This is a genomic window from Paenibacillus sp. EC2-1, from assembly GCF_049311625.1.
Taxonomy (GTDB): Bacteria; Bacillota; Bacilli; order Paenibacillales; family Paenibacillaceae; genus Paenibacillus_AQ.
The window spans coordinates 4,097,918-4,155,588 of the sequence record NZ_CP186006.1; the positions used below are offsets into that span (position 1 = coordinate 4,097,918).

Sequence of the window (57,671 nt, forward strand, 5' to 3'; positions counted from 1 at the left end):
CGTTCGAGAAAAAGATTATAAGGTCACAATCAGAACGATGCTCGTCATGGAAGGGGTACTTCAGATTTGGGTGGATATCCATAGCTAAGGTGCACACTGGAATAGATTTCATGTTACAATACGGATAAAATGCTGAACCATGTCCACGCTAAAGGAGTGCCATTATTCCATGCTTGGTATTATTAATTACGCTCTATATGCAGTATTTGTCATTTCCTGCGTTGCAGCTGCTTTATACAGCATCAATGCGCGCCGAAAGCCTGATCCGCTTGACCGAGGAATCTTTCTTGCGTCTATGAATATCAGTATGGGTGTAATGCTTGTAACCCTATCATTCATTGCCATGTTGCTGTTCAGCGGTTCCACACCTGCCGTCATTGTGGAAGCGATCTTCATGGTGATGGGGGCATTTAATATTTTTGCTGGCCTTAGAAGCAGAAGCTTCTATAGTCGACAAAAGTCGGCTCGTTCGTAAATTTGCGATGTAAAAGAGGGCTATTATCCGGTGAGAAGCAGCGGATAATAGCCCTCTTTGTTATACCCAAGAAACCTTGATCATCCTTGATCGATTGCATGAAGTGTCATGACAGATTTCGCGATCAAGTTAGAATGATGATTAATTTCAATCTCCATTTTGCACGTTCTTCGACTCATTTCGAGCAGTCGTGGTGTTATCGTAATTGGATCCTCAATCTGTACTGGACGAATGAAATAAGTAGATAGGTTATCTAGTACATGATCCCCTCCACAGATGTCCTTAGCCGCTTTGAAGGCTGCCTGACTCATAACAGTCGTTAGTACTCCTTGTGAGATCGTTCCAAGTTCTGTTGCCATCTGCGGAGTTATGAACCCGTGGAAAAACAACTTTCCATCCTCATCCCGGTCTTCAGCCATTCCGTTCCAGATTAACTGATCGAATGTTTCTCCAAGTTGTGGCTGATTGCGTGCATTCCGTAGCGCCTCCAGCACCTCTTTACGCGTAACAGTCGCTACTAGCTTTCGATTACGATCTACAATAGGAAGGAAATCAATTCCCTCCCACATCATGATCTGAGCCGCTGAAGCGAGTGATGTTTTCAGATTTGCAGTAACTGGATTACGAGTAATTGCCCGCTCAATAGCCTGATGATCTGCCAGATCACCAACGTCTCTGACACCTACGATCCCGATAACACGATTCCATTCATCCGTAACGGGAAACCGTTGATCCCCCGTTTTATTCGCTATCTCTTTCAGCTCCAAAGCGGTCACAGAGTTCTTCAGCGCGTGGATCCTAGGCTTCTCACCAGCAATATCTTCTACAAGCATAATCTTCTTCTTAATCAGCCGGTCAAAAATGGCTCGATTTATCAGCGAGGCAACAGTAAAGGTATCGTGGCGTGATGAGAAGATCGGAAGCCCTAGTCGATCGGCCTGCTGCTTCACTTCACGGCTAGTCCCGAACCCCCCTGTGATGAGCACACCTGCGCCTTGCTCTAGAGCAAGTGAGTGTGCATCCTCTCGGTTACCAACAATCATTAAGCTTCCCGCATCGATATAACGAACCATAGCCTCTACCTTCATCGCTCCAATTACATATTTATGCAGGCTTTTGTTAAGACCTTCCGCTCCCCCCAGCACATGACCTTCAACGATCTCCACCACATCAGCAAAGGTCAGCTGCTCGGATATATTCCGCGGCTTTCTCTCAATTCGGACGGTTCCAATCCGTTCCTTGGTTACAACAATCCCTAGTCCTTCTGCTTCTTTCACAGCTCGGTAAGCCGTACCTTCGCTGACTGCAAGTTCCTTCGCAAGCCTGCGAACCGATATTTTCGTTCCGACTTTTAAGCCTTCAATATGTTGTACCAGTTGTTCGTGCTTCGTTATTGTCTCATCTCGAACATCCAACTGTTACACCTCCTCACTCCATCTGTACCATACTGTATCTATTATACCAGACAAGCGCTACAAAAATAACATGCCGAAACAGCAAAAAAACCGTTCGTTAACGAACGGTCTACAATACAAAAGTTTACGAAGCGAGGGTTTGAGGATAGACGATCCTTTGTGAATCAGTTTCCATCTCATTTTATTCAGTCAGGAAACTGACGAGCAACAGAGCGAATAGCCGCAAACCCGAGCGGTTTATACGCCGCCTTGGCTCTTCTGCTCCTCTGGCCATTTCAATTGCCATTGATTCATCTTTTCCTTCCTAATTTCATCAAGGGCCTTTTGTTTAGCTTCATCCACACCTATTAAGATATGTAGATGTGATCCGATGACCAATAAGGCAAAACCAGCCCATACCGCTCCAAATAATGATGCCCATGAAAAACCTCCAGCGAACGAAATGCTAGGTAGCGCATATACTAGCATCCCTAATGCAACCAAGAGATAAGCAAAATGTTTGAATTTACTTTTCTTTTTCTTCATTCGTTATGCAGCTCCTCTACTTCTCAAGTGAACTCTATATATCTACTCTATGAAGAGCTGGTCCATTTTATGAAAGAAGAATTAAAATAGAGAAGACAAAAAAAGCCGAGGTTTTCACCCCGGCTTGTTCACTATTATGATTGAGCTGACCCATACAGATGCTGAAGACTGTCTGAAATAATCTTGTTCACATCTTCGATAATGATACTTAAGCGACGCTCAGCATCAAACAAACGGCGAATATTCAAGTTAAGACTTAAAACTTCAAACAGCTTTTCCATCTTCTCCATCTCTTCCTGTGAAGGCATGTCGCCAGACATCATGCGTTGCTGAACTTCCATTTGGCGCTCACGGAAATTATCGAGCATTTGCTTACTTTCCGGATCTGCTTCAATCAGCTTAATTGCAGATGTAATTTCCTGAACTTCTTGGCTTTCTCTCATTGCTTTTGCTAGATCATTCGCTTTGTCATAAATATTCATCGTTGTGTCCTCCTCGTTGCGGATGAGCCCGCACTTTTATTATTGTTCACTTATCTCCACAGCAGTGTAATCATCGACTGGAACAAACCGATAAATCCGCCCAAAAGCACACCAAGCCAGGTAATTGCTCTAAACTCCCTACCAGATACACTTAAAATAACTTCTTCAAGCCGCTCCACTGGAAATTTCTCTACTTGTTCTTGTACGAGACCCGGGAGATTCACGGCCTTCATGGCTGAAGGAACAGCATCTTCGAGAATTCGGAGACCTTTATCAACCCACTTTGGCAGAGCGGCTTCTAGTGTAGAAAGTCTTGGCTTAACTAAGTCTGAAAGACGGATGCTTTCCAGTTGTTCAATCCAAGTCGTCCAAGGAATAGACTCCTCTATCTTACGAGTAATGAATGCCTGACCTGTTTCGCCTACAGTAGCCTGCACCAGCTTACCCAAAGGCATTTCTCCATACTGTTCTAACTTACCAGAGACAACGGAAACGATCGTTTGACGGATCTTTTCCCCTTCCAGTTGGCTAATTAACATGGGTGTCAGCTTCTGCACGAGCTTGTCTTCGTCCACAAAAATAGCGGCCATCGTGCCGAGAAAACCTCCTGCTTTATCCATCATGGCAGAAGCCATCTCTTTAAGCAAACGCTGGCCATCAGAAGATAGAAGCGTATCACCAAGCTCTTTCAGAACCGCCTCAGCAGCTGTCTCACTCCAGCTCCGTCTTTTCTCCTCAGACCAGTCAGGAATCAGCTCCTTCAGAGGCTTCTCCTCCAGACCATAGGCTGACCATAAAGCTGCGGCTTTCGTCGTGGCTAAAGATTGAGCCTTCCCAATCAGTCGATTCTTTAACTGCTGCCATTCTTCCAAACTCCAAATTTTCAAAGCCAGATCGTTTAAGGTCAGTTCACTTTCGGCTAATGATCTCAGCTTTCGTGTGACCGTCTCTTCTGCTTTCGAACGGAATAATGGTTTACGGATCATCTCCTGTAGTCCTTCACTCGTCACCAAATAATCCGAGACCACTTTCCCGAGTGATTCAGCAATCTCCTCCTTACGCTTCGGAATTAATCCAGGTGTAAACGGTAATTTACGTCCACCTATTCGGATTTCCTCTCGCGGGTGAAAGAGCATCTTAATTGCAAAATGATTCGTAATGCCTCCGACAAAAGCAGCTACCGCTATATTAATCAAAATATACAGCCAATCCTGCATTTTTAAAGTCCTCCCTTTTTACAAATCCGTACAATCACCAAGGGATATATGTCCTCATATGATGAATTACATGCAATGTTCAGATGAAGTCCAATCTGTCCCCAGACATCAAGTAGTTGTCGGAAGGAGATCCAAGATGTCCAAATCCAAGATATCGGTTCAACTGATCCGCTCAGGCAATATGCCGGATAACGATATCAAGCTTGGCGAGAGGCTGATCAAACTGCTGCGAATCCCAACAGAGCAACCTATACAGCTTGCTTTCGGCTCCTTCAATCAGGAGGTACGCGTCATACCGGGGAAAAAATCGACTGTACTTCGCCTCAGTCCTTCCCTATCCAGTAGCTCTGGACTTCTTCCTAGATCGGTTCTGCATATCAAATACAGCGCCGCTGAAAGAACTCTGCGTCTAGGTCCTGTAATCGGAGTTATGATAAGCCGTTATCATCCGGAAGATCAAAGCAAGCCCTTCGGATCGATCTCTTCATTTTGCATGGAGATGGTAAATGCCTGCCAAAAGTTAGGCGCCTATGTATACTTTTTTACACCTGAGATGATCGGATCAAACCTCTCAACACTGGAAGCAGTATTGTATGACCACGGATGGAAAAAAATCCAGGTCCCCGCACCAGATGTCGTAAACAATCGGCTTCCAACGCGAAAATTGGAGAATAGTCCTAGCGTACAGCATTTTATGAAAGAAGTAAAATCCAGATGGGGTACCCATATTTTCAACGAAAAATTTCTAGATAAGACCGAAGTATTCGACGCATTGGGTACAGATGAAAAGCTTAGGAAGTACCTGCCCGAATCCTATGCTATGAAAAGCTATAGCACACTCAAAAAAATGTGTACAGCATATCCGGTGGTGTTCCTTAAACCCGTTCGCGGCAGTTTAGGTAAAGGCATTATCCGAATTTCCCGTCAGGAGGATGGGAGCTTTCATACCTTCACGACCTCACTTGAGGGAGTTAAAAAAAGCAGTTACTCATCACTCACAAAACTATATAGCAGCCTATCCAGCAAATTGAATAAAAATCGCTATCAAATTCAGCAAGGCTTGGACTTGGTTCGAATTCAAAAACGCAATGTAGATTTTCGCGCACTTGTACACAAAAACAAAAAAGGAAAGTGGAGCGTAACGTCTGTTGTAGCCCGAATTGCAGGCGGGAATCATTACGTATCCAACCTTGCACGAGGAGGAACACTGGCCAAGGTTAAAGATGTGCTTGCCATGAGCAGTATCCCAACCTCAGCTAAGCAAACAGCTAGCGAACGAATGGAGCAAGCGGCACTCCACATCGCCAAAGGCCTTGAAGAGACCATCCCATCCCATTTTGGAGAGCTCGGAATCGATTTAGCCGTCGACACAACCGGGCGAATCTGGCTGCTTGAGGTAAACTCCAAACCTTCCAAAAGCGATGATGCTCCGCTCACTGCGTACAAGGTTCGACCTTCCGCTACCCGCCTAATCCAATATAGCCAATTCTTAACTGGCTTTTAGAAAAGGAGCTCTTATGTCTTCTAACTTCATTGGAACACTTGGCGTCATGGTATGTCGTAGAGCTGGGTCGCCTCCTTTTGCGGAGAAGGAGTTCCTCCGCGAGCTAAGTCTGGCCTCTTCCCGCCTTGGCATGACCGTATTTGTTTTTTTTCCAGAGGATAAACCTGAACCATCAAAGGGTAGTCAACAAATTCCAGGATATATCTACAAACAGAATCAATGGATACAAGGATTCTTCCCTATCCCCGACATTATTTATGATCGCTGTCTTTTTCTAAACGCTGAAGAAACATCTACCGCTGCTGCTTTCTTGAACCGTCTTCCTAAGAAAAGTTGGTCGTTCTGGTCAAGAGGATTGCCAGGTAAACGGAAGATTTATGATTTTCTTAAATGTGAACAGACTCTCTCTCCTTATCTCCCACATACGTTAACCTATGCCAGTAGTAGATCTCTTCATAAAGCATTACATCTGTTTGATGGTGAGTTCTTTATGAAGCCAAGCGGTGGGTCCCACGGAAGTCATACCTTATACGTAAGCTGTAAAGGAAATACAGCTATCTTACAAGGGAGGGACCGGGCGAACTCGATCTTCCGTAAGAGCATACCAGTCCGTGAATTATCTGCTTGGGTCAAACAGTTCACAGGACAGCGCCATTTCATTATTCAACCTTATCTCAAGCTAACCAGCCGTGATGGGAGACCTTTTGACACGAGAGTATTGGTTCAAAAGAATGCACACGGCCGCTGGACAATAACGGGAATGGCCATAAGACAGGGCCCAGCTGAAGGAATGACATCAAACCTTCATGGCGGGGGCACGGCAATATCCGTTACTCCCTTTCTGGAATCTGAATTCGGCGTTGCTATCGCTTCCGATATCATGACCTGCATCAATCGTCTGAGCGAACACATCCCCCCGATCCTTGAATCCGGATTCGGCCGTTTGGGCGAACTCGGCATAGACTTCGGCATAGACTGTTCCGGGAAGGTATGGCTGCTTGAGGTTAATTCAAAACCAGGGCGGCGCGCGTTCAGACAGATAGGGGACATTCCGGCATCACAGTTGTCCGTGGAGAATCCCCTCCGTTATGCACGTTATTTATTGCTTCGACAACTTAGGAGGGTAAATACATGAGTTTGACTATCAGTAATGTTCATTTCTCGAATCAGCCCGAAAAAGTGGTCTTTATGTCCGATTCCCTCATGAGAAGCCTGGGTATTACAAGCAAAAAACAAATCCAGCTCCGTGTAGGAAGAGATACCATATCGGCCTCTTTAAAATCAATAGAACGGACAGGAAAACATATCTACCTTAGCTCCGGGATTCGCAGCAGTGTTCCCGTTCCAAGGATCGGGCCTACTTTTGTCCACAGCCCTAAGGAAGGAGAGATTCAGATTGGACCTGTAGTCGGGATCTTATCCGATGGTCCTTCTAATCCTGCTAATCCGTTCGGATACCGCACAGCGTATATCAAGCAGCTCTTGCGGGAAGGTAACAAGAAAATGTATGTATATGCCTTTGCACCACGGGATATCAACTGGCAAAGAGGGACTGTGTATGCGTATCTGTTAGGTTCAAGGGGTGAGTTCATTCGTAAGACCGTTCCACTTCCAGATGTTGTATACAATCGATTACCTAGCAGACGTACAGACTTCTCTCCTTTTACAAATCAACTAAGAGACCGCTTTACGCGAAGAAACATTCCCTTCTTTAACTGGGCCTTCTTCAACAAATCCGATATTTACAATCAACTCGAGGACGATGTTCAAGCAGGACGCTTTGTTCCTGAAACCTACTCGAATCCAAGCCCTGAGCGCATAAAAGATATGATGGAACGTCACCGGTTCGTCTATTACAAGCCATCTGGTGGAAGCCTTGGTAACGGGATCTATCGACTTACTTATATCCCTAAAAAGGGTTATTTTGCCCGGTACCGTGCTTCTGGAGGAAATACACTGCTCAGATTCCCTACGTTCACGAACCTCATGCGTATGCTTCAATCAAGACACGGTTCTGGTCTGAAAAATTATGTTATTCAACAAGGCATCAAGTTAATCGAAATTGATGGATGTCCAATCGATTTCCGATTCCATATGCATAAGGATGGCAAAAACCGCTGGTCAACCGTCGGGATTGGAGCGAAGAAAGCCGGACGAGGAAGTGTGACGACTCATATCAAGAACGGAGGATCGCTCATGACTCCGGAGCAAGCTCTCGGGCGCGTATTCGGAAGCAAGTCTCGTGAAGTTCTCGAACGAGCAAAACAAACTGCCGTTATCCTATCTGAAGCGATTGAGAGCCACCATCCTCATGTTCTTGCAGAAATCGGATTTGATATCGGTATCGACGAGGATGAGCAGATTTGGATGTTTGAGGCCAATTCCAAGCCAGGCCGATCGATCTTCAGCCACCCTCCCCTACGCTCTGAAGGTAAGGCGTCGGTCGAACATATTTTTGAGCACTGCTTATATCTCGGCGGGTTCCACAGGGGGAATGACTCGTGAGCAACCGACTTGAGGAGGATTCCAAAGCTGTCATCGCCATTCTAACAACCCATGACTCCTCACGGATGTTTAGAGGAAACCGACAAAACTTTCAGGAAATCATCAAAGCAGGCAAAGATATGGGGTATCTCGTTTACGTGGTCACAGTTCGTGACCTAAAGCTCCATTCCCAAATGGTAAAAGGTTATACACCGAGCAGCGATCACCATTCTTGGGAGCAGAGGACGTTTCCTCTGCCCCAGGTCATCTATAACCGTATTCCAAATCGGGAAGATGAAATGAAGCCTCAAGTTCGCAAAAAAATAAAGGAATGCTTAAACCACCCTAATCTTGATCTTTATAACCCTTACTTTTTCAACAAAAGACAGCTATTTTCTTGGTTATCCAAGTCAAAGCTGACACGAAAATGGGCCCCGATCACGAAGAAACTTAAGGGGATGGCATCACTTTATGAAATGATCAAACGCTGCTCTTACCTATATCTAAAACCAGAGGATGGCAAAGCTGGGCAAGGAATCATGAGACTTCGGTATCAAAAAAACAAGCCACTTGCTTATCGACTTCAAATTCAGAACGATAAAAATAGCACGACCTATAAAGCCGCAACACTTGAGCGGTTATGGGATCGGATATCCAAAGAAACGAATGGCGACCCCTATATTATCCAGCAAGGTATTGAGCTTACTTCTGTTCACGGTCGTGCGTTTGATCTCCGTCTGCTCATCCAGAAGACGAATCACGGAGCATGGAGCGTAACAGGGATTGGCGCTCGGATGGCGGGTTCCCATAGTATCACAACGCACGTTCCTCGAGGCGGAACGATTGAGGACCCCGAAAAGCTTCTTCCCACCTTATTCGGCACAGAGCAAGCTGAGGCGATATTAAGTAAGGTGCGAAATGCAGCGGTTCTGATTGCCAAACAGATCGAACGTGGAGCAAAATATCCACTTGGCGAGATGTCCATGGATCTTGGTTTAGATACATCTGGAGAGCTATGGTTCTTTGAAGCAAATTCAAAGCCGATGAAGTTCGATGAGCCTGCAATCCGTAAACGCTCCCTTGAGCGAATTTTTCATTATTGTGAACATCTGATAGAGAATAAATAATGTCTATAAAGGAGGGGATCATGTGGAGATTTCAGCGATCTCACCTGTTAATGAATTAGAATGGCTGGACATCCGTGAACAATGTAATGACTTTATAAACCGCTTCGGCACTCGACGTCATACACAAGGTGAATTGGAACAGCTACAGAAAATGCCGTTTAACGAACTCCATCAACCGGGGACATCACTTATCGCCGCTACGGTGCGTGGAGAATATGGGAAAGCACCTGTTGGTGTATGTTTTGTCAGCGGATTCGGTCAGAAAAGTTTCTTAATTGCAATTCACCCTTTGTACCGCAACCGAAATCTTGGTCACTCCCTGATCCTCTCTCAAAAATCCACACTAGGATATTTGAACTGCAAAGTAGCTGTTGACAATTATTCCAGTCTTCACATCTGTTTTGATGCCGGCATGCATGCCATTGCTTTAGAGCGCAGTTCCACAGGTAAACCAACACTCATCATGAGCACATGTCCGATGGAATCTCCCGCTTCAAACTCTATGCAAGAAGGTGACTTACTGTGCCTCAACCAGTTTTAGGTATTCTAACTTTATATTTAAACAATCGCAAAAAGCTTGAAGAGGCTCCTGTGTATGAAAGGATGATTACGGAAGGTCATAACCTGGGCCTGGATGTATTTGTATTTACACCAGCGGATGTTAATGCATCTCAAGGGCTGATCCATGCATTGCATTTTAATCCCCAAACTAGAAAATGGAGCAGACGCTGGCGTCCTTTTCCCCACATGATCTATGATCGGTGCCGTATTCAAAAAAGCGAGCGTTTTGATCAGTTAATCCGTTTTCGCTCCAGATACAAACATCTGTTATTTCTCAATAGACCTCTTCGAAATAAATGGACCGTACATCAAACCTTATTCCGGGTTAAGCGATTTAGACCTCATCTACCGGAAACCACACTCATTTCAAGTATTGGAGATGTCACTCGAATGCTGGGCAGACATCACGCAGTCTATCTTAAGCCGATTAACGGGACTGGTGGTCGAGGCATTTTACGCATCTCCAAAGGCAGCCATTCACACGACACTTACGAAATTCGTGGACGGAACACACAGCGGAATATCATTACTCCAAAACGACTTTCTGTTGCAATGCTTGGACCATTCCTATCCAGTTGGGATATCAAGGGAAGATATCTCGTCCAAGAGGCCATCCCACTTGAACTGCCTAGTGGCAGAGTTCATGATTATCGAATGCTTGTACAGAAGAATGGACTCGGAGAATGGCAAGTAACCGGCTGTGTAGGCCGTGTAGGTGCCCTGAACAGCGTCACATCGAACCTGCATGGTGGTGGCAGTGCAATGGGAATGAATGAGCTTTTGGAAGAATGGATTTCCGATGCATCGAAACGTGAGAAGATTCGAGAGGATTCTGCGAAGCTGGGTGTGGATGTAGCGAGCTTTCTGGAAAATCAATACGGTGCGCTATGCGAACTTGCACTAGACCTTGCAATCGACAGATCCGGTCGCGTTCTGCTTCTTGAGGTTAATCCCAAACCAGCAAGAGAGGTATTCTCCCAAGTCGGGGATAAAGAAGCCTATCGCGTATCGCATATTAGACCTCTGGAGTACGCATTGTGGATCTATAATAACCGTAAAAATGCAAAAAATGCTTGATTAAAAGCAACTATCCTAGCTTGGATAGAAATCATAAGGCCGCTTATGAGAATTCTTCCTCAGAGCGGCCCTTTCATCGTATATTAGACGGATGCTTCGTATAAATCAATCAGCTCAGTGATAGATGAAATAATAACATCTGAGCCTTTTAGTTCCTGGTCATCACCAAAACCTGCATACTGACATCCGATAACAGTCTGTCCATTTTCCTTGCCTGCTTCTACATCCGATGAACGATCTCCAACCATCCAAGCGCGTTCAATCCCATGATTCTTAAGCAGAAGAGCTACAAGATCTACCTTGCTAGCCGTTCCATGCTGACCTGCACTATATAAGTCTTCAAAAAGTGGCATAATATTTCGAGCCTCTGCGATTCCCTTAACATAATGCTCAAGACCGTTACTTGCTACAAACAATCTGACACCGCGACGCTTCAATTCTTGCAGTGTCTCTTCTACTCCCGGATACAGCACTGCATCCTTGCCCTTTAATCCTTCAAGTTCGTATTGCAACAAGAGCTCGTCAGCACGTCGATGAGCTTCTGGGGAGCCATCAGGAAGCACCTTTTTCCAAATATCCTCAAGCAGCATTCCCAGGCAGCCCAGCATCAATTCTTCCTTCGGTGTTTCCCCCGTATGTAGGCCTTCTGCCCGCAACGTATCGAATAATTTATGATAGGCAGGCAGTAATAAGGTCTCCGTCTGAAATAGAGTACCATCCATATCAAAAATCATCGCTTCCGGTTTTGTCAGCCTCTCATTTCTCTCCATCTCTCTGTCATTCCCTTCATTCCTCAAGATGATTGTAATATCTTTCCTCATCATAAAGGAAGGTCTTCCCCTCTGCAAACCTCCACTTACAAAAGATATAAAATTAAACTCGGAATATTGAAAATAAATTCATAACTTTTCATGATTAGGATTGTTAATAGAGTATTAGGCAAGAAGAAAGGAAAGGAGCTTGATGAGTATGGAGCAAACCAAGCTTCCAATGAAACTTCATGAACTGCGCAGTGGTATCGATGCAGAACTTGAGCAATTAAGTGAGGACGAACAAGCGCTCATCCTCCAGCGGTTCTTGCAGCGTATACAGAAGTACAGAACAACGGGTAGTCATTTTGAGAATATAAGACAAGTATTTTCACCACCATACTTGTGGCTTCTTATTGGTGGCGGCATTGTCCTTCCGATCCTGCTGTACATCGTAATCATCTGGTCTTCATTGCAACTGGAAGGCTAGGGTCCGCTATGAATATTAGAGGGTATCCAATAATGGTCTTCTGACCTTAAGGATACCCTCATTTGCTATTCTATAACTCTGCGAGTAAGAATTAGAAAATCTTCTTCTTATCACGGTCTTCCTTAATAATTTCAACAGCTTCCCGGAAACGAATCGCATGAATAATTTCCCGCTCCCGCAGAAACTTCAGACTATCCTGAAGATCCACATCATCGGTCATATCGATCAGCCATTGATATGTAGCCCTTGCTTTCTCTTCAGCTGCAATGTCTTCATAAAGGTCCGCGATTGGATCACCCTTGGCTTGAATATAGGCAGCCGTAAACGGCACACCTCCTGCATTTTCATAATAAAGAGCTTTATCATGATTCGCGTAGTGAGCTCCGAGGCCAGCCGCCTTCAGCTGATCTACTGTAGCATCCTTAGTCAGCTTGTAAACCATCGTTGCGATCATTTCAAGATGGGCGAATTCCTCCGTTCCGATATCGTTCAATACACCAATGACTTTATCAGGAATCGTGTAGCGCTGATTCAAATAACGAAGTGCTGCTGCTAACTCTCCATCGGCTCCACCATATTGTTCAATTAGAAATTTCGCCATCATAGGATCACACTTGCTGACCCTAACAGGATACTGCAGCTTTTTCTCATACACCCACATAGGAAGAACCGCCTCCTCTTAAATATTACATGCAGCCGGGGCCTTTCACATGCAAGGCTACCCAGCCGCTAGACTTTTCTACACTTGCCAAGGCCATGGACTCTGGGACCATTCAAATGGATATCTTGAAAACGAATGTCCAAAGTTCTGCAAAGGACCGTATAACTCTTGAAAGTGTTTGGCCAGTATCATTCTCTCCTGTGCAAGCTTGTTGTATTGTTCAATACTCTTCAAATCATTTGGATGTGTATTGAGATACAAATTAAGCTCTACCAGTACAAAATCAATGGCTTGTAACTGTTCCAAAAGCTCATAATATCGCGGATCACCAACTTGCGGTCTTACTTCATCCATATTCTACTCACCCTTTCGATTTCTTGAGTTATACGGACTGTAGAGCGCAGGCCACAATGTACCATGCTTTAATGCATCTGCCGGACTAAACTGTGGCAGATCCGTTGGCTGAAACACAATATACTGGTTCACAGGGACAACATATGTTCTATACGGTAATGGGGGGCAAGGATCAAATGGACCGCGAAACGGGACGTATACACGTTCCTCCGGATTCAGTTTCAACATTTATTCCTCCTTCACTCTAGACTTCGACTCAGACACGAAATCTCGGCTCTTCGTAACTAACATATGTCTTTCGCCCAGAAAATGAACTTCATAAACACAAAAAAACCCTTTTCTCCGCAAAAAGCGAAAAAAAGGGTTCTGGAAATTCGGTTAGAACTTGATCTTAATTTGGAACAAGCCGGCCTTACGCATAGCGGAATATAAAATGATTACCATTGGTCCGATGAAAAAACCAATAACCCCAACCAATTTAAAACCGATATACATACTAATCAAAGCAGGAAGCGCCCCTATACCGACAGCATCTCCAATCACCTTTGGTTCAAGGACTCGCCTGATGACAGTGATCAGAATAAACATGATCATAAGTCCGATTCCAGTGAACAGATCTCCCACGATCAGGAGGTAAATCGCCCAAGGAATGAGCACTGAACCCACACCGAGTATTGGCAAAATATCGACAACCATCACAAGAAGTGCTATCGCTAGTGGGTAGTTAACACCCAGTATCAGAAGTCCTAGTAAGGTAATCACGTATGTGAACATACTTAGAATCAGCTGTGCCCTTAAAAACCCGAAGATTGAATTTTTAAGGCTGCCTAGCACTTCGTTAACTTGTGACTGTGAGGTCTCATCAAAGAAGGACAATACACTTGCCCGCATCGTATCCAAGCTGAGACTGAACAGAAATAGTGCAACACAGAATACGATGGCTGTAACGAATAGGTTCGGAAGTGTCTTCGCAAAAGATAGAAACGAGGAAGACAACGTATTAACAAAGGACTGAACATATGAAGTTATGTTGGACATAAAAGCAGTCAGACTATCTGCAAGACCTGGTTGAATGCCATTGAGCATCCCCTGTGCTTGTAAGATGGTGTTCTGTAGAAACTGGTTCGCACCTTCAAAGTATTCAGGAGCCTTGCTCCAGTACTCCACCAATTGAGCAAAAACCTGCATGCCCATTAAATAAGCAAGAAGCATCAACAGGAGCAAAAACAGTGTGCATGTAATCGTTGCTGCAGCCGCCCGGTTTAAACGAACTCTTTTGATTAACAGACGGGTAAACGGTTCAAGCGAAATAGCAAGGATTAACGCTAATAAGAAAGGTGCACCTACAGTGAACATTCCATAAATGAACAACAGGCCTAGACCGATAAATACCAACTGCTTCAGAGGCATAGTCCACTTCCTTCATATTCAATTCTTCCACAACCTACTTATTCAGAAATATCTTCACTTGAAGCCGGTTTTCTATGAATAATAACACGGGTGACACGTAAGCGAGTAGATTCTTCAACCTCAAAGATAACCCCGTCAAACACAATTTTTTTGCCTTTCAGAGGACTTCCTTCAAGCTCTTTGAATAACCAACCACCGATGGAGTCCACCTTCTGCTCCTCAATCATTACCCCGACCAGATCATTTACTTCCTCAATGAGCATCCTTCCGTCAACAGATATGATATCGTCAGTAATCTCGACTTCCGGACGATCATCCTCGAATTCATCATACAAATCACCGACAATTTCCTCGAGAATCTTCTCAGCAGTGAGTATGCCTGCCGTGCCCCCATACTCATCAACCACTAAAGCGAGCTGCTCATGTCTTGTCTGCATCAAACGAAGTACTTGACTGATCTCCATCGACTCCGGAACATCCATAATCGGTCTCACAAGAGACGCAAGGTCCTTCTGCTGCTCAGGCGTAGCCATTAGCAAGTCAGTAATGTGGATAAATCCAATAATCCGATCCTTATTCTCGTTAGCCACGGGGTAACGGGAATGCTTCGTTTCGTTCATAATTCGTAGATTCTCATCCAAAGATTGATTGGTGTACAGCACATCCATATCCGTACGTGGCAGCATAATCTCTCTTGCACGTAGATCGGAGAAATCGAACAGGTTGTCCATCAGTTTCATCTCATTCTCATCAATCACGCCACTTTTGGCGCTCTCACTCATGAGAATGCGTATTTCCTCCTCGGAGTGGGCTGCTTCTGATTCGCTAGCGGGTTCAATTCCAACCAACCGGAGAATCCCGTTCGCAGAAGCGTTGAGCACCCAGATCACTGGGAGGAAAATACGATAGAACCATAACAGCGGAGCAGATAAAAGAAGGGCTGTACCTTCTGTTCGCTGAATAGCTAATGACTTTGGTGCAAGCTCTCCTAATACAATATGCAGAAACGTGATGATACAGAATCCAATTGCTACCGAAATGGTTGTAATCAGCACTTCATCCGTCATTCCCAAATTGTGCATGAGTGGTTTCACTAACAATTCTGAAATAGCTGGTTCCCCAATCCAGCCGAGTCCGAGTGAAGTAAGGGTGATTCCAAGCTGAGTAGCGGATAAATAGGCATCCAGCTTGCGATTCACTTTAAGTGCGATCCCCGCCATGCGGTTCCCTTCACTAACCAGCTGGGTAAGCCGGGATTGCCTCATTTTGACCAGAGAAAATTCAGCTGCTACGAACACACCATTTAATAATACGAGCAGGAAAACCAAGAGCAGGTTTAAAATCAGTTGCCCGACCTCAAACTCCTCCATCGCAATACGCCTTCTTTCCAGATTCTAGTTTGTCATTGCTTTTCTAGTTTTAAAATCAATACCTTTGTAGTACATATCCGCAACCAATAAATTCGGGCCACAGCAACTTGCTGCATCACAGTGGCAATTCACGGTCTGGTTAAGCGGATGACCTGTTGACCATGCATCAAATACATCATCGAGTTTTTGATCCTTAATATTACCGAAAGGAGGAATATCAGCAAAATCCGTCACATAAACGTCACCCGAGAATAGATTAACATTTACTCGATTACGTCCATCGGGATCATTACGTACTGTAATATTCGGCTCCATACGAAGACGGTTGATCAGCTCTTGATCACTCTCATCATGGCTACATGCGAAGAAAGGAAGTGTACCGAACAGCATCCACATCTCAGGATCACGAACATCTAGAAGACGATGAATTGCTTTTTTCATATCAGCAAGGGAAAGAACGGGTAAAGAAGCTGCAAAGTTTGAAGCGTACATTGGATGCACCTCATGACGCTTACAGCCCATTTGACCAATTAATTTATGGATTCCATCCAGCTTTTCGTGCGTACGGTAGTTAATCATAGATTCTGCTGAGATAAACATTCCTGCCTTGCTCAGTTTCTCCGAATTCAGCATCATTGTATCATAGAGCCGATAAGCTGCTTCTTTCGATACCGGGTGTCCACTGTTAGCAAATCCAACTTCATGAAAATCGTCACCATTTAAATAATTGAATGAGATATGCATGACATCCAGATAAGGAAGCATTTTCTCATATCTACCAAGCTCAAGCGTCAAGTTAGAGTTGATCTGGGTGCGAATGCCTCGTTCCTTCGCATACTTCAATAATGGAACAATTACATTATCTACTGTTTTACCCAAAAAAGCCGGTTCTCCACCTGTTAAGCTAATTGTCTGAAGATGCTCGACCTCATCCAGACGTCTAAGCATCATATCAAGTGGAATCATCGGTGCCTCTTTCATAACTAGCATATCGCCAACTGCACAATGCTCACAGCGCATGTTACATAAATGGGTTACCGTCATTTCAACGCTAGTCAGCACATGCCGTCCATGATCACGTAAAGAAGTGATGGGATCCCAAGGATCATAATTAGGTGACATTGGCTTATAGACTTGTTGATAAGTTCTAGCAGTATTACTCATTGTTTTCCACCTTTATTTCATTTATTAACCGAAGGCAACAGATGCAATCGGTTATTTCTAAGCATCTTAGAAAATAATCCATTCCACTATTATAACATATCTATATAAGGAACCTCTCACTAGCACACGCTCATATGCCTTGGTATGGGCTCAGTGAAACATTCTTTAGTTCATTCAACATGTTGTTCTACTTTCTAGACTTACGAAACATCCACTTAGGACTCCACCAATTCGCGTTGCCTAGTAATTTCATAAATGCCGGAACAAGTAAAATCCGAATGATTGTCGCATCGAGAAGAACCGCAGCAGTTAGGCCAAGACCTATCGCTTTCATGACCTCATTATCTGTGAATATAAATGCTCCAACCACAACGGCCAGAATTAGCGCAGCACTCGTAATCAATCCCCCTGTGTTCTCAAGTCCTTCTGCCGTACTTCGCTCATTATCACCAGTAGATTCATAACTTTCCATAATTCGTGACAGAAGAATAACTTCGTAGTCCATTGAGATTCCAAAGACGACGCAAAAGATTAATATTGGCAGAAGTGCGAATACAGAACCGGTATTTGTCACTCCGAGCCAATTAGCGCCCACACCTTCTTGAAACACCCATACGACAATTCCAAGTCCTCCCCCAAGACTAAACACATTCATAATTCCCGCTTTCAGAGGTAAGACAACGGAACGGAAGGCAAATAAAAGTACAACATAGGTCGTAATAAACACAAACAAAAGCACATAAGGAATAGCCCCTTGGATCTCTTGTATGATATCCATCTTATACGCTGGAGTACCTGTTATGTATGTTTTAATCCCCTCTGTATCCATGCTTCGAAGGTAATTAATCAGTTCTTCAGTCAGCTTATGGGAATCCCCGTATTTTGGAACGATTGCAATAACAGCCATGTTATCCCTTACTACATGATATTTCTCCAGCTGCTCACGGATCTCCGTTTTCGATAAGTAATCTGCAACCTCACCGACCGAACCACGGGATACACTTGTATAACTCTCGACTCGTTGCACTCCTGGTAGCAACCTTACCTGGTCCATGTAGTTCTTTATCGCTCCGATGCTTTGAACAGATTCGTAAGAGGCTGGAAGATCGACAGCAACTAAAATGGCATTTAACTCTCGTAAATCATAGGCTTGTTTTAACAAATCATATCCTTGACGGGATTCATACGAGGGTGGTAGCACCTCCGCTGCCGGAATCTCAACTTTCATCGTTCTGACTGGAGACATAGCAATTAGCAGCAGAATAATAACGGAGATGGATATTATAATGGGCCTTGCCATAACAAAAGAAGAGATTTTGCGCCACATTCTAGGAGAGTGCTGGTGTAGAGCTTGTCGAATACGACTGCCGAAGATAGGTAGCGAATTAATTCTTGGACCTAGCATAGCCAACAACGCAGGCAACAGTGTATTTGCAGCAAGTACCGAGATGAATACGACCGTAATTCCACCAATGCTGAACGAGCGAAATATAGGTAAATCAATAAACGCCATCGCCAGAAACCCAATCCACACCGCTGCACCAGAGAAAACAACTGCTTTTCCAGCCGAAGCACAAGAAACAGCTACTGCCTGTTCTATATTTCCTTTCGCCATTTCCTCGCGAAAACGGCTGACGACAAATAAGGCATAATCAATTCCAACAGCTAGACCTAACATGGTTACGACATTCGGAAGAAAGTTACTAATTGAACCGTCAAGAACTGCTACGAAATATAGAACTCCCATGGTCACTATAACACTGACCAGCCCGCCAATCAGGGGCAGGAGAGCCGCTGTAAATGTACCAAATACAAATAACAAGATAATTAGGGCAAGTGGTAGGCCAATAATCTCTGCTTGAAAAATATCATTTTTCACAGCAACATTCATATCTGCAAATACGGCCGTATTCCCTGTCACGTATGTGTCTGCACCACGAATCGGCGGGATATCATTTCGTATCACCTTATACTGCTTCAATGCCTCAGCGGCCTCTTCTTTCAGTAGTACACTCACAGATAGAATATGATCCTGCCCTGGCTGTCTAGAAGCAATATTAATATACATATCGCTTACATAAGGCTTGTCCTGAAATGGAGCAAGCTCTTCAAGGATACGCTTCTGCTGTTTGCCTGTGGTTAGATTCTCACCCGTTCTGCTAACAATAACAATGTCTAGAGATGTGGTAGATAAGCCCAATCCATTCTCTAGCTTCTCTATTCCTTTAAGATACGGACTTTCATCCGGCGTGAATCCATTCTGGTGAAGCTGAGACGGAAGCAACAATGCAAGTGGAAGCAAACAACAAAATAAAACAAACCATGCAGCAACAATGGCTCGGCGGAAGCGATAAACGAATCGTCCCCACCTATAAAGAAGCGTCTCTTCGCCATGTTGTTTCACAGTTTGTCCTCCTTCTTAGCTAGATTCATCTGAGCTGTCTTATCCAGTACCGGCAATCATAACAGCAAGTGATTCCGACATATCGATTTCGTAAGGTAGCTGAAGTTCCTCCCCTTCCGAGTTGTTCAAGACACGAATGACAGGTCTGTGAGGCACATCATAGTTAATCTTAGACACTACCCCAGTTTCCCCTGTCGAAAGGCGTACTGTCATCCCAGGAGGATAGATAGCAACCCGATCCCGGAACATTGCAAGAAAACGTTGTTCATACAGCGTTCCCGAACCGGCATACATCACTTCTACTGCTTGATGTGGTAACATTGCCGGTTTATACACCCGGTGTGTTGTCATCGCGTCATATGAATCCGTTATAGCAATCCATTTAGCGTATTCGTGGGTTTCCGCACCTTTCAAACCCCGAGGGTATCCTGACCCGTCCAGACGTTCATGATGCTGGAGTGCACAATGCGCAGATAAGAGAGGAATATTCGGCTCATCCTTCAATATTTTGTATCCAATCTCGGTATGCTTCTGTACCTCCCGGAATTCTTCTTCCGTTAGACGCCCCGGTTTCTGTATGAGCCCTGGAGATATCCGAGTCTTACCAATATCATGTAGGAGCGCTCCTAATCCAAGAACTCTAACCTCGTCCCTACTGTAGCCATAAGAAATGCCCAGAACCATTGAATACAAGCATACGTTCAAAGAATGCTGATACAAATTAAAATCATTCGTATTCATATCTGTAAGAAGCACCATGGATTCATTAACAGAAGAAATCTCATCCATCATATTCTCCATCATTCCAGAAAAGGTTTTGCCCAAGTGAAGGAAACTACCCTTTAACGTTGGACGTTCCTCCAAGTTTTTGAACCCTTGCCGAATGGAGCGCATGGCCTCAAGCTTCGTCTGCTGTGAAACCAACTCTGGAATAACAATGTCTTCAGTCATTGCATCCTCGATATAAATATAACTAAGGTCCAGGCCGTCCAACCTGCGGATTATGCCATCCGTCAGCTCCACACCCTCTGCGAGCAGTATCAATCCGTCGCTATTGTATATTCTTTTGCCGAGAACCATTCCCGGCTTTAGTAAAGATACGGGTATTAGACGCAAACTTACACTTCCTCTGCATTCGAAATAAGAATTGATTCGCGCCACATGATCATCAAAGCTTCTAGCTTAATAATTATATAATACATGCAGCTTCACTACTGCATAATAAATAACCAGAATACAGCAGCCAAGACAAAGCGATAAATTGCGAAATGAGTCAGCCTTATTTTTTGGATTAGCTTCATAAAAGCAAGAACAACGAAGTAAGCAACAACGAACGAAACAATAAATCCAACCACGAACAGGCCAAGCACGTCTGATGTGAAATAGTGATAGGATTCCAGAAGTTCATACCCTGCCGCAGCACACATAATCGGAATGGCGATAAGAAAAGAAAAGTCTGCCGATGCTTTATAACTGACTCCGCTGAGCATTCCACCTGAGATGGTTGAACCCGAACGTGAAAAACCAGGCCAGAGCACAGAAATGATCTGATATAGACCGATTAATAGTGCTTGCTTATATGTTAAGTCATCGAGTTCGTGAGATGTAATTTTAGACTTTGCTCCATTGTACCACTCCGCAAATATCATAAATATACCACCTGCTACAAGAGCAAAAAGCACAGTCTGTGCACTGAACAAACCTTTTATAAAATCCTTAGCAAAAAAGGCAACCGTAAGCGCTGGAGCGATCCCTAAAAAAACGTGGATCAGATTGAGTCTATTTTCACTCTTACCTCGTTTGGACAAGGGCTCCGTATGACTCCAGCCGAGAAGGTTCATAATACGACGCCAATACACGATTGCAATGGCAAGGATCGCGCCAAGCTGAATAACAATCTCAAATGTCTTCATGATTGGTGTCTGATCGTTGTATCCCATGACCTTGGCAGTCAAAATCATATGCCCTGTTGACGATACCGGTATAAACTCCGTCAGACCTTCGACAATTCCCAGAATAATGGATGCGATAAAATCCATAACTATCCCCTTCCTATCTTAACTCTTAACTTTGTCCCTTCATATGTATGCTCGGACAATAGAAGTTAGTCGGGAGGATTCTTAATTAGGAAATCCAGCGTGGAAGAAAGCTTTCTGCTAGCGCTCCAGGTCTGGATAACTCATCTCTTAGCAAATCACGAATGAACTCGGGTAACATATATAGTACATCTCGACCTCTGGCCAAGGACTCATAACCAACTTTAAAAGTGAACATATCGAGTGTTCCGACCATGTATTCCCGATCCTTATCGATAGGTACACCTTGCACAGAAACCTGTTTGATCCCATGAGTTTTACTTCCTTCACTATGGACCAGCACTTCTAATCCATCCACAGCCAATACCCCAAGCACCTTGCCACGGAAACCAAAACCCATAATCTTCTTATCATAATACTCCGGGAGAAGACTCTCTTCCAATGCTTGAATTATATCAGCGCCGTTTAGTTTTACAAGGCACGGATTAATCGGTGATGGACAGAGGGAATGTATCATCCCCGTACTAATCTCTCCTGCAGGGAGTGAGCCTAATAATTGACCCGCATTTACGATAGAAATATCTGCGTGTGTGTGATGTCGAACTGCTTGAGCAAGCAAATTGGCAAAAGAGGATTCCTGATCATACTTAATCTCAAGCTTTCGATCTGTCACCGCTACTGTTTCCTTCAGATACTCTTCAGCTTGTTCCCTGTGAATGAGTATGGCCTTCTCTACATGGGGGTCCAGTTCTGAGTGCTCAACTGGAATGCACCCACCACTCTTTACTCTAAAATCCTCTTGCCCTTCTTGTCGCTCCATCACAACTTTCCCTACATAACCCCCAAATTTCCCTGCCCCACATACAGCAGTACCATTAATAAACAGAGGCTCTTCCAATAGATGATGTGTATGGCCCCCAAGAATAATGTCAATTCCGGATACTCGTTCTGCTAATAATTTATCCGCTACAATTCCCAGATGAGACATCACAATGACTACATCCACTTGATCTCTCAGTAAATGTACTTGTCCAGCGATAGAAGCTTCGGGATCTCTGGAATCCCACCCCAAAAGAGTGTAAAAACTATCAAAAGCTGCTGTTGCACCCGTAATTCCAATTTTAATCCCATTTTTCTCCAAAATGATATGCTCATTCATCCAGACCGGTGGTTTGCCTCGGTCCAATTCAAAAATATTGCAACATACCACTGGACATTGCAGGCCAGAATAAGCTGTCTCCAATTGCTTAAGTGGAACAGTCAATCCCTCATTATTACCAATCGTAATGGCATCGTACCCTGTCAAATTAATCACATCGACGTTTGCCTGTCCCATTGTTCCTTCCGTCTCCACGGCAGCTCTGTCCATATGATCACCTATATCAAGAACGAGTACAGCATCTCCAGCAGCTTTCCTTTCCCGGGAAATAACCGCTGCATTTGCACTCATCATCTCAAAATGGCTGTGAATATCATTCGTGTGCAGTATCGTCAACTTATCAGTATTCATCTGATTCATTGCGGCCCCTCCCGTGTGATTGTCGTTTTTTCCGGTCCTACAAGCATAACATTTTAACCAGGAATATGGTATATTGTAGCCCATAAGAATTCGAGGTGAACCTATATGGAAAATTGTATTAAAGTGTTACTTTTTGCAGGCTTAGCAGACCGCGTCGGTACATCCACACTAAGTATAACTGTAAATCAATTCCCAATTACTGTCCAAGAACTTAAAAATAGGATTCGCGATGCTTATCCGCAAGCTTCAACGCTTATCGATATATCATTTACTGCTGTAAACCAAGAGTACGCGACTGAGGATCATCTTATTACAGGTGAAGATGAAGTCGCTCTGATCCCTCCGGTTTCTGGAGGCGACGGTTTATCGCACGAGGCAGAGATGAAACATACTACGGGCACAACACCGGATGGAATGTGTGTGATCACGTCTGAACCTTTATTACCTGAGGAAACACTTCAGAAAGTTCTTCATCCTAACCATGGTGCATCTTTGAATTTTGTCGGAACAACAAGAGAAATGACCGGCGACCTTCGCACTGTTTCATTAGAGTATGAGGCTTACATCCCTATGGCACTTCATGAATTACAGAAAATTCGTGACAGAATAAAAGACCAATGGCCCGGTACAACTTGCGCAATTTCACACCGAATTGGTTCCGTCTCTATCGGCGAAATCAGTGTTGTGATTGCAATTTCTTCACCCCACCGCGATATATGTTACGAAGCAAGCCGTTACGCTATCGAGGAATTAAAGCGAACCGTACCTATTTGGAAGAAAGAAATCTGGGAAGATGGATCTGAGTGGAAAGGTCCTCAAAGCGGGTCTTGGGACCCATTAGCTAAATAGTTCGTAGTTAATAAGTCGTTGAAAATCCAGAATTTTCTTGCTAAGATAGATTTATGATTTGAATCTGTCAACTCAATTACAGGTAAGAGGTGCAACGATTTGAGAGTATATGTCACAGACCTGATACCCGGAGATCAAACGCAGCGAGAAATTTTTAACAGCAACGGTGTCCATGTCTTACAAAAAGGAACGATTTTACGCCTCGAAGAAATCTCTAAGCTCCTTCAGCACAGCATCGACTATATCGATATTGAACCTCGTGATATCCTCTTGTCTGTCGACCCTTCTTCAGAAACACCGGAATCGCTGAGTAAAGTTAAGCCTCATTTCGATCAAGCGATTGATGGCATCGCCTCTGTTTTTACGGAAGCTATAAAGACTGGGAAATTCAACGAAGAGGTCGTTCATGACTCATTCCAGCCCGTTGTTGGTTCTTTAATGGAGCAAAAGGATGTCGTCTCTCTGCTTCTGCTCTTTAATGGAAAAGACGATTATACATACAAACACTCAATGCAGGTCGGTATGCTCTCTTACTATCTTGCCACATGGATGGGGTACGGCTCTAAAGAATCCTACGAAATTGGTAAAGCTGGATATCTTCACGATATCGGAAAGAGCCGAATTCCTGAAGAGATCATCAATAAGCCTGACAAACTTACAACGGAGGAATTCGAGGTCATTAAACGCCATACCTCCTATGGTTATGAGATCATTCGAGAATCCATTGACGATGAACAGACCGCTCTTGTAGCACTCCAGCACCACGAACGAGATGACGCAAGCGGATACCCACATCGACTTCCAGAAGAAAAGATTCATCCCTATGCTCATATTGCAGCTGTAGCCGATGTATACAGCGCTATGACAACCAACAGAGCCTATCAGTCCAAACAACAGCTACTTCATGTACTAAGGGAGCTTTATAGTCTCAGCTTCGGTAAATTAAACGCTAAACCTACTCATGCTTTTATTCAACATATGTTGCCCAATTTTATCGGCAAAAAAGTGGTCCTTACCTCAGGTGAATCAGGAACAATCGTCATGAATAATCATTCAGACTTCTTCCGTCCACTGGTTCAGACACCTCTTGGATTTATAGACCTTTCTAAAGAACGGGAATCTGCTATTCAGGAAATACTGATATAGTTCTCTCCAGATAAAGAAGCCTCTCGAAGTGGTATATATACTACTTCGGGAGGCTTTCCTAATGACTACAGCTATCTGATAATTAGAAAGTAATCAGCCATCGTACAGAATAAAATCACCATACTAATCACCTGATTTAAATTATAAGAAGCTACATTCATTCGTTTTCGGCTTGAAGGTTTGATAATATTATGCTCGACTGCCAGCAAAAGCGTAGCTGTGACAATACCAACTAAGTATAACCAGCTCAGGTCTTGTAAAATGTAAAGCGAGAATAGCAACAGGACCATAATGATGTGTAAGCTTCTTGAAATGAAGAGCGCACCATCTAGGCCGAACGCTTGGGGTACACTCCAAAGACCTGTTTTACGGTCAAAATCAATATCTTGAGTAGCATAAATAATATCGAAGCCACCAATCCATAACATTACGATGGTACCGAGAACAAATGGAGTAAAAGCAAACTCACCTGTAACAGCAAACCATGCGCCAATCGGTGCTGATGCGATCGTGAACCCGAGATACAAATGACAGAGCCAAGTAAAACGTTTTGTATAGGAATAAGAACAGATCAACACAATCGCTACCGGTGACAACACCAAGCAAAGTGTATTCAGCATTCCTGCTGCGAATATGAAGATTGCAAAGTTGACGACCACAAAAGTGGTCACTTCACGTTCATGCAGCAATTTTTGCGGAAGATGACGATGTGCAGTTCGCGGATTGGCTGCATCGAATTTTCGATCAACCAGACGGTTAAACGCATTGGCCCCGTTACGTGCGGCAACTAGCGCGATAAGTGACCATAGAACAACATGCCCGGAAGGTACCCCTCCTGCTGCCCATATCATCGAGATGAGTGCAAAGGGGAGAGAGAACAAGGTATGCGAGAACATAACCAGTTCCCCGAACATACGAGTCTTGTTAGCAACCTTTCTTATCACTTCCATGGCATATCAACACCCCTCTGATTCTACAGCTGTTAGCACTTCATCCAAGACTTTTAGCATGGCATCCACATCCTTTGAAGGCATAATAATAGGTGGTTGGAAAGCCAGTACATTGCGTCCTGTTCCATTCTTACCAATGATGTATCCACGATCCTTCATTCGTTCAAGCACTTTATCTGTCAGAGCAGCACTTGCTTCTGCATCTTGCCCTCTCAGCTCTGCTCCACACATGAATCCCTTACCACGTACATCTGCAATAAGTGAATGCTTCTTCTGCAAAAGACAAAGACCTGCCAGAAGTCGTCCTCCTACCAATTCCGCTCGCTCAACCAAACCGTTGTTCTCGATGTAATCCAGTACAGCCAGTGCTGTTACCGCTGAAACGGGGTTCCCACCGAAGGTAGAAGCTGAGGGACGATTGAAGCTTGCAGCAATTTCATCGGTTGTCGCAAAAGCGCCGATCGGTACTCCATTCCCAAGCGCTTTGGCCATCGACATAATATCCGGCACAACACCATAGTGCTCCATCGCGAACATCTTGCCCGTACGACCGAATCCAGTCTGAATTTCATCCGCGATAAGTAGTACACCGTATTTTTCAAGAAGCTTCTTCACTTCACGGAAATAGAAGTCCGGAGGGGTAATCATCCCTCCATTGCCCTGAATAGGTTCAACGATCATTGCTGCAATCGTATCCCCCTTCTCAGCAAGGACCTGACGTAGCGACTCAATAGAACGGCGTGCAGCAGTCTCGTCATCCAATTCTGGATCATACGGGCGCGGGATAAACGTCACTCCAGAATCAAGATAATCATCGGAACGCCACATCGGAATCCCCGTTACTCCCATCGTCAGGTAAGTACGACCGTGCAATCCGTATTCAAGTGCGATAAAATCACGGCGCTTTGTATGCAACCGTGCGAGCTGCATCGCACCTTCGTTCGCCTCTGATCCGCTATTACAGAAGAAAGTACGTTTCAAGTTGCCGGGAAGCACTCCGCTAGCTAATTTTTCAGCAAGATCCACCATAGGCTGCGTTAAATAGATGGTTGTCGTATGCTGTAGCGTCTGGAGCTGCTCAATGGTCTTTGCCGTAATCTGTTCATTACAGTGACCGCAAGCCACAACAGATACGCCTGCGAAAAAGTCTACATATTCACGTCCTTGTTCATCATACAGATACTGCATCTTTCCCCGTACAATCTGAGGCGGATTGCTATAGAAGTGATGGGTACACGGAAAAAAGTACTGTTTACGCTTTTCTAACACGCCTTCTGGACCGATATGTGATGTATGTTGACCTTGGTCTTGATTCAGGTTGCTCATATTTATCCACCTCTCGTGTAAACTCTTGTGTAGAAGAAAGTTCTCCTGCAAGAAGCGGCAGACAGGTTGTCTGCCGCTCTCACCTGAGTGCTGCAATGCGCGCTCTATTTTAAACTTCAACAAGATCCAGCTTTAGCGCTTGGCCAAACTGTAATGATCCAAGTGTGTATCCTGCATAGATCGGATCCATTTGTTCAAATAGCTTGTCGCATTGGTCCAAGTGTTGCAACGCTTGTTTATAGACCTTAACAATATTACCAAGCTGCTCAGGAGTATACGTTTTGCCTTCGATACGGAAATGGTTTACCCCGGCTTCATGTAATTCCTTTAGCATTGGCAAGTAACATAACTCTTTCGAGAGTGCTAAGTGATTACGTCCGCTCCAATCACGATAGACCGGGTTCTCACCTTTGTCTGTCATCAATACAAGGTACTGATTATCAACATACTTATTATCTTCTTCTCCAATGGATTCAATAACTTGTGTATTCTCATAGAGATCAAGCTCAAGATACATCACAATCGGCGAACCGTGAACAATAACTTCAACCGGCACATGTGTATTGTCTAGCAGCTTCGTCAAATCATTAAGAGGAAGTTCAAGGGAAGCGTGAACACGTTCCATGTTAAACCGTTCATGATAAAGTGAAGCTGACATGTGATTAAACACGTTCAAGTTAAAGTCTGCGATCATAGGTAGTGGTATATCACGGAACTTATGCATGGCACCAATATTCGTTACCAACAAACCGTCCAATCCGTAAAATGCGTGGTTAGCACCAGCACGGATGAATTGGTTGTACTGCTCCATATGCAATTCTGTCATCATTCTTGGCATACCGAGTACAACTTTGGTTGTTCCTTTTTCAGCAGTAAGTGCCTCGATTTCTTGCCGGGTAAACGGACGATCCGGTTGAAACACATCGCCTGTCAGATAGATTATATCCGCACCAGCTGTCATTGCTGCGCGAGCTTGATCTACATTGTTCACATGCACACTTAATTGCGGTGTTGTTGTAGAAGCCACTTCACGCTTCACACTACCAAGTGTGTCTCTCACCTGCTTGACTCGCTCAGGCTTAAGCTCACGCTCTGCTGTCGGTGTACTGAAAACCTTCCCCGTACTGTAGAACTTACCTGTGCCTTCGTAACGCCGATTAATGTAATCCAATCCCGGTTTGCCAAATGCATAACCTGTCGAGAAGTCTCGTTTGCGGTTCTCATATAATGTGTCCGCATCCTCTTTACGATTAAATCCAATCGGGTCTTCGATATAACGGTCAATAGCATGTCCGTAGGTATTCACAAGTGTCCGCAGGAACTCCTCATCACGCATCCGCCCTTCGATCTTAAACGAAGTAATGCCGGATTTAATAAGCTCTGGAATATGCTCATACATGTACATATCTTTCGCTGCTAATGGATATTCTGTTGGGTAGATGTGGCCGTCCTTCTTCACCCGATAATCCCAGCGACAAGGCTTCATGCAGCGTCCGCGATTGGCACTATTCCCAAACAGCATGGAACTAATCAAGCAGTTCGCACCGTGTACCGTACACATGTCACCATGAACAAAATATTCAAACTCCATCCCCGTCTTTGATTGCAATAATTCAGCAGTATGCAGATCCATCTCACGCGAAGCTACAACACGCGTAACGCCCATTTCCTTCAAAGCCTCAATCATTTCAAGGTTATGAACATTCATCATGACAGAAGAATGCACAGGAATGTTCGTTAGATTCAAATTCTGAATAAGTGGAAATACTGCTAAATCTTGAGCAATAATCGCATCGGGACAAGCTTCATTCAAGAAATTGAAGTAACGCTTGGCTTCCTCAAGGTCCTCTTCGTTCAACAGATTATTCACCGTAACATATGCACGCTTACCCCGATCATGCGCCATCTTGATTGCTTCACGAACTTCCTCATAACTCAGATTGTATCCTTTACGCATCATTCGCATATTGAGGGATGGTCCCCCAAAATAAACGGCATCACAATTCATATCAATAACAGATTTAAAAATTTCAAATGTACCGGCAGGAGCCAACAGTTCTACTTCTTTTCCATTAAAATATCTGGCCACAGTCGTTCCTCCTTAACCTCTCAATAAATATCTTTAAATTTTAAGTATCCTCATTATAACACCGAATAAATTGATTGTGACACAATTCACAAATTGTTAAATGTAAAGCGATTTCAGTACCTTTTATCCACTCTAAACCGTCTTAAAACCTGCGTTTCTATGACGAAAATCACAGGGTTTAATCGAATTCATACATTCGGATTTAATTTCGATTTCATATCATGAGCTACACAAAATTAGGATTTATTCAAAAAAAAGAAGGCGAACTTGATTGTTTTCGTCTATTTTAGACGTATATATAGAAGAAAAATTCTGATAAATCGTAGGTTTATCCGCATTTCCGTATATATGATATTCGTGTTTTATTCTACAGAAACGGACAAAAAACGGACAAGCGTATTACTAGTGCGTTTATACAATAAGGAAGTGTAGATAAGGGAGTATTGATAAATTATTATCTCTTTTTAGCTTTCCAATAAAATGCAAGTATTAGAGTAATAAAGAAGACACAGCCCAAAACAAGCTCTATCAAACTAAATTCTTTATTAATTAAATATCTGAATAGAAAAAGTCCCCCACATAGTACAACCCCAATAATACAGACATGCAACAAATTATCAATCTTTCTCATATCGCTACACCTCTATATAAATATATTCGCAATGCTAATATTTTTAAATATATTTATATAAATCTGTTAATTAATGGTTTAACATTTACAATATTGTTTAATATTACAATTAAACCAAGTATATAATAATATGTTTAATTTTGAAATAATAGGAGGAATGTTCATTCATGTACTTAAAAAAAACGAAGTTAGGAATCAAGATTAGTTTAATTGTAGCTTTTTTACTCTGTGTTCTTTTTCCAGTCAATTCGTATGCTTATACTATTTATAAAGGAAAATGGTTTGATGGTAATAATCTTGAGGCTTGGCTTGATTCATCGGTCAGTCAAGCTGGATTTGATTCACATTCAAAACATGGTTCATTGGCATGGAATAACTCAAGTCACATTCAAGTCTCGATGGTTAGCAAATCGTCTGATGCTGACATAAAATGGTTTGCAAGCTTCACCGATCTTGGAGAGATGTATGCAGGCTGTCTCAATTACTCAGGGGGCACCCCTGATTGGACTGGATTATATTCTGATTCTAGGATTCGCTGGAACCAGCCTAGGGCGAAAAATTTGGACGCTAATAGGCTTAAAGAAACTGCTACTCATGAAGTAGGGCATTCCCTTGGGCTAGATCATTCTAAAGTGACTGATGCCATAATGAAACCCAAAGGATGGATCTATGGAACTTATCCAATTAAGGATGATTGGGATGGCATAAATTATATTTATACCAATCTATAATATTTTAGAAATCAAAAAAATATTGGAGGGTTATAATGAATACCAAAAAAACACAAATAAGTATATTGGTTTTAATTTCGATATTACTATTTACGGGTTGCACTAGTAGTAAATCCTCTAACGTACCCATAAATGATGCACCAAAATATATCATTGCCGATGCTAAAGTCATCTCGTATGAAGATTTTGATGAAATTGATTCATCCGCTGAACTAATTATCAAGGGGAAAAAGACAAGTGAAAAAGAGGTGATTACCCAAAAAGATGAAGAAGGTTATCCTACTGATAACAGAACAATATCAGTAATCAAAATTGAGGAAGTTTTAAAGGATACTAACCAATACAACCTTAACAATGGAGACGATATAATCGTTCAGGAAAACGCAGCTTTGGATAACAATGTAGTTTATAGCACTGCTGGTTACCAGCTAATGAATAAGGATGAAGAATACCTATTGTTTTTATCGCCAAATCTAACACAACCTAAAGTGTTTAATATTAAAGGTGTATATCATGGTAAAATTCCTATTCCTTCAAACGAAAAGTCTCTCTTAAATGAAGACATTGATAACATAGAGTATAAAGGAGATCAAGATGAATTACTGAAACTTAAAAACATCTTTAGTGAAGCATTAGAAAAATACAATAAATAATAGAACCTCTATAACAGCCAGAGATTAGGTGTGGCCTCAGGGTGTTGTACTCTTCTACATGATTACGAAGATAAATATGAACAATAATAATAAAAATGACATCACATGTACAGAGCACCTTAAAACTTCAAAGGACCCCACCAGTAAATAAGCATATACCGGTGGGGTTTTTGATATTCTTTAGCGCTTGGGATTTCAATTTTTACTTTGATTTCGATGTAGTACTACGATCATTTCCTCTCTAGTAATCGGGGTGCCTGGTCGCGTTCCATCAATAAGTCCTTTTTTAGTCGCCTCATCCCATGACACATGGTTTCAGACATACCCATGCTGTATTGCTGCTTGAATCGGGGGCAAGTTTAGTGTTTGTATCCAAAAGACTTGGCCACAAAACAATCAAAACTACTGCTGATACGTACCTTGATATAACCCAAAAAATTGAAGAAGACGAACTTCAAAAGTTCGCCTCCTACACTAAAAGAAATATTTGAATCGGCACGAAATCGGCCCAACGACTTCTATCTTTATATTAATAACCGATCGCCCCTGTTACAGCAAGGGTTTTCGGATATTAACCTATACTACCTTCCATCTCGAACTTGATGAGACGATTCATCTCAACCGCATACTCCATCGGTAGTTCTTTCGTGAACGGCTCGATAAAGCCCATAACGATCATTTGTGTCGCTTCCGCTTCACTTAGTCCACGGCTCATGAGATAGAACAGCTGCTCCTCAGAAACCTTGGATACCTTCGCTTCATGCTCAAGCGTCACATTATCGTTCTTAATCTCGTTATAAGGAATTGTATCGGATGTGGACTCATTATCCAAAATAAGCGTATCACACTCGATGTTCGCTTTAGCGCCTTCGGCGTTACGACCGAAGGAAGCAAGTCCACGGTATGTTACTTTACCACCGTGCTTACTAATGGATTTCGACACGATTGTAGATGTCGTATCCGGAGCCAAGTGAATCATCTTAGCGCCTGCATCCTGGTGCTGACCTTTACCTGCTACAGCAATGGAAAGTACCATACCTTTCGCCCCACGGCCCTTAAGAATAACGGCAGGGTATTTCATGGTCAGCTTAGAGCCAATGTTACCATCAACCCATTCCATGGTCGCGTTCTCTTCTGCAACAGCACGTTTTGTAACCAGGTTATAAATGTTCGGAGCCCAGTTTTGAATCGTTGTGTAACGAACACGTGCATTCTTCTTACAGATGATCTCAACAACCGCACTATGCAGGGAGTTTGTGCTATAGATCGGAGCTGTACATCCTTCTACATAGTGAACGAAGCTGTCTTCGTCAGCAATGATCAGTGTACGTTCGAATTGTCCCATGTTCTCCGAGTTAATCCGGAAGTAAGCTTGCAGTGGAATTTCACACTTCACGCCTTTTGGAACATAGATGAAGCTTCCGCCTGACCATACCGCACTGTTCAATGCCGCAAATTTATTATCCGTAGTCGGAACAACTGTCGAGAAATACTCCTTGAAGATTTCAGGGTGCTCTCTCAGTGCTGTATCCGTATCTGTAAAGATAACACCTTGATCTTCAAGCTCTTTCTGCATGTTGTGGTATACAACCTCAGATTCGTACTGAGCCGATACACCTGCAAGGAACTTTTGTTCAGCTTCAGGAATACCTAGTTTATCAAATGTTTCCTTAATCTCAGAAGGAACCTCTTCCCATGTCTTACCTTGTCTCTCAGAAGGTCTTACATAGTACTGGATATCGTTGAAATCGAGCTCATCTAGATTTCCGCCCCATTGTGGCATATCCATCTTCTCGAATTGCTCAAGTGCCTTCAAACGGAAATCAAGCATCCACTGTGGTTCGTTTTTGATTTTAGAAATCTCCATAACGACTTCACGCGTCAGACCTTTACCTGTCTGAAAAATAGCTTTATGTTCATCACGGAAACCATATTTATACTCTTCTATTTCAGGAGCTTTTTTAGCCATTAATCTTACCTCCCTATCGTTCTCAGTGTTTCTCTTCTGTACCGTCAATTCCTTTTCGCAGTGCATTCCAAGCTAGGGTTGCACATTTAATGCGTGCAGGGAACTTATTCACACCAGACAGGGCCTCAAGATCCTCATAGTCTTCAAACTCTACTGCTTCCCCTTTCATCAGGGAGGAGAATTTAGAAGCCATCTCAAGCGCTTCATCAAGCGTCTTACCTTTAACTGCATCTGTCATCATTGAAGCGGAAGACATGCTGATCGAACATCCTTCGCCCATATACTTGGCATCTTTCACAACATCGTCTTCAACCTTCAATTGTAATGAAATTCGGTCTCCGCATGTCGGATTGTTCAAATCAATTGTAACGACGTCGTCTTCGAATTTCCCGCGGTTACGAGGGTTTTTATAATGATCCATAATGACACGTCTATATAAATCGTCAAGTTGCATCGCCAAAATACTCCTTTGTCTGGATTAAGGCGCTGACAAGCTGGTCAACTTCTTCTTCTGTATTATACAGATAAAAACTTGCACGTGCTGTAGATGATACTTTAAGCCATCGCATTAAAGGTTGACAGCAGTGGTGACCCGCACGAATCGCAATCCCCTGTGCATCCAGTACGGTAGCAACATCATGGGGATGTACATCACCTAGATTAAACGTAACCAGTCCAACTTCCCGCTCACGCGGACCATATAGGCTGATCCCTTCAATCTCACTAAGTCGATTCATAGCATACTTCGCCAGACGACTTTCATGCTGTGCAATTTCATCCATTCCGATTTCTTCTAGAAAATCGATAGCTGCCCCAAGTCCAACAGCTCCGCTAATGATCGGGGTTCCGCCTTCAAACTTCCAAGGGAGTTCCTTCCAGTTTGATTCATACAGACCCACATCATTGATCATTTCGCCACCGAATTCGATCGGATCCATCTCTTCAAGCAGCGCCTTCTTGCCATATAGAGCTCCGATACCTGTTGGTGCGCACATTTTATGTCCGGATAGAGCATAGAAATCACAGTCCAGATCCTGAACATCCACTTTCATATGCGGCGTACTTTGGGCTCCATCAACAACGATCACCGCTCCATGACGATGGGCAATCTCTGCAATTTCCTTCACGGGGTGAACAACACCCATTACATTAGATACATATGCAATAGCTACGACCTTCGTACGATCTGTGACGGTCTTCTCCACATCTTCCAGTGCAATCGAACCATCAGGCTGAATCGGTATATATTTCAGCGTGGCACCGACAGCAAGAGCTGCCTGTTGCCACGGAATGAGATTACTATGATGCTCCATCTCCGTCAGAACGATTTCATCACCTGGTCCGCAGACAGAACGTGCATACGACGATGCTACCAGATTGAGCGCTGTCGTCGTTCCGCGGGTAAAAATAATTTCCTCCGTGCGCTTCGCGTTGATGAAGCGTGCCACTTTCTCACGGGCACCCTCGTACGCATCTGTAGCGCGACTACCAAGGGTGTGAACGCCACGGTGTACGTTAGCATTCTCCCACTCGTAATAGTGCTTCACGGCATCAATAACAGCACGCGGCTTCTGAGAAGTCGCGGCGCTATCTAAATATACCAGCGGATGTCCGTTTATTTCCTGCTGTAAGATGGGAAACTGTTCGCGGACGTTAGCATTCATTGTCCCAGCTTCCTTTCAACAAGTCCTTGAAGTTGGTCGCGAAGACCTTCCAAAGGAATTTCGCTTACTACCGGTGCCAAGAATCCATAGATAATTAAAGATTCTGCAGCTTCACGTGAAATACCACGCGACATCAAGTAGTAAATCTGCTCCTGATTTACTTGACCAACCGATGCTGCGTGACCCGCAGTAACATCATCTTCATCGATTAGCAGGATTGGGTTCGCATCTCCACGCGCTTTCGGACTGAGCATCAATACACGCTCTGTCTGTTGTCCGTCAGATCTCGTAGCACCCTTCTCGATCTTGGTAATTCCGTTAATGATCGCTTGAGCTTCTTCACGCATAACAGCACGAGTAATCATCTGACTTGCAGAGTTTTTACCGAAATGACGCGCTTGTGTTGTGTAGTTGATCTTCTGAGAGCCAGAACCAACAGCGATTACTTTCGCATCTGATATGGATCCATTCCCTTGCAACACACTCATCGTATCACTTGCTGTATCACCATCATTCATTTCGCCTACAATCCATTCGATAGATCCATCATTCTCAACAATAGCACGGCGATAAGTGATATCTGTAGCTTCGGTAGTCATCTGGTGAACAGAAGCAAAGCGAACTTTAGCTCCATTCTTAACAAAGACTTCAACAGCGCCATTATGTGTAACATGTCCCGACAATTCATGAGAAACATAGTTATCTACATAAGTGACACGACTGTTCTCATCCGCAACGATAAGTACGTGTGGTGCAAAAAGAGCTTCTGCATCATCACTCAACAACACAGCTTGCAGCGGCAATTCTACTTCTACGTTCTTCGGAACATATAAGAAGACTCCGCCGTTCCATGTTGCTGTATGCAGTGCTGCAAGCGAATGCGTATCGCTCTTCACTGCTTGGTGCAAGTAAGGCTTCACGAGAGCTTCATGTTCTCTTACTGCAGTCTCCAGATCTGTGAAGATTATGCCCTGTGCTGCAAGTTCTGCAGATAGACTAGCATATACTTTGCTGGAGTTGCGCTGAATGATCAGTCCGCCTTCTCTAGAACCTTCTACAAGTTTAGCAACTTCCTCAGGAAGATCGTCCAAAGACGACAGTTGATCATTTTTCTTATATTCTCCGAATGCTTGGATATTCCAGCGGTCAATACGCTGTTTCTCAAGCTTAGGCAGTTCCAACTGGCCGGCCAATTCGAGAGCAGCAAGGCGGCTTTCCGTTACCCAAGCAGGTTCTTGCTTGCTTGCGGACAATGCCTTCAAAGTCTCAGCGTTGACCGGAAGAATGGTTTGTGTAGTCATTTCTTCTCCTCCTCCGCTCTATTTACGCTTCTTGACCTACAGTTTCATCGGTAATGCCGAGCTCTTCCTTAATCCAATCATAGCCTTCTGCTTCCAAACGCTGTGCAAGTTCTGGACCGCCGGATTTAACGATGCGACCTTGCATCATGACGTGTACAAAATCTGGAGTGATATAGTTAAGCAAACGTTGATAGTGGGTAATAATCAAGAAACCACGATCTTCTGCTTTCATTGCATTTACACCTTCAGCAACGATTCTAAGTGCATCGATATCAAGACCGGAGTCAATTTCATCCAAGATAACGAGTTTTGGCTCGAGCAACAGCATTTGAAGAATTTCGTTACGTTTCTTCTCACCGCCGGAGAAGCCTTCATTCAGGTAACGATGAGCAAACTCAGGATTCATCTCTAGATCTTTCATTTTACCTTCCATTTGACGGATGAATTTAATGAGAGAAATCTCATTACCTTCGCCGCGGCGTGCATTCATTGCACTGCGAAGGAAATCAGAATTTGTCACACCTGCGATTTCACTTGGGTATTGCATTGCAAGAAACAAGCCTGCCAATGCGCGCTCGTCAACTTCCATTTCTAGCAGATCTTCACCGTTCAAAGTTGCGCTACCTTCGGTTACTTCATATTTCGGATGACCCATCAAAGCCGAAGCGAGAGTACTTTTACCTGTTCCGTTCGGTCCCATAATGGCATGGACTTCTCCGCCATTCATCTCCAGGTTAATACCCTTAAGTATTTCCTTGCCTTCGATTTGTGCTTTTAAACCTTCAATGACAAACTTCGTTGACATGTAATATTCCCTCCGTCGAAAAAAGTATAGTGGTGTAATGATATATCTGATAACAGGATTGGTCGCCCTGATTTATCATGAAGACTTTATTTATAATTATTCTAAACTGATTCTCAATGATTCTCAAGTCATTTTATAATAAACAAGGGTTTAATTCAACCGGACACGCCAATGTGTGATATTTGTCATTGCGTTATTATTATTAAAACAGGCTTGACCGTTGAGCACGGCCAAGCCTGTTTTAATAATTCCTATCAGCCGCTGAGCTGTTGCTGTAAGACGCGCCATTATCCTTTTTTGAGCAGCATCTGGCACCGTGAATGGAACCGTTCGTCACCAGACGGTTATAGCATATTTAAAAGATAGGGCGATATGTCGAACTGCACAGGAATATTTGTATTATTTAACATATTGTATAGACTTTCAGTCAATATCTACTTTTCTAACCTTTAGTGTTCACTCTTCTTCCTAGGCAAGAAAAGCGCGCAACATCCACATATGTTTCTCGAAATCTGTCTTGAAACCTGTCAGCATATCGGCAGTAGAAGGATCTTCAGCTTTTTCAGCCATATCAATGCCTTCTTGAAGCTCTTCAGACAAGGTTGCGAAATCCTCTACTAGCTGCTGAACCATGCCGCGAGTATCTTCATTGCCCGTAGCTTCTTGAATTGTAGACATTTCAAGGTATTCTTTCATTGTTGCAGCTGGTTTCCCTTTAAGAGCCAACATGCGTTCAGCAACCTCGTCCATTTTCAAGGTTACTTCATTGTATAACTCTTCAAATTTCACGTGAAGGGAGAAGAACTGCTCACCACTCACATACCAATGATAGTTATGAAGTTTAACGTAAAGAACGTTAAGATTCGCTACTTGTTGATTCAGCATTTGCTCTACACCAGCATTTTTTGTTTTACTATTGGTTTTGCTTGAGTCAGTCTTAGCCATAATAAATCCCTTCCTTTTCCATAGTATATAATTCACCCTCTAATGCGGCATGGGGAGATTCAGTTTGAATCAACCTGGCAGTATGTAGCCTTGCCGTGTTACCTCATTATAATGTGTTCGAATTATCCGGGCGTCTATTTGTAGTTTACCCCACTCATCCTCCTCCGAATCAAATAGAGGACCTTTTCAGTGAATGTTAAAAAATTGTACAAAATTACTTAGAATCCCGGTATACTGAATAATACCTACTAGAAAAGTTGGCTTTTTTTCTTTCTATTATATATGGAGGTGACCATCTATGTCCGCATATCATCCACTTACCGCCGAGGAAGCCATCGCACTTGCTAAGAGCCTCCCTGGCATCTTTTCTGAAAGCACTGTACTCAACTGCCGTGAAATTGGTGACGGTAATCTGAATCTAGTCTTCCATGTAACCTCAGAGAATTCCAATGAAAGTACTATAATCAAACAAGCTGTTCCTTATGCCAAGGTCGTTGGGGAATCCTGGCCTTTATCTCTCGACAGAGCGCGTATCGAACGTCAAGCTTTAGAAATACAGCACCGATTATGTTCTGATCTTGTACCTGAGGTTTATGCTTATTCCGATGAGCTAGCCTATACCGTAATGGAGGATTTGAGTGAGTACACCATTATGCGGAAAGGATTAATTGATGGTAACGCCTATCCTAAGTTTGCGGAGCATATTGGCCAATTTCTTGCAAGAACACTCTTTTTCACCTCTGACCTAGGCATGAACCAACAAGAGAAGAAAGAGCTTGCAGGCCGCTTTGTTAATCCGGACTTATGTAAGATTACTGAAGATTTGATCTTCGAAGATCCATATCGGAATTCTGCCAACAATAACTATTCTGCTAACATCGAAGATGAAGCAGAGGCGCTTCGGAATGACCTGCCGCTGCATTTTGAAGTTGCGCTATTAAGAGAGAAATTCCTTACCCATGCCCAAGCACTTCTACACGGGGACCTGCACACAGGAAGTATTTTTGTCACACCTGAATCAACTAAAGTCATCGATCCTGAATTCGCATACTTCGGACCTATGGGGTTTGATATCGGTGCCATTATTGGTAACCTGCTACTCAACTATGTCGCTCAGCCAGGATGGAATCAAAACGTTGAGAATCTATCTATTCGGGAAGAACGCCTGCTCGACATGGTGAAAGAGGTATGGACCCACTTTGAAGCTTCTTTCCGCCATCTGTGGAATACAGAGCTTCTTGATGAAATGTCCAAGACTCCAGGCTATCAAGACTATTACTTAACAGAGATATTACGTGATGCTGCCGGTTTTGCCGGATGTAAAATGATTCGTAGAATTGTCGGGTTGTCTCATGTTGCCGACATTGAAGGAATTCCAGATGAATCCTTACGTGAAGCTGCTCAGCGAAAAGCGCTTGCTGTAGGTAAAAATCTGGTCCGTCATCACCGAAGCGTGGGATCTATTTATGATATACTTAAGCTCGTACAACTTGCATCTACAGAAATCGGGGTGTCCAAATGAGCAACATCAACACATTTACTGAAACAACAACAGGACCACTAAGATCTCTTGAGTGGGGTGGCGATCACCTTATCATGCTAGATCAGCGTCTTTTACCAGGGGAAATCATAAACTTGAAGCTCTATTCCCCAGAAGACGTATGGGAAGGTATACATTCCATGAAAGTTCGTGGAGCTCCTGCAATCGGTATTGCTGCAGCATACGGTGCTGTACTGGGTGCTAAAAGCTACACAGGTAGTGACGCTGCCGAGTGGCTGGATCATGTTAGACAGGTTTGTGCCTATCTAGCTACATCGCGTCCAACAGCTGTCAATTTATTTTGGGCTCTGGATCGGATGAAGTTAACTGCTGAGAAACTATCCACAGACACCTCAAACGAGAACAATAACATCGCCTATCTGAATGAAGGATTGCTCTCTGAGGCTCATACAATCCGTTCAGAAGATGAAGAGGTATGTAGGCAGATTGGAGAACACGCACTCCCACTTATTCAGGATGGAATGGGAATTCTTACACACTGTAATGCTGGGGGGCTGGCGACTGCAAGATACGGTACCGCACTCGCTCCAATGTATCTTGCTCACGAGCAGGGCATCTCTTTCAAAGTCTTCGCTGATGAAACTAGACCTGTACTTCAAGGTGCTCGTCTTACAGCATTTGAACTTCAACAAGCCGGAATTGATGTAACCCTTCTAGCTGATAACATGGCAGCTATGGTCATGTCTAAAGGTTGGGTACAAGCGGTTATTGTCGGAACCGACCGCGTAGCAGCCAATGGTGATGTTGCCAACAAAATCGGTACTTACGGGGTAGCCGTATTAGCTAAAGCACATGGAATCCCTTTCTACGTCGCTTGTCCTCTGTCTACGATTGATTTGAACACACCAACAGGCGCAGATATTCCAATTGAGGAACGTCCAGCAGAGGAAATTACTGAAGGTTTCGGTAAACGTACTGCTCCTGCGGACATTAAAGTCTATAACCCAGCGTTTGATATTACTCCGCATGAATATGTAACTGCCATTATTACAGAGAAGGGTATTATCAAAGCTCCATACCCTGAAAATCTGAAGGCTCTATTCGCTAACACAGCAGAATAAGAGCAAAAAATGACGATCCTCTTCTGAGGATCGTCATTTTTTGTTGTGTACTGATCCCTATAGCATGCGAATAATGGCATCTTTCCCCTTCAAACCAGGATGAATCCCCCATTTCTCAGCTTCCACCGTTACGGACTCCAGTGGTGCCTCAAGCAGATCCTCCAATGTTCTAACACCTACCGCTCTTCCTGCGATAATCTGGCGATCCGCAAGTTTTTGGTTAAGAAGACCTACATCCAAAGCACCACACATAATATATCCACGAGTTGTATATACGGCCAGCAGTGTAGTTTTAGGCAGTTTTACCTCAACGCCCATGACGGTATGTCCCTCTATGTCAATCGGCAGCAGTGTAACCATGAAACACACCTCCCCTCACATGGCTAAGATCATGTGTATTCTGAAGGATACGGTATGGTGCGAACGTCTCTACATAAAAAATGATTTTCATGTACATCTCTATGACATTAGGACTACTGAATAATTTTTGAATATGGTATAGTTGTATTCAGGAAACATTTTGAAAGCTGGTGAACCGTAATACTATGAACAAAAATACAACCACAGATGATAACGGTTTTTTGTTTAATGTTGATATTCTAGTAAAGAGCTCTTCCAACGCACTAGCTTTACAACATTTACTGGAGATGCTAAACCAATCCGAAGAGGTAATCGATTTTCGCGTGAAGTCGGGGATAGAGCTTGGTGAAATCATCGATAGCTTAATCCAGGCAAAGAAGCGTGCTGTCATCTCTAAAGCATCTAAGACTTCAACGTCTACCGACGCATCATCTGCCCATACGATAAGCATCCCCAAGAATGCCATCAAAAGCAATCCCTTACCCGTTAAAGAAACGAAGCCTGCTGCACCGAGCATTCCTCACTCAACAGAGAACGACCCTTTCGAATGGATTAAAATTTATTCTAAGGACAACCGTCTAATTCGGCTAACAGCCAATCGCAATGGCAAACAGGTAAGTTTACCGTGCCGTATTCTCAACTATGACGACAACAATCATTTGGTTACTGTTTATCATGTAGATGAGAAGCAGGTTTACACCTTTAATTTGAATGAAATCGATGAATTCAGTGCGAGTTAGATAAATGTTTGTGCAGAACAAAAAAAACGGCTTTGCCCCTGTAATAGGTTAGGCAAGCCGTTTTTTTTCATAACCAATACCACTTATGCTCTATTTCTGGTCCATGCCGAAGACATAAGAATCAGCCACCCAGCAATAAAGGATACGCCACCGATCGGTGTGATCGCACCAAGCCATTTAATACCACTAAGACTCAGCACATATAAACTTCCAGAGAAAATAATAATACCCGCGCTAAATAATACACCTGCCCAGAACAGCTTTCTGGATTCACCGAACAACCCAGCTGCTAGACCCGTAATAATGACAGCAATACCATGAATCATATGGTAATGTACACCCGTTTCATATATTGCCATCTCATCTGCCGTTATTTTACCTTCCAGCATGTGAGCCCCGAACGCTCCAATCGCTACGGACAATGCCATGAATACAGCGCCCCATGCCATAAATGTTTTCTGCATCTGTGGAACAGCTCCTTTAAAAGTTTGCTAGTGAAATGTGCATTCAAAAATTTCTACTAACATTTAGTTTAACCTTGGAATAGAGGTTTGTCACGGTCTTACCCAAAGCAAGAGACTTGATTTCGCGGCTATTTTGTGAAAAATTAGTACAGACACCATACATATCGATTTACGAATAAGGAGCGAAGCTATTCATGAAAAAGCAGCCCCCATCCCATCCTTCGGAGATGAACACATCTTCTCACCCTGAGATCACATTTATCCCCCCCGTGGAGAAGAAACACTCTGGTCTTGGGATCACATCATTTGTACTATCCATTATAAGCTTAATCGGTTACATTATTATGGCTTCATTAGGAAATGCCATGCTTGAACCGTATGTCACTCCAGAGGGCATCACACAGCCAACGCAAGAAGCGCTCGAAGCCATGACATCTCTTGCCGCCGTGTTCATCATTATTGTACTCATTAACTTCATTGGTTTCATACTCGGTATGGTAGGCGCATTCTCCAAGAAGCAAAAAAGATCTTATTCTGTTATCGGTGCCATAATTAACGGAGTTGTCTTGTTGACCATCGTGATCCTGTTCTTAATCGTATTGATTGCGTAACAATCGTGCAACAACATTAAAGGGGCTGTCCTACATAGGATAGCCCCTTTAATCATGAGACAATGCTTGATCATGGCTAAAAATGATCGTTTCATACTTGAATCTTTTTATGGCAGTTCTACGTATAACCCGTATATAATAGCCAAGTGATCCATTTTTAGGTGGATAAATTTTTACGCGGCCCTACTCAGAAAGGCAGGTAATTGTTATTTATTATCAATTAAAATATGTGACGTGGCCAGAAGAATCACGGGGAGGTCCTCAACCAGTCGAACAATCATCCATTTCACAGGATGAGTTATTTGTTAGAAAACTGGTGGATGCAACCCTTTTATCTGATCAGCTATATGTTCATTTGTCACATGAAAGCGATGATCAAGCCGGCGAATTCATTTACATAACTCCGTTTCGTGCAGAAGAACTGGAAATCTTCGGTTGTGCAATACAATCCGCAATTGATCTCAGCGTGAGTTCTATGACTTCAACTCGCATTGAATACTTGTTATGGTCAGAAGATTCATTTCAAACTCCACAGCAGCTCTTTCCCGTACCCACATTCAAGCGGGATGTTGCTACTTATCTTCTTAATCATTATCTGGTGTTTGGCACTGTGACTTATGAAGTCATATTTAGTATTTATGATCCGAAGCACGACTGCGTGCGATTGTTTCTGAAGGAGGCAGATAAGGATGAACAATAACAGCGATGCATTCCCTACCAAATTGACGGAACATGTCTCAGAAGTACAAGAATTCGCCGCATCGACCACTGATACCACTTCTGCTACGACGTCAGCACCCGGCTCTAAAACGAAACTCGCTGCCTTTGCCTTAATGCTCGCAGTTCCAGCCACGCTAACCGGCTGCGGACAGAGCTATGAGGATTGTGATCCTAATATCGAATACTGTGAATATAACTCTTCCGGAGGATATTATTACTACAACGGTGGCTCTGGTGTGTATCACGGTTCAGGAAAACCTCTTACCCGCTCCCAGAGTGATTCCATTCGCTCTTCAAAAAGCCATACTGGATTCGGCAGCGGCGGTTCAAGTGGTGTGCGATCTGGAGGTTGATAGACTGTGAATAGTACGGTTAGACTAATCCATTCTCTCGGACACACACAAGAAGACATCTATGCCAGCGAAACCTCAAGCGTTGTACCTTATCATCGCATGTATGGAAAAGCCTACTGTCTTCCTTCGATCGCTCTATATTCACCTGAGGAAATATTAGAGCTTAATGCTGCTTCTGAAGCTATGGATGCTATATTCCGTAAAACACTTCGATTTATACAGCGCTATATGCCAGACAGCTACTTGATCCAGCAGCTCGACATCCCTCCTTCTCTTGTACCACTTGTACGTATGGAAATACCGCTTAGCGGAATTACCCGGCAAGATTGGATTTTGGGTCCAGAGGGACTAAAGATGATCGAGAATAATGCAGATACACCGACCGGTATTCCTGAGTCCGCATACCTTGAAAAACAAATTCTACAGAAGCATACTTCCTGGCAGGGACCTTCTGAGAGCCTGACCTCTCTTCTAAGGAACGAGCTGTTTGACTTCGTGAATTATTATAAGGAACAGGGTCTCACATCATCCGTCACATTCAGTTGTTACGATTGGCATATCGAAGATCGTTACAACACCTTCTATTTAATGGAGCAGCTTCGTACAATGAACATTCCCGTTTATTATGCTCCACTAGAAGAACTGAACATTATACCGGATCAAGGCCTGTATCATAAAGGACGAAAAATTGATATTTGGTACCGACTTTATCCGCTTGAATACCTTGTTGAGGACCAAGAAGAAGATTCAGGGACCTTGGTTGGTCTGGCGCTGCTAGAATTAGCAGCCCAAGGAAAGATCGGACTCATCAATCCGCCTCAAAATTTCTTGATGCAGAGCAAGGGATTCCTTGCAACAATATGGTCTCTATATGAACGCAATCATCAGACTTCTGAATATTGTGGATTTACATTATTCGACTCCCATGAGCTAGATACCATTTCAACCTACTGTCTGCCTACCTACTTTAACCCAGAACCATTTATAGCTAGCAACTCGCCATATGTAGCCAAAAGCTATTGGGGACGCGAAGGTAAGGGTACTTCTCTACATGAAAACTCAGATGATAACCATATCGAGCCTTCATCTTCCGGAAGTGCTGAATTAGAGTTTGACGAGGATTTAATCCATTATTACAATAATCAACCAAAGATTTACCAACAGTATTGGTCAATGCCAAAAGCTAGTGTTGAAACGGAAGAAGGCTTCTATCACGGCCATCTATTAACGGGGGCTTTCGTGATTGGGGGCAAGTTCGGTGGTATTCTGTCTAGAATTGGTGACAAGGTGACCGGGGATGGTGCCTATTACTGCCCTGCCGCCATCTTCACGCCGGAACGATGAATGAATCATTTTATGAGGAGGGCTTTTTTTTGCAAACGTTCGGCTCAGATATTCTAAATGTTTTGATTGGTCTAGTTATCATTATTAGTGTGCTTATTATCGGTTATTTTGTATTCAGTAGATTAACACGGTTTGACGACCGTAAAGAAATTGCTGGAGGAAATACTGCGGCTGGTCTCTACATGGGAAGTAAGCTGCTAGGTCTGTGCATTATTGTGGCAATGGTATCTTACAGCTCCCATTCTTGGATCCAGATGATCGTATGGTCGCTTATTGGTATGGCCATCCTTTGTCTTGTCTACTTGATCTTTGACTGGATCACGCCTCATTTCAAAGTGTGTGAGGAAATTGCTAACGGCAACCTCGCTGTTGCTCAGCTTCTAAGATCTGTCATCATTGGTGTTTCCATTGTTGTCGGAACCTTCTTAATGTAGACGTTCAATACGATGCGAAAAAGCTTACCTAACTTACAAGTACTGTAGGTTTAGGTAAGCTTTTTTTGTGCGCTAAAAATAGACCAAGCTAAAAATATGGTTCCTACCCACCCACACTCACATAACGACAGCATGCAAGAATATAATGAAATACTACAGACCTAATGACCGTACCAAGCTAATGGCCGAAAGTGGGAGGTGCCTGCCTGTGAAGAACGAAGATTCTCTGTCGTTTGTCGTATCCCGTGAAGATTGGTCGCTCCATCGTAAAGGTTATCAGGACCAGGTTCGCCATCAACGAAAGATCAAAGAAGTTATCAAGCAAAACCTTCCTGATCTCATTACGGAAGAGAATATCATTCTCTCCGATGGTAAACAGATTATTAAAGTACCGATCCGAAGCCTTGATGAATACCGGTTTATTTATAATTACCAGAAACAAAAGCATGTTGGGCAAGGGGATGGGGACAGTCAAGTTGGTGATGTATTAGGACGTGATAACTCCCAGCAATCCCCCGGAAAAGGGGAAAAAGCCGGCGATCAACCAGGTCAAGATGTTGTCGAGACAGAGGTAAGTATCGAGGAGCTCGAAAACATGTTATTCGAAGAACTCGAACTCCCCTTGTTGATGCCTAAGGATAAGGAGCAGATTGAAACACAGTCGATCGTCTTCAACGATATCCGTAAAAAGGGCATCATGTCGAACATCGATAAAAAAAGAACCATTTTAGAAAACCTACGACGTAACGCAACCTCTGGTAATCCCGGGATCCATCACATCAGCCCGGATGATCTTCGTTACAAAACATGGGATGATACTGTCATTCCTGAATCAAGTGCCGTTATCATCGCGATGATGGATACCTCAGGGTCAATGGGCTCATTTGAAAAGTACTGTGCAAGGAGCTTTTTCTTCTGGATGACTCGGTTTCTGAGACGACAATACGAAAAAGTCGAAATTGTGTTCATTGCACATCACACGGAAGCCAAGGAAGTCACCGAGGAAGAATTTTTCACAAGAGGTGAAAGTGGTGGAACGATCTGCTCCTCTGCCTACATCAAAGCACTGGATATTATCAATCGGCGGTATCCCCCTGCTCATTACAATATCTATCCTTTTCACTTCTCAGACGGAGATAATCTCTCCTCTGACAATGAACGCTGTGTCAAGCTGATCGGAGAACTGCTCAAAGTGAGTAATATGTTCGGATATGGCGAGGTAAATCAATACAATCGAAGCAGTACGCTGATGTCTGCTTATAAGAACATTAAAATGGATCAGTTCCTATTCCATGTAATCAAGGACAAGAGCGAAGTTTATGAAGCACTCAAGACTTTTTTCCGAAAGAGAGTTGGGACAAACGGCTAGTAATTTTTGGTATATGACAACTTGTTTATGAGGAGGTAGAAAAGCCTCCTCTTCTTTATGATACATCGCAGTGTAGATAACAACGTCCCGACACAATCTGCTGGGGTTCGAAATAATTCGACACTAGAGTTAATTAAAATTCTGTCTTTTTATTGACATCGATATGTATCCTGAGCTTTACCTTTTTGTCATCTCCTTTTCAGCTTGCAGTGCTAGTATTAATCTACGACATCTTGTTTTGGAAAGGGAAGATTTACGCATGTTCCAAATGACTATTCTGACTAATAGCATCCAGACGTTTGTGAATATGAACTTCACTGCGGAAGAGCAGCTAATTAGCGCCACCAAATTACGTATTTCAAGTATGGCAGAGGTGAGATCCGATGCCTGAACCACTGAAAAAAGAAACCCGCTATATGCCGGGATTAGATGGCCTCAGAGCGCTTGCACTAATCGGTGTGATGTGCTACCACTGGGGTTTTGATTTTGCTCCTGGCGGTTTTTTGGGAGTGAGCATTTTCTTTGTACTTTCTGGATATTTAATTACAGATATTCTAGCTTCCCAATGGCGAAATTACGGTCGACTTGACCTGAAAGATTTCTGGTATAGACGATTTAGACGTCTACTCCCCGCCATGTTTACGATGCTCATCATCGTTGTGACATGGGTTACTCTATTTGATCACACTCGGTTGTCATCGCTTCGTACAGACGTTGCCGCCGCTGTAACATACATAAGTAATTGGCAGTTTATTTTCCAAGACGTATCTTATTTCGAATCATTCGGCCCTCCTTCTCCACTGGGCCATATGTGGTCCCTAGCCGTAGAAGAACAGTTCTACCTCTTGTGGCCACTCATCATGCTGATCGGTCTTTACGTATTTCCGCGCCGGGGACAAATGTTATACTTTATTGTGGCGCTTGCGGGTATTTCCGCAATAACGATGGCTTTAATTTATGAACCGGGCAGTGATCCAAGTCGTGTCTACTTCGGTACGGATACCCGGGCTTTTAGTCTGCTCATTGGGGCTGCTCTCGCCATTGTATGGCCCAGCTTCAAGAGACCATCCACGACATCATCTATGGTGCGAATAGGGTTGGATACGATAGGTACAGCGGCACTGTTCTTAGTCATCTACATGATGTGGAGCACAGACCGATATGAGGAGTCGCTTTATCAAGGTGGTATGGTGATTCTATCGCTTGCTTCAGCAGTCGTTGTAGCGATTCTAGCCCACCCGGCATCGATACTTGGGAAAATCATGGGCACAAGGCCACTGAGATGGATCGGAGTACGCTCATACGGTATTTACTTGTGGCATTACCCCGTTCTTATTCTAACCAGTCCGAACGGTAGCCCTATAGAGAACAGCCTTCTGCATACATCGCTTCAGATTGCTGTAAGCATCTTACTAGCGGCTCTATCCTGGAAGTATATAGAGAATCCAATTCGCCACGGAGCGCTAAAAGTTCTATGGCAGAAAATACGTCATCCACAGTGGCGCCTAGATCGCATGTCACTGAAAAGCTGTATCATTACATGCAGCACCCTGTTCGTGATCGGAATATTCTGTGCAGGGATGATGACAAGCATTTCTGGAGCTACAACAGAGCAAGACACTGAATCAGCTTTTGGTGTGATTTCGCCACCTGAGGAACCAGTCACAACACCAGAACAGATGAGTCCAGATACACCAGACACACCCGTTCCAAACAAGAATTCAGGGCAGAGTTCTCCGGATTCACCCGACCTGAATAAACAACCGACTGAGATTCCTGAGACACCGGTGAATAAGCCTACACAGAAGGAACCAAATGCAGAGCTCCCTCCTTCTAACACAGAAAAACCTGGGACTGACAAAGTTCCAGATAAGACACCTTCGGAAGGGAACAGTAATAAACCAACCCAGAATCCGTCTGTCAAGCTTCCTAGCCCGCAAAGCGGCAAATCAATCACCGCAATCGGTGATTCCGTCATGCTTGGTGTTGCCCCTTATTTAGAGAAGCAGCTACCAGGAATACAGATCGATGCCAAGATCGGCCGACAGCTAGCTCAAGTAGGTGAATTGATCCCAGGACTTCAAGCGAAGGGTCGGCTGAATGGAACTGTTATTATCGGACTTGGTACGAATGGATCTTTCTCAAGCAAGAAGCTGGAGTCACTGCTAGACTCACTTAGCTCAGCTAAGCAAGTTATTCTGATAAACACCCGTGTTCCTAGAGACTGGGAACGAAATGTGAATAATACGCTTGCCGAAGTCAGTCAGAATTATCCGAATACAACGCTTGTTGATTGGCATGCTGCAAGTGAAAATCATCCAGAGTATTTTACACCTGATCGTGTACACCTAAAACCCGCAGGTGCAGAAGCATATACAGGACTTCTCTTAAAAGCAATTTTAAAATAGCTTTCGCCATCATAACCCAAATAATTCTATAAATAGAATATATATGAAATTGGACTTATTCCTTCTCTTTCAAAAAGGGGAATAAGTCTTTAATTTTGTCTATTTTTATAATAAAATAGCGAAAAATCAGGATAAACCCGAGTCAACAGGTGGTCAAAAATTAGAATATCTTTTATGATGATATAGATGAGAAATAACTAACGATCCGAAACAACCATTTGAGGAGTGAGTTTTTTGAACAAGATAGGTAGAAATGATGCCTGTCACTGCGGCAGCGGCAAGAAATACAAAAAATGCTGTCTTGAAAAAGACCGTCAGGCAGAGAGACAGCCCCATCATATCGAACCTTCCCATGAAGAGAAAGCAGCCAGCCTAAAGGCACCTTCTAATATGGCGGAGTTTACAGCAACGCTAAACGAAATGAAATGGGATAATGAAACATACCGTCAGTTAGCGGAGGAAATTTTCCCGCAGTTATACAATGACTATGAGCATAAAGAAGATGAGAAGTTATTCGTACTCTATAATGCGCTAATTATTTGGAACGGCTTCTGCCGTAAAGAATCTCCACGTTTCCGTAAGCCAGGCGGCTTTAAAGCAGCGTTGGATCAATTGTATACCAAAGCACTTGAGATCCCAGTCACTCAGGCTGATTTAGCAGCCAAATATGATGTAGCTACAACAACATTATCAAAATCTTCTGGTCAACTAAGCGAATTTATGGAGCAGCTGACCGTTACTCAATAAATATGCTTCCCGTTACAGATTCTATCAAAGGCGGTGCCGTCCTTAATGAAAAATTTGGTGTCGATGAAGTGGCTGCTTGCCAGAATGTACGAACCCGATATTGTCATCGTTGATTGTCGCTTTACACTCGGACAACCCGATGCTGGTAAAGCGGCGTACGGGAAGGCGCATATCCCTCGCGCTGTGTACATGGATTTGGATAAAGATCTATCATCCCCGCTTTCCACACATGGTGGACGACATCCCCTGCCAGATATCAACGTATTTTCCAACACACTCGGCCTTGCCGGCATCGATAAGGACAAGCGTGTTGTCATCTATGATGATCAGGGCGGCATGGTTGCCAGCCGGCTTTGGTGGATGCTGAAATATATGGGACATAAAAGCGTTTATGTGATGGAGGAAAGCTTTACAACCTGGACAGAGGCTAATTTTCCAGTTACAACAGATACACCCATTGTTATTCCAGCCCAATATGAACCAGAGGTACAAACCACAATGCTTGTTGACGTAAACACTGTTAGAGGGGTCACAAGCGATGGTTCCGCCTATCTGATCGATTCTCGTGAGCCTCGCCGATATGAGGGGCTTGAGGAGCCAATTGATCCAGTTGCAGGCCACATTCCAGGAGCAGTCAACTACTTCTGGAAAGACCTGCTGGATGATCAAGGGCGATGGATTAGCATAGAAGATATTCAGGAACGCTTCGAGTCTGTTCCTAAAGATATAGATATCATCGTATACTGCGGTTCAGGCGTCTCTGCGTGTCCGAACGTGCTCGCTCTAGATGAAGCTGGCTTCGAGAACGTGAAGCTATATGGAGGCAGCTGGAGCGATTGGGTGTCGTATCCGGAGAACCCGGTGGCTACCGGGAAAGAGTAACATGCAAGAACCCGCGCGGTGCGCGGGTTCTTTTTTCATCTGAATTCAATTGCAAAAAAAAAGACACCGCCAGGCATCTTCTTCTTAACTTTATTTATAATAAGAGGTTGTTAACGGAATAAATACCGAACCGTCTTCCTCCACATCGCCATGTACAAATAGCGAATCCACTCCAGCGATATTAACCTCGATTGTGATTAGTCCATCTTCTACCGAGATATTCTGTTTCTTTAACACCGTATCCGTTTTACTATCTAACACATGGAAATCTGTAATGTCTGAACCGATTGCCGCCACTTGAAGATACAGCTTCTGGTACTTTCCTTTCGGATAAAGCATAAATGAGGATCCACGTTTGCCACTTCCATTGTCAAAGTAGACGTCTTTAAAATCCTTACCCTTGTAAACCGTCATGCTCGGATCCTTGGTACGATAGGAAGATTCGAATCCTGTAGCAATAGAGTAACCTTCAGACTGCTCGCCCAATTGAATCGTATTGGATTTCCCATCAAAATTTACAGTTACGCCCAATAGGTCGGATATCGCCCGGACCGGCAGATATGTCGTATTGTTATAAGTAATGGGAGCGATGACCGCACCGCTACTGTTTTTAAGCTGAACGGACTGACCATCCACTTTGAACTTAATGCCTGGATTTAGGTAAGCTTTGATTTCCTGAAGATTCGAACCAGCATAAACGCCTGTACCAAGACACCCCAGCATAGCTAATGAGGTTAATGTAATTGCCACCTTCTTTTTCAAATCACAATCCCCTTCCAGTTATTATAAATTTAAAATAATTACGGAGATTATACCCATTATTTTCTACATAGGCAATAATAAATGGGACCTATTTTGATTTAACCCTAGATGTAAACAACGTGAAACGATTTACATTCTGTTTTATTTCTATTATGATTAAATTATCAAAAGAGCTGAGCAAAATGTTTGCATAAAGCGATTAAAGGATATCCTTTCCTTTAGTCGCTTTTTTTGTGATCTTATTGAATGATGGAGGTTTTTCGGATGAAAAAAAGAACACTTGATATGATTATGCTAATGGTGGGAGCATTTCTCTTTGCCTTAGCTGTAAATCTCTTTGTCATTCCCAATGACTTCGGAGAAGGCGGAGTTACGGGGATTTCAATTATTCTATATTATTTGTTTGCATGGTCTCCTGCACTTGTTAGTATCGTTATCAACGGAATATTACTGATCATTGGTTACAAATTGTTAGACAAAAGGACGACATACTACACGATTATTGCCGTCGCCTTTAACTCCCTATTTCTGTTATTAACGGAAAACTGGCGTATTTCATCAAGTGAACCCGTTATAAATGCTATTTTTGCAGGACTGTTTGCCGGTGTGGGAATTGGACTGATTATCAGAGTTGGTGGCACAACCGCTGGAACAACGATTCTTGCCCGCCTTGCGAATAAGTACTGGGACTGGAATGTCAGTTACGCGCTGTTGTTCTTCGATCTTATTGTGGCCGGACTGTCGATCTTCGTTATTGGGGTTGAGAAAGTCATGTTTACCGTGGTTCTTCTCTACATTGGAACCAAGGCTATGGAATTCATTATCGAAGGCTTGAATCCTAAAAAAGCAGTCACCATCATTTCAACACACCATGATCGTATCGCGATTCGTGTTACCGAAGCTATGGATCGTGGTGTAACCGTATTACGTGGATATGGTTATTATACGGGACAGACCAAAGACGTTCTTTACATTGTAATCAGCAAGCAAGAGGTTTCCAGCCTCAAAAAAATCGTGCGTGCAGAGGATAAGAATGCCTTTGTTACAATTCATGATGTACGTGATGTATTCGGCGAAGGATTTATTGATATTTCCTCGTAAGCCGTATTACAACCTTTCTAGCGTACAGACAAAAAAGATGCCAGCCCGCACGAAGCGAAGCTGGCATCTGCAAATTTGAAAACCGTTTATTAATTGTTCGGAATCACACTTATTGTATCAATACTCGCTTTATCCGGTCCTTGATTGTCAGCAAAAAAAGTAGCAATACAATCCTCAGGCCCGGTCGTAAAGCTAAGCGTATAGTTACCCCACTCGGACTTCGTTACATTCTCCTGTACCTGCCCGCTTCCATACTCAACACCAACCCGGAATTGATTCAGGTTAGATTTCACATCTGATTTACCACTGAATGTTACTTTATAGGATGTATTCGGTTTAATAAGGATGGATTGTTGCATCTTCGTCTCACGATTCAAAGAAGCGTATTTTCCAAGATCGATATTTTGTTTCACTTCAGCAGTTCCGAGATTAAGATCCCACCCGTTCGTGCTTCCCTGATCAAAGTTACCGTTATAAATCAGGTTGCTTGATTTATCAACAACCGTAACTTTTCTCGTCTTCGTTATTTGATTACCTGCTAGATCTTGTACACCATAAGTTACCTGATACTCACCCTTAACACTTCGATTTAATCCGGTCTCATCAAGTTGAATTCGGCTTGTAATTTCTTCACGATCATCTCGATTATCAATAGCGAATACCTTTTCCAATAAATCTGTAGAACTGTTCAATGGAATCTGAATATCCTCTGTACCGTAAAGAATCGGCGCCGTTGTGTCCGGCTGTGAACTCGGAATCTTTTTCTCATAAGCACGGAACCAGTCGATCTCTGAGAAATATGGAAGCTGAGCGTTGTTAATGTCCCCTTCTCCCCATCCCGGTGATCTGGCCCATCCACTCGAAAGAATAAAGATTTCCTTTACCCAAGGGATATTTGCCTTATCTGTGTAAGTCCAGGTCAACTTTCCGTCAAAATAAAACTTCAGGTAATCCTCTGACCACTCGAAACCGTACACATGAAAGCCTTTGTGAATGTTCGGTGCAGGCTTTTTACCACTGCCTGTACTCTTGTGAAATGCATCGTAACCATCCCAGTGCAGTGCTGTTTCGGTATAATCTCCTTGCCACACGGTCTCTGTCACATCAATTTCGAGTCCATCTTTTCCCGTACCATCCACATGAAATACACCGGGATAGTTAAAGGCCCAGAACGTAAAATACGTTTTCTCCGTAGGAGGAATCTTAGCACTCACTTCAAAAAATCCGTATTTCTGGTCGAACTTCACATCATTGGTTTGACGGTCTTCACCATGTGTATCTACCCTTCCTAACACGATGTTTCCATCAGGCTCTCTCTCAATTTTCAGCTTTAATTTCCCATCAGAAACAGACACCATGTCATCCCGGTGATAGACTGCATACTCTTTTCCCCGGACCGACCACAGATTGGTATCCAGCTCGGTTCCATTGAAATCATCTTCCTTAGTCAGTACCCACTCGGTATTACTCCGGCCTGGATACCATGGTTCCTTACTATTCGTCACCGTAACCGCAGTAGTTGCCGTATTTCCCCCTGCAGCCGGAATGGCTGAGATCGTTGCTGTACCTGCTCCAATAGCAGTTATTACTCCATTGGCATCCACCGTAGCAACGGATGGATCATTACTTTGATAAGTGATGCTCTTATTAGGGGCATTCGCTGGCGCTACCTCCGTCAACAATGGATACGTATAGCCTTTCGTAAGCAACAACTCACTCATATTCAAAGAGACCCGAACGCTCCCCTGCTCAATGTACTCTTCAACCATCGTTTCATCAATATATGCTCTCTGCCCAGGGGCTAATAAATCACCAGACCAGAGATAGACAGTAGCTGAAGTCTGATTGCCTGTGTTAAAGATGATCTCATGACGTGCGTATGTCGTTCCGGAGACAGGTTTCTTCATCTCCTGTCCGTTCACCTTAACACCCAGCACCGCGCCTGCATTTAGGTCACTCATCTTCAAGAATGCCGAGAATTTGTAAGAGGTGTTCCTCTTTAAGCCCGTCAAATCATAGTTTAAAGATCCAACTGAGGGGATATATCCTGCCCGGTTTCCTGCATGTACTAAGGACGGATCTGACACGGTCCCAGGCATATCACCTTCACTCGGCCAAATTCTCCAGCTTACAGGTCTTAGATCACGAACGACCTTCTCAAAGCCGGCATTCGTCACCAGATTGGTACCCGACGTGTTCGCAGTCTCCGTAACCGTAACGCTATCTAGATAAGCCTTTTGATTTCCAGATAGTCCATTAGATGACCACAGATAAACCTGAGCTGTCGTTTGATTACCAGTAGTGAACGTTACGGTATAGGATTTATAAGTCGTTCCCGAGGCATCAATGGCTATATCAGGCTGATTTCCGTCGTATAACTTCGCTCCGAGCTTGGCTGTCGCGCTCGCATCACTTAACTTGACATATGCTTTAAATGTATAATTTGTATGCGTTTTCAATTTAGTTAAATTAAAAGTCAATGAGCTGGCCGGGACAATGTATGCAGCCTTTTCTCCTTCATAGACATGCTGAAGATCATGTACAACACCTGGCCTTTGCGTTTGATTCGTGTACACGCTCCAGCCTTCAGGCTCTTCCTCCTTATACACTTGCTCGAAACCCGAATTGTTAAGCAAATTTCCTCCTTCTGCACGAACTCCTTTACCCGTTCCAAACGATCCTGTCAGCAATACCATGATTAAACAACATAGTATGAACTGACGTCCTTTCATTTTTTTGATCAACACTACGTATCCTCCTTTAACGTTTGGTTTCCCTGTATAGGGTTATTCGCTATTATAGTTGCAGCTTTCTGCGCTATCTATTTTAAATTCATACGATCATTTCACTTTTATATCCTTATCAAGAAATCACCTATACAAAAAAGCCATTTGGCATTCCAAAGCAAGTATTCCTTGGCATGCAGCGGACCGCCTTCGCGCATAACTGTCCACAAAGGATCAATGTCACTATCCATTGTCATCATCATTTCATCATGCCATTCGTTAAGCAAATATACGGCTTCTCTACAGATCTCTTTCTTGTCCTCGGCTAGATTATGCTGTTCATAAGGATCCTCTGTAATATGAAATAGCATCTCTCTAGGGAAACCGTGGTGTCCGTCATGATAAGAACGAATATAGAGCCAATCTTTAAAACGAACGCTTCGCTGACAGACATGGGCACATTGCGTCAACACCAAATATTCTCTTCCAGTCTCTTCTCCACTGCGTACAGTCTCCGCGTAGCTTCGTCCATCCCAGCGCTCTGGCTTATCTATTCCTACAAGATCGGCAAGAGTCGGGGCAAGATCCAAATGATAATGCAAACCATCCTCCTGCCTTCCCATAGTGCCACCTGGCCAACGGAAGATCATCGGTATTCGGCAAGTCGCATGATCAGCTGTTCCATGTTCAGAGTAAATGCCCAGTTCACCCAGATTCTCTCCATGATCCGCGCTTATAAGAATAGCTGTGTCGTCTAGAATTCCCAATTCCTCTAGAGAGGACAGTATTCGCCCGATATGGTCGTCCATATATTTGACCGCACAATCGTAATTATCTATGATATGTCCCAGATCCTGATATGTCTCAATCGAATCATTGTGCCTATACCACTGGCTGTAATGTGACTTAGCTAAAGCATTCATATCCGATAGACTATGCTGCCCCTTCTTGAGCAGATGAGACTGAAACACGTCCTCTGTTAACCAATCCGGAAACGGCTCGCCCTCAAACGGGCTTCCATAGGATTCGGGAACTCGGTATGGCGTATGAGGATCCCAGAAATTCAGATGCAGAAACCAATCATCCGAACCACCATTATCCTCTAGCCATTTCAGTGCTACTGGTAGTACCTGATGCGCCGACTCTCCACCATTCTCTCCAATATTGAACACTTCATTAAAACCAGCGTTAAAGGTCCAAGCGGAGTGCCGATCAGCAAACGTGCTAATGGATGCCGTTTTATAACCTGCCGTTCGCAGTACACCCGGTAAACTTTCCGACTTAAGACGATCTGCAAATCCCCGCTTAGCTCCTTCACGTCTATAATCAGCTGCCGTACCTCCATGACCCGCTATACCTGTATGAATGCCAAAGCGGCCCGACATGAGTGCTGATCTGGATGGTAGACAAGGGGCATCTGAACAATAATAATTGGTAAATACCACTCCTTGTTCAGCAATTCGATCTATATTGGGAGAAGTATTCCGGTGATATCCGTAACATCCGAGATGATCGGGACGTAGTGAATCTAGGTCTAAATAAAGAATCCTCATGTCAAACACTCCTTGGTGGATGGCAACGAGCAAGAGATTAGATTCTCTTGCTCGCTAGCCTATATTTTATTTCGATTGAGAGCTATACCATTCCGAGAATTGCTTTTGCATTTCTGCAACATACTTTTCAAGTCCCGCATCATTTAACGCCTTCAATGCTTCTGGGAAGTATTTATCATAATCGTACAATCCGTATTCAATCGGAACGATTTTCTCTGAATAAACGGCCTGTATTTTCGCTACTTCTGCTTGTACTGGTCTTGCGTCAAATGAGAATCCGATGTTTTTTGCCTGAATCGATCCTTCATCTGTCTTTTTATACGTTTCGATGAATTCATCAGGCACATTGCTGAAGTACCTGCCATACTTCAAGTTAAAGAGCTGCCATTCAT

The 57,671-nt window shown here is 43.5% G+C and carries 58 protein-coding genes (2 of these 58 running past the window's edge); 28 read left to right on the forward strand and 30 right to left on the reverse strand.

Annotated elements, in window-relative coordinates; genetic code table 11:
• Together ACK8P5_RS19075 and ACK8P5_RS19080 are read left to right on the forward strand one after the other, a co-directional pair.
• Positions 1–88, forward strand: partial view of a hypothetical protein gene (locus ACK8P5_RS19075; protein ID WP_422657831.1) — the 3' end only. Its footprint begins 389 nt before the window's first position; 88 of the gene's 477 nt are visible here — the last part of the coding sequence; its start codon lies beyond the left edge, outside the window; it ends in the stop codon at positions 86–88.
• A gap of 81 nt (positions 89–169) precedes the next feature.
• Positions 170–475, forward strand: a complete 306-nt coding sequence (locus ACK8P5_RS19080) for a YtpI family protein (RefSeq protein WP_422657832.1) — start codon at positions 170–172, stop codon at positions 473–475.
• A gap of 80 nt (positions 476–555) precedes the next feature.
• On the opposite strand, the gene ACK8P5_RS19085 is transcribed toward ACK8P5_RS19080, so the two are convergent.
• From ACK8P5_RS19085 to ACK8P5_RS19100, 4 genes are all read right to left on the reverse strand, one after another.
• Positions 556–1,890, reverse strand: a complete 1,335-nt coding sequence (locus ACK8P5_RS19085; protein ID WP_422657833.1) for a DRTGG domain-containing protein — start codon at positions 1,888–1,890, stop codon at positions 556–558.
• Positions 1,891–2,127: 237 nt separating this feature from the next.
• Entirely contained in the window at positions 2,128–2,415 is a 288-nt protein-coding gene (locus tag ACK8P5_RS19090) for a hypothetical protein (RefSeq protein ID WP_422657834.1), read from the reverse strand.
• 134 nt (positions 2,416–2,549) lie between these two features.
• Positions 2,550–2,897: a YlbF family regulator gene (locus ACK8P5_RS19095; RefSeq protein WP_422657835.1), complete on the reverse strand. Its 348-nt coding sequence runs from the start codon at positions 2,895–2,897 to the stop codon at positions 2,550–2,552.
• A 50-nt stretch (positions 2,898–2,947) separates the two neighbouring features.
• Positions 2,948–4,114, reverse strand: a complete 1,167-nt coding sequence (locus ACK8P5_RS19100) for a DUF445 domain-containing protein (RefSeq protein WP_422657836.1) — start codon at positions 4,112–4,114, stop codon at positions 2,948–2,950.
• A gap of 136 nt (positions 4,115–4,250) precedes the next feature.
• Between ACK8P5_RS19100 and ACK8P5_RS19105 the strand changes: the two genes are divergently transcribed.
• Genes ACK8P5_RS19105 through ACK8P5_RS19130 form a run of 6 tightly spaced genes read left to right on the forward strand, consistent with a single transcriptional unit; the run spans position 4,251 to position 10,867 of the window.
• Positions 4,251–5,618 carry a YheC/YheD family protein gene (locus ACK8P5_RS19105; RefSeq protein ID WP_422657837.1) on the forward strand — a complete coding sequence of 456 codons (1,368 nt, stop codon included), beginning with the start codon at positions 4,251–4,253 and terminating at the stop codon, positions 5,616–5,618.
• Between the two features lie 13 nt (positions 5,619–5,631).
• Positions 5,632–6,753 (forward strand): YheC/YheD family protein, encoded by a 1,122-nt coding sequence (locus ACK8P5_RS19110; protein ID WP_422657838.1) that lies wholly within the window; start codon positions 5,632–5,634, stop codon positions 6,751–6,753.
• Entirely contained in the window at positions 6,750–8,123 is a 1,374-nt protein-coding gene (locus tag ACK8P5_RS19115; RefSeq protein ID WP_422657839.1) for a YheC/YheD family protein, read from the forward strand. The genes ACK8P5_RS19110 and ACK8P5_RS19115 overlap by 4 nt, the downstream gene beginning before the upstream one ends.
• The gene (locus ACK8P5_RS19120; RefSeq protein WP_422657840.1) at positions 8,120–9,229 is read left to right on the forward strand and encodes a YheC/YheD family protein; all 1,110 of its coding nucleotides are present in this window, start codon (positions 8,120–8,122) and stop codon (positions 9,227–9,229) included. The genes ACK8P5_RS19115 and ACK8P5_RS19120 overlap by 4 nt, the downstream gene beginning before the upstream one ends.
• Positions 9,230–9,251: 22 nt before the next feature.
• Positions 9,252–9,770 (forward strand): N-acetyltransferase, encoded by a 519-nt coding sequence (locus ACK8P5_RS19125; protein ID WP_422657841.1) that lies wholly within the window; start codon positions 9,252–9,254, stop codon positions 9,768–9,770.
• Entirely contained in the window at positions 9,752–10,867 is a 1,116-nt protein-coding gene (locus tag ACK8P5_RS19130; protein WP_422657842.1) for a YheC/YheD family protein, read from the forward strand. Before ACK8P5_RS19125 ends, ACK8P5_RS19130 begins: the two co-directional genes overlap by 19 nt.
• A gap of 83 nt (positions 10,868–10,950) precedes the next feature.
• Here ACK8P5_RS19130 and ACK8P5_RS19135 read toward each other — a convergent pair whose 3' ends face one another.
• Positions 10,951–11,637 carry an HAD family hydrolase gene (locus tag ACK8P5_RS19135; RefSeq protein ID WP_422661521.1) on the reverse strand — a complete coding sequence of 229 codons (687 nt, stop codon included), beginning with the start codon at positions 11,635–11,637 and terminating at the stop codon, positions 10,951–10,953.
• A gap of 199 nt (positions 11,638–11,836) precedes the next feature.
• Between ACK8P5_RS19135 and ACK8P5_RS19140 the strand changes: the two genes are divergently transcribed.
• Positions 11,837–12,106 (forward strand): hypothetical protein, encoded by a 270-nt coding sequence (locus ACK8P5_RS19140; protein ID WP_422657843.1) that lies wholly within the window; start codon positions 11,837–11,839, stop codon positions 12,104–12,106.
• Between the two features lie 91 nt (positions 12,107–12,197).
• Here ACK8P5_RS19140 and ACK8P5_RS19145 read toward each other — a convergent pair whose 3' ends face one another.
• The 10 genes from ACK8P5_RS19145 to ACK8P5_RS19190 all read right to left on the reverse strand — a co-directional run bounded on the left by ACK8P5_RS19145 (position 12,198) and on the right by ACK8P5_RS19190 (position 23,024).
• Entirely contained in the window at positions 12,198–12,767 is a 570-nt protein-coding gene (locus ACK8P5_RS19145; RefSeq protein ID WP_422657844.1) for a manganese catalase family protein, read from the reverse strand.
• Positions 12,768–12,845: 78 nt separating this feature from the next.
• Positions 12,846–13,121 carry a spore coat protein CotJB gene (locus ACK8P5_RS19150; RefSeq protein ID WP_422657845.1) on the reverse strand — a complete coding sequence of 92 codons (276 nt, stop codon included), beginning with the start codon at positions 13,119–13,121 and terminating at the stop codon, positions 12,846–12,848.
• Positions 13,122–13,124: 3 nt separating this feature from the next.
• Positions 13,125–13,346, reverse strand: a complete 222-nt coding sequence (locus ACK8P5_RS19155) for a spore coat associated protein CotJA (RefSeq protein WP_422661522.1) — start codon at positions 13,344–13,346, stop codon at positions 13,125–13,127.
• 153 nt (positions 13,347–13,499) lie between these two features.
• Positions 13,500–14,531 carry a sporulation integral membrane protein YtvI gene (ytvI, locus tag ACK8P5_RS19160; RefSeq protein WP_422657846.1) on the reverse strand — a complete coding sequence of 344 codons (1,032 nt, stop codon included), beginning with the start codon at positions 14,529–14,531 and terminating at the stop codon, positions 13,500–13,502.
• Between the two features lie 38 nt (positions 14,532–14,569).
• Positions 14,570–15,901 (reverse strand): hemolysin family protein, encoded by a 1,332-nt coding sequence (locus ACK8P5_RS19165; protein WP_422657847.1) that lies wholly within the window; start codon positions 15,899–15,901, stop codon positions 14,570–14,572.
• Positions 15,902–15,925: 24 nt separating this feature from the next.
• On the reverse strand, positions 15,926–17,065 hold the full coding sequence (gene yfkAB, locus ACK8P5_RS19170; protein WP_422657848.1) for a radical SAM/CxCxxxxC motif protein YfkAB: 1,140 nt from the start codon (positions 17,063–17,065) through the stop codon (positions 15,926–15,928).
• A 187-nt stretch (positions 17,066–17,252) separates the two neighbouring features.
• The gene (locus ACK8P5_RS19175; protein WP_422657849.1) at positions 17,253–19,469 is read right to left on the reverse strand and encodes an MMPL family transporter; all 2,217 of its coding nucleotides are present in this window, start codon (positions 19,467–19,469) and stop codon (positions 17,253–17,255) included.
• A gap of 39 nt (positions 19,470–19,508) precedes the next feature.
• On the reverse strand, positions 19,509–20,585 hold the full coding sequence (locus ACK8P5_RS19180; RefSeq protein ID WP_422657850.1) for an HD-GYP domain-containing protein: 1,077 nt from the start codon (positions 20,583–20,585) through the stop codon (positions 19,509–19,511).
• 95 nt (positions 20,586–20,680) lie between these two features.
• A complete protein-coding gene (locus ACK8P5_RS19185) occupies positions 20,681–21,508 on the reverse strand; it encodes an undecaprenyl-diphosphate phosphatase (protein WP_422657851.1) in 828 nt (275 codons plus the stop codon).
• Between the two features lie 85 nt (positions 21,509–21,593).
• Positions 21,594–23,024, reverse strand: a complete 1,431-nt coding sequence (locus tag ACK8P5_RS19190; protein WP_422657852.1) for a bifunctional metallophosphatase/5'-nucleotidase — start codon at positions 23,022–23,024, stop codon at positions 21,594–21,596.
• A 105-nt stretch (positions 23,025–23,129) separates the two neighbouring features.
• Here ACK8P5_RS19190 and ACK8P5_RS19195 point away from each other — a divergent pair, with 105 nt between their 5' ends.
• Positions 23,130–23,873 carry a molybdenum cofactor biosynthesis protein gene (locus ACK8P5_RS19195; RefSeq protein ID WP_422657853.1) on the forward strand — a complete coding sequence of 248 codons (744 nt, stop codon included), beginning with the start codon at positions 23,130–23,132 and terminating at the stop codon, positions 23,871–23,873.
• A 99-nt stretch (positions 23,874–23,972) separates the two neighbouring features.
• Positions 23,973–25,019 carry an HD-GYP domain-containing protein gene (locus tag ACK8P5_RS19200; RefSeq protein WP_422657854.1) on the forward strand — a complete coding sequence of 349 codons (1,047 nt, stop codon included), beginning with the start codon at positions 23,973–23,975 and terminating at the stop codon, positions 25,017–25,019.
• A gap of 71 nt (positions 25,020–25,090) precedes the next feature.
• Here the strand turns inward: ACK8P5_RS19200 and ACK8P5_RS19205 are convergent, their stop codons facing one another.
• The 3 genes from ACK8P5_RS19205 to ACK8P5_RS19215 all read right to left on the reverse strand — a co-directional run bounded on the left by ACK8P5_RS19205 (position 25,091) and on the right by ACK8P5_RS19215 (position 29,384).
• Entirely contained in the window at positions 25,091–25,969 is an 879-nt protein-coding gene (locus ACK8P5_RS19205) for a UbiA-like polyprenyltransferase (protein WP_422657855.1), read from the reverse strand.
• A 6-nt stretch (positions 25,970–25,975) separates the two neighbouring features.
• Positions 25,976–27,295: an aspartate aminotransferase family protein gene (locus tag ACK8P5_RS19210; RefSeq protein WP_422657856.1), complete on the reverse strand. Its 1,320-nt coding sequence runs from the start codon at positions 27,293–27,295 to the stop codon at positions 25,976–25,978.
• Positions 27,296–27,404: 109 nt separating this feature from the next.
• Positions 27,405–29,384: a peptidase U32 family protein gene (locus tag ACK8P5_RS19215; RefSeq protein WP_422657857.1), complete on the reverse strand. Its 1,980-nt coding sequence runs from the start codon at positions 29,382–29,384 to the stop codon at positions 27,405–27,407.
• Between the two features lie 798 nt (positions 29,385–30,182).
• On the opposite strand from ACK8P5_RS19215, the gene ACK8P5_RS19220 reads away from it, so the two are divergent.
• From ACK8P5_RS19220 to ACK8P5_RS19230, 3 genes are all read left to right on the forward strand, one after another.
• Positions 30,183–30,746 carry a matrixin family metalloprotease gene (locus ACK8P5_RS19220; protein ID WP_422657858.1) on the forward strand — a complete coding sequence of 188 codons (564 nt, stop codon included), beginning with the start codon at positions 30,183–30,185 and terminating at the stop codon, positions 30,744–30,746.
• A 35-nt stretch (positions 30,747–30,781) separates the two neighbouring features.
• Positions 30,782–31,399 (forward strand): hypothetical protein, encoded by a 618-nt coding sequence (locus ACK8P5_RS19225; RefSeq protein ID WP_422657859.1) that lies wholly within the window; start codon positions 30,782–30,784, stop codon positions 31,397–31,399.
• Positions 31,400–31,701: 302 nt separating this feature from the next.
• Positions 31,702–31,890: a tyrosine-type recombinase/integrase gene (locus tag ACK8P5_RS19230; RefSeq protein WP_422657860.1), complete on the forward strand. Its 189-nt coding sequence runs from the start codon at positions 31,702–31,704 to the stop codon at positions 31,888–31,890.
• A gap of 80 nt (positions 31,891–31,970) precedes the next feature.
• Here the strand turns inward: ACK8P5_RS19230 and sufB are convergent, their stop codons facing one another.
• The 6 genes from sufB to ACK8P5_RS19260 all read right to left on the reverse strand — a co-directional run bounded on the left by sufB (position 31,971) and on the right by ACK8P5_RS19260 (position 38,083).
• The gene (gene sufB, locus ACK8P5_RS19235; RefSeq protein ID WP_422657861.1) at positions 31,971–33,368 is read right to left on the reverse strand and encodes a Fe-S cluster assembly protein SufB; all 1,398 of its coding nucleotides are present in this window, start codon (positions 33,366–33,368) and stop codon (positions 31,971–31,973) included.
• Between the two features lie 22 nt (positions 33,369–33,390).
• The gene (gene sufU, locus ACK8P5_RS19240) at positions 33,391–33,822 is read right to left on the reverse strand and encodes a Fe-S cluster assembly sulfur transfer protein SufU (RefSeq protein WP_422657862.1); all 432 of its coding nucleotides are present in this window, start codon (positions 33,820–33,822) and stop codon (positions 33,391–33,393) included.
• A complete protein-coding gene (locus ACK8P5_RS19245) occupies positions 33,812–35,032 on the reverse strand; it encodes a cysteine desulfurase (RefSeq protein ID WP_422657863.1) in 1,221 nt (406 codons plus the stop codon). Before ACK8P5_RS19245 ends, sufU begins: the two co-directional genes overlap by 11 nt.
• The gene (gene sufD / locus ACK8P5_RS19250) at positions 35,029–36,333 is read right to left on the reverse strand and encodes a Fe-S cluster assembly protein SufD (protein WP_422657864.1); all 1,305 of its coding nucleotides are present in this window, start codon (positions 36,331–36,333) and stop codon (positions 35,029–35,031) included. The genes ACK8P5_RS19245 and sufD overlap by 4 nt, the downstream gene beginning before the upstream one ends.
• 22 nt (positions 36,334–36,355) lie before the next feature.
• The gene (gene sufC, locus ACK8P5_RS19255) at positions 36,356–37,138 is read right to left on the reverse strand and encodes a Fe-S cluster assembly ATPase SufC (RefSeq protein ID WP_422657865.1); all 783 of its coding nucleotides are present in this window, start codon (positions 37,136–37,138) and stop codon (positions 36,356–36,358) included.
• 468 nt (positions 37,139–37,606) lie between these two features.
• Positions 37,607–38,083 (reverse strand): Dps family protein, encoded by a 477-nt coding sequence (locus ACK8P5_RS19260; RefSeq protein ID WP_422657866.1) that lies wholly within the window; start codon positions 38,081–38,083, stop codon positions 37,607–37,609.
• A 298-nt stretch (positions 38,084–38,381) separates the two neighbouring features.
• Between ACK8P5_RS19260 and mtnK the strand changes: the two genes are divergently transcribed.
• Both mtnK and mtnA read left to right on the forward strand, forming a co-directional pair.
• Complete coding sequence (gene mtnK, locus ACK8P5_RS19265) at positions 38,382–39,605, forward strand: S-methyl-5-thioribose kinase (protein ID WP_422657867.1); 1,224 nt, start codon at positions 38,382–38,384, stop codon at positions 39,603–39,605.
• Positions 39,602–40,705, forward strand: a complete 1,104-nt coding sequence (mtnA, locus tag ACK8P5_RS19270; protein WP_422657868.1) for an S-methyl-5-thioribose-1-phosphate isomerase — start codon at positions 39,602–39,604, stop codon at positions 40,703–40,705. Before mtnK ends, mtnA begins: the two co-directional genes overlap by 4 nt.
• 57 nt (positions 40,706–40,762) lie before the next feature.
• Here mtnA and ACK8P5_RS19275 read toward each other — a convergent pair whose 3' ends face one another.
• A complete protein-coding gene (locus ACK8P5_RS19275; RefSeq protein WP_422657869.1) occupies positions 40,763–41,065 on the reverse strand; it encodes a YunC family protein in 303 nt (100 codons plus the stop codon).
• Between the two features lie 185 nt (positions 41,066–41,250).
• Here ACK8P5_RS19275 and ACK8P5_RS19280 point away from each other — a divergent pair, with 185 nt between their 5' ends.
• Complete coding sequence (locus ACK8P5_RS19280) at positions 41,251–41,805, forward strand: hypothetical protein (RefSeq protein ID WP_422657870.1); 555 nt, start codon at positions 41,251–41,253, stop codon at positions 41,803–41,805.
• 83 nt (positions 41,806–41,888) lie between these two features.
• Here ACK8P5_RS19280 and ACK8P5_RS19285 read toward each other — a convergent pair whose 3' ends face one another.
• Positions 41,889–42,269 (reverse strand): DUF423 domain-containing protein, encoded by a 381-nt coding sequence (locus ACK8P5_RS19285; RefSeq protein WP_422657871.1) that lies wholly within the window; start codon positions 42,267–42,269, stop codon positions 41,889–41,891.
• 194 nt (positions 42,270–42,463) lie between these two features.
• Here ACK8P5_RS19285 and ACK8P5_RS19290 point away from each other — a divergent pair, with 194 nt between their 5' ends.
• The 10 genes from ACK8P5_RS19290 to ACK8P5_RS19335 all read left to right on the forward strand — a co-directional run bounded on the left by ACK8P5_RS19290 (position 42,464) and on the right by ACK8P5_RS19335 (position 51,137).
• Positions 42,464–42,880: a hypothetical protein gene (locus ACK8P5_RS19290; RefSeq protein ID WP_422657872.1), complete on the forward strand. Its 417-nt coding sequence runs from the start codon at positions 42,464–42,466 to the stop codon at positions 42,878–42,880.
• Positions 42,881–43,109: 229 nt separating this feature from the next.
• Positions 43,110–43,580, forward strand: coding sequence for a hypothetical protein (locus ACK8P5_RS19295; RefSeq protein WP_422657873.1), 471 nt, complete (start codon positions 43,110–43,112; stop codon positions 43,578–43,580).
• Positions 43,570–43,953, forward strand: coding sequence for a hypothetical protein (locus ACK8P5_RS19300; protein ID WP_422657874.1), 384 nt, complete (start codon positions 43,570–43,572; stop codon positions 43,951–43,953). The genes ACK8P5_RS19295 and ACK8P5_RS19300 overlap by 11 nt, the downstream gene beginning before the upstream one ends.
• 6 nt (positions 43,954–43,959) lie before the next feature.
• Complete coding sequence (locus ACK8P5_RS19305; RefSeq protein WP_422657875.1) at positions 43,960–45,297, forward strand: glutathionylspermidine synthase family protein; 1,338 nt, start codon at positions 43,960–43,962, stop codon at positions 45,295–45,297.
• A complete protein-coding gene (locus ACK8P5_RS19310; protein WP_422657876.1) occupies positions 45,294–45,731 on the forward strand; it encodes a DUF350 domain-containing protein in 438 nt (145 codons plus the stop codon). The genes ACK8P5_RS19305 and ACK8P5_RS19310 overlap by 4 nt, the downstream gene beginning before the upstream one ends.
• 208 nt (positions 45,732–45,939) lie before the next feature.
• Complete coding sequence (yhbH, locus tag ACK8P5_RS19315) at positions 45,940–47,100, forward strand: sporulation protein YhbH (protein WP_422657877.1); 1,161 nt, start codon at positions 45,940–45,942, stop codon at positions 47,098–47,100.
• Positions 47,101–47,359: 259 nt separating this feature from the next.
• A complete protein-coding gene (locus ACK8P5_RS19320) occupies positions 47,360–47,491 on the forward strand; it encodes a hypothetical protein (RefSeq protein WP_422657878.1) in 132 nt (43 codons plus the stop codon).
• A complete protein-coding gene (locus tag ACK8P5_RS19325; protein WP_422657879.1) occupies positions 47,484–49,508 on the forward strand; it encodes an acyltransferase family protein in 2,025 nt (674 codons plus the stop codon). Before ACK8P5_RS19320 ends, ACK8P5_RS19325 begins: the two co-directional genes overlap by 8 nt.
• 234 nt (positions 49,509–49,742) lie before the next feature.
• Entirely contained in the window at positions 49,743–50,255 is a 513-nt protein-coding gene (locus ACK8P5_RS19330) for an SEC-C metal-binding domain-containing protein (protein ID WP_422657880.1), read from the forward strand.
• A gap of 45 nt (positions 50,256–50,300) precedes the next feature.
• Positions 50,301–51,137, forward strand: a complete 837-nt coding sequence (locus ACK8P5_RS19335) for a sulfurtransferase (RefSeq protein WP_422657881.1) — start codon at positions 50,301–50,303, stop codon at positions 51,135–51,137.
• 90 nt (positions 51,138–51,227) lie between these two features.
• Here ACK8P5_RS19335 and ACK8P5_RS19340 read toward each other — a convergent pair whose 3' ends face one another.
• Positions 51,228–51,899 carry a stalk domain-containing protein gene (locus ACK8P5_RS19340; protein ID WP_422657882.1) on the reverse strand — a complete coding sequence of 224 codons (672 nt, stop codon included), beginning with the start codon at positions 51,897–51,899 and terminating at the stop codon, positions 51,228–51,230.
• 264 nt (positions 51,900–52,163) lie between these two features.
• Between ACK8P5_RS19340 and ACK8P5_RS19345 the strand changes: the two genes are divergently transcribed.
• Entirely contained in the window at positions 52,164–53,000 is an 837-nt protein-coding gene (locus ACK8P5_RS19345; protein ID WP_422657883.1) for a YitT family protein, read from the forward strand.
• 89 nt (positions 53,001–53,089) lie between these two features.
• On the opposite strand, the gene ACK8P5_RS19350 is transcribed toward ACK8P5_RS19345, so the two are convergent.
• The 3 genes from ACK8P5_RS19350 to ACK8P5_RS19360 all read right to left on the reverse strand — a co-directional run.
• Positions 53,090–55,747: a carbohydrate binding domain-containing protein gene (locus tag ACK8P5_RS19350; protein WP_422657884.1), complete on the reverse strand. Its 2,658-nt coding sequence runs from the start codon at positions 55,745–55,747 to the stop codon at positions 53,090–53,092.
• Between the two features lie 104 nt (positions 55,748–55,851).
• On the reverse strand, positions 55,852–57,279 hold the full coding sequence (locus ACK8P5_RS19355; protein ID WP_422657885.1) for a sulfatase: 1,428 nt from the start codon (positions 57,277–57,279) through the stop codon (positions 55,852–55,854).
• Positions 57,280–57,345: 66 nt separating this feature from the next.
• Positions 57,346–57,671, reverse strand: partial view of a DUF3502 domain-containing protein gene (locus tag ACK8P5_RS19360; protein ID WP_422657886.1) — the 3' portion only. 1,216 nt of this gene lie beyond the right edge of the window; the window shows 326 of its 1,542 coding nt (coding positions 1,217–1,542); its start codon lies beyond the right edge, outside the window; it ends in the stop codon at positions 57,346–57,348.

Excerpts from the sequence above, each read along its gene's own strand:
- ACK8P5_RS19115 (WP_422657839.1), top strand. The coding sequence starts at position 6,750 with ATGAGTTTGACTATCAGTAATGTTCATTTCTCGAATCAGCCCGAAAAA.
- ACK8P5_RS19335 (WP_422657881.1), top strand. The coding sequence starts at position 50,301 with ATGAAAAATTTGGTGTCGATGAAGTGGCTGCTTGCCAGAATGTACGAA.
- ACK8P5_RS19195 (WP_422657853.1), top strand. The coding sequence starts at position 23,130 with ATGGAAAATTGTATTAAAGTGTTACTTTTTGCAGGCTTAGCAGACCGC.
- ACK8P5_RS19190 (WP_422657852.1), bottom strand. The coding sequence starts at position 23,024 with ATGAATCAGATGAATACTGATAAGTTGACGATACTGCACACGAATGAT.
- ACK8P5_RS19150 (WP_422657845.1), bottom strand. The coding sequence starts at position 13,121 with ATGGATGAAGTAAGACCGCAAGTTGGTGATCCGCGATATTATGAGCTT.
- sufU (WP_422657862.1), bottom strand. The coding sequence starts at position 33,822 with ATGCAACTTGACGATTTATATAGACGTGTCATTATGGATCATTATAAA.
- ACK8P5_RS19280 (WP_422657870.1), top strand. The coding sequence starts at position 41,251 with ATGAACAAAAATACAACCACAGATGATAACGGTTTTTTGTTTAATGTT.
- ACK8P5_RS19205 (WP_422657855.1), bottom strand. The coding sequence starts at position 25,969 with ATGGAAGTGATAAGAAAGGTTGCTAACAAGACTCGTATGTTCGGGGAA.
- ACK8P5_RS19095 (WP_422657835.1), bottom strand. The coding sequence starts at position 2,897 with ATGAATATTTATGACAAAGCGAATGATCTAGCAAAAGCAATGAGAGAA.
- sufC (WP_422657865.1), bottom strand. The coding sequence starts at position 37,138 with ATGTCAACGAAGTTTGTCATTGAAGGTTTAAAAGCACAAATCGAAGGC.
- sufB (WP_422657861.1), bottom strand. The coding sequence starts at position 33,368 with ATGGCTAAAAAAGCTCCTGAAATAGAAGAGTATAAATATGGTTTCCGT.
- ytvI (WP_422657846.1), bottom strand. The coding sequence starts at position 14,531 with ATGCCTCTGAAGCAGTTGGTATTTATCGGTCTAGGCCTGTTGTTCATT.
- ACK8P5_RS19135 (WP_422661521.1), bottom strand. The coding sequence starts at position 11,637 with ATGGAGAGAAATGAGAGGCTGACAAAACCGGAAGCGATGATTTTTGAT.
- ACK8P5_RS19345 (WP_422657883.1), top strand. The coding sequence starts at position 52,164 with ATGAAAAAAAGAACACTTGATATGATTATGCTAATGGTGGGAGCATTT.
- ACK8P5_RS19105 (WP_422657837.1), top strand. The coding sequence starts at position 4,251 with ATGTCCAAATCCAAGATATCGGTTCAACTGATCCGCTCAGGCAATATG.
- ACK8P5_RS19310 (WP_422657876.1), top strand. The coding sequence starts at position 45,294 with ATGAATGAATCATTTTATGAGGAGGGCTTTTTTTTGCAAACGTTCGGC.
- ACK8P5_RS19275 (WP_422657869.1), bottom strand. The coding sequence starts at position 41,065 with ATGGTTACACTGCTGCCGATTGACATAGAGGGACATACCGTCATGGGC.
- ACK8P5_RS19230 (WP_422657860.1), top strand. The coding sequence starts at position 31,702 with ATGACACATGGTTTCAGACATACCCATGCTGTATTGCTGCTTGAATCG.
- ACK8P5_RS19165 (WP_422657847.1), bottom strand. The coding sequence starts at position 15,901 with ATGGAGGAGTTTGAGGTCGGGCAACTGATTTTAAACCTGCTCTTGGTT.
- ACK8P5_RS19320 (WP_422657878.1), top strand. The coding sequence starts at position 47,360 with ATGTTCCAAATGACTATTCTGACTAATAGCATCCAGACGTTTGTGAAT.
- ACK8P5_RS19325 (WP_422657879.1), top strand. The coding sequence starts at position 47,484 with ATGCCTGAACCACTGAAAAAAGAAACCCGCTATATGCCGGGATTAGAT.
- ACK8P5_RS19140 (WP_422657843.1), top strand. The coding sequence starts at position 11,837 with ATGGAGCAAACCAAGCTTCCAATGAAACTTCATGAACTGCGCAGTGGT.
- ACK8P5_RS19110 (WP_422657838.1), top strand. The coding sequence starts at position 5,632 with ATGTCTTCTAACTTCATTGGAACACTTGGCGTCATGGTATGTCGTAGA.
- yfkAB (WP_422657848.1), bottom strand. The coding sequence starts at position 17,065 with ATGAGTAATACTGCTAGAACTTATCAACAAGTCTATAAGCCAATGTCA.
- ACK8P5_RS19210 (WP_422657856.1), bottom strand. The coding sequence starts at position 27,295 with ATGAGCAACCTGAATCAAGACCAAGGTCAACATACATCACATATCGGT.
- ACK8P5_RS19300 (WP_422657874.1), top strand. The coding sequence starts at position 43,570 with ATGAACAATAACAGCGATGCATTCCCTACCAAATTGACGGAACATGTC.
- ACK8P5_RS19225 (WP_422657859.1), top strand. The coding sequence starts at position 30,782 with ATGAATACCAAAAAAACACAAATAAGTATATTGGTTTTAATTTCGATA.
- sufD (WP_422657864.1), bottom strand. The coding sequence starts at position 36,333 with ATGACTACACAAACCATTCTTCCGGTCAACGCTGAGACTTTGAAGGCA.
- ACK8P5_RS19090 (WP_422657834.1), bottom strand. The coding sequence starts at position 2,415 with ATGAAGAAAAAGAAAAGTAAATTCAAACATTTTGCTTATCTCTTGGTT.
- ACK8P5_RS19355 (WP_422657885.1), bottom strand. The coding sequence starts at position 57,279 with ATGAGGATTCTTTATTTAGACCTAGATTCACTACGTCCCGATCATCTC.
- ACK8P5_RS19260 (WP_422657866.1), bottom strand. The coding sequence starts at position 38,083 with ATGGCTAAGACTGACTCAAGCAAAACCAATAGTAAAACAAAAAATGCT.
- ACK8P5_RS19285 (WP_422657871.1), bottom strand. The coding sequence starts at position 42,269 with ATGCAGAAAACATTTATGGCATGGGGCGCTGTATTCATGGCATTGTCC.
- ACK8P5_RS19245 (WP_422657863.1), bottom strand. The coding sequence starts at position 35,032 with ATGAATGCTAACGTCCGCGAACAGTTTCCCATCTTACAGCAGGAAATA.
- ACK8P5_RS19080 (WP_422657832.1), top strand. The coding sequence starts at position 170 with ATGCTTGGTATTATTAATTACGCTCTATATGCAGTATTTGTCATTTCC.
- ACK8P5_RS19100 (WP_422657836.1), bottom strand. The coding sequence starts at position 4,114 with ATGCAGGATTGGCTGTATATTTTGATTAATATAGCGGTAGCTGCTTTT.
- mtnA (WP_422657868.1), top strand. The coding sequence starts at position 39,602 with ATGAGCAACATCAACACATTTACTGAAACAACAACAGGACCACTAAGA.
- ACK8P5_RS19145 (WP_422657844.1), bottom strand. The coding sequence starts at position 12,767 with ATGTGGGTGTATGAGAAAAAGCTGCAGTATCCTGTTAGGGTCAGCAAG.
- ACK8P5_RS19220 (WP_422657858.1), top strand. The coding sequence starts at position 30,183 with ATGTACTTAAAAAAAACGAAGTTAGGAATCAAGATTAGTTTAATTGTA.
- ACK8P5_RS19185 (WP_422657851.1), bottom strand. The coding sequence starts at position 21,508 with ATGGATTTTATCGCATCCATTATTCTGGGAATTGTCGAAGGTCTGACG.
- ACK8P5_RS19290 (WP_422657872.1), top strand. The coding sequence starts at position 42,464 with ATGAAAAAGCAGCCCCCATCCCATCCTTCGGAGATGAACACATCTTCT.
- mtnK (WP_422657867.1), top strand. The coding sequence starts at position 38,382 with ATGTCCGCATATCATCCACTTACCGCCGAGGAAGCCATCGCACTTGCT.